The 56,167-nt window shown below is 72.7% G+C and carries 49 protein-coding genes, 2 tRNA genes and 1 riboswitch (1 of these 52 running past the window's edge); of the genes, 18 read left to right on the top strand and 33 right to left on the bottom strand.

The genetic code is table 11. The annotated features are described in order from the left end of the window. From ACFWVV_RS20755 to ACFWVV_RS20765, 3 genes are all read left to right on the top strand, one after another. Positions 1–956 carry the 3' portion of a mechanosensitive ion channel family protein gene (locus ACFWVV_RS20755; protein ID WP_384353343.1) on the top strand. Its footprint begins 148 nt before the window's first position, so the window shows 956 of its 1,104 coding nt (coding positions 149–1,104); the start codon falls outside the window, past its left edge; the stop codon is at positions 954–956. A 163-nt stretch (positions 957–1,119) separates the two neighbouring features. After that, positions 1,120–1,196: transfer RNA gene (locus tag ACFWVV_RS20760), tRNA-Pro, on the top strand. Positions 1,197–1,280: 84 nt separating this feature from the next. Further along, entirely contained in the window at positions 1,281–1,805 is a 525-nt protein-coding gene (locus ACFWVV_RS20765) for a DUF309 domain-containing protein (protein WP_384353340.1), read from the top strand. A gap of 20 nt (positions 1,806–1,825) precedes the next feature. Here the strand turns inward: ACFWVV_RS20765 and ACFWVV_RS20770 are convergent, their stop codons facing one another. The 3 genes from ACFWVV_RS20770 to ACFWVV_RS20780 form a co-directional block, all read right to left on the bottom strand. Further along, positions 1,826–2,497 carry a lactate utilization protein C gene (locus tag ACFWVV_RS20770; RefSeq protein WP_384353427.1) on the bottom strand — a complete coding sequence of 224 codons (672 nt, stop codon included), beginning with the start codon at positions 2,495–2,497 and terminating at the stop codon, positions 1,826–1,828. Between the two features lie 209 nt (positions 2,498–2,706). Next, entirely contained in the window at positions 2,707–4,137 is a 1,431-nt protein-coding gene (locus ACFWVV_RS20775) for a LutB/LldF family L-lactate oxidation iron-sulfur protein (RefSeq protein WP_384353337.1), read from the bottom strand. Continuing rightward, positions 4,134–4,889: a (Fe-S)-binding protein gene (locus ACFWVV_RS20780; protein ID WP_384353334.1), complete on the bottom strand. Its 756-nt coding sequence runs from the start codon at positions 4,887–4,889 to the stop codon at positions 4,134–4,136. Before ACFWVV_RS20780 ends, ACFWVV_RS20775 begins: the two co-directional genes overlap by 4 nt. A 488-nt stretch (positions 4,890–5,377) precedes the next feature. On the opposite strand from ACFWVV_RS20780, the gene ACFWVV_RS20785 reads away from it, so the two are divergent. After that, the gene (locus ACFWVV_RS20785) at positions 5,378–6,925 is read left to right on the top strand and encodes an RNA polymerase sigma factor (protein ID WP_384353331.1); all 1,548 of its coding nucleotides are present in this window, start codon (positions 5,378–5,380) and stop codon (positions 6,923–6,925) included. 16 nt (positions 6,926–6,941) lie between these two features. Here ACFWVV_RS20785 and ACFWVV_RS20790 read toward each other — a convergent pair whose 3' ends face one another. Beyond that, a complete protein-coding gene (locus ACFWVV_RS20790; RefSeq protein WP_384353328.1) occupies positions 6,942–8,234 on the bottom strand; it encodes a cytochrome P450 in 1,293 nt (430 codons plus the stop codon). Between the two features lie 285 nt (positions 8,235–8,519). Then, positions 8,520–9,422, bottom strand: coding sequence for a neocarzinostatin apoprotein domain-containing protein (locus ACFWVV_RS20795; protein ID WP_384353326.1), 903 nt, complete (start codon positions 9,420–9,422; stop codon positions 8,520–8,522). Between the two features lie 303 nt (positions 9,423–9,725). Here ACFWVV_RS20795 and ACFWVV_RS20800 point away from each other — a divergent pair, with 303 nt between their 5' ends. The 7 genes from ACFWVV_RS20800 to ACFWVV_RS20830 all read left to right on the top strand — a co-directional run bounded on the left by ACFWVV_RS20800 (position 9,726) and on the right by ACFWVV_RS20830 (position 17,703). Then, on the top strand, positions 9,726–10,148 hold the full coding sequence (locus ACFWVV_RS20800) for a DUF350 domain-containing protein (protein ID WP_384353324.1): 423 nt from the start codon (positions 9,726–9,728) through the stop codon (positions 10,146–10,148). A 243-nt stretch (positions 10,149–10,391) separates the two neighbouring features. Then, positions 10,392–12,614 carry a trehalase family glycosidase gene (locus tag ACFWVV_RS20805; protein WP_384353321.1) on the top strand — a complete coding sequence of 741 codons (2,223 nt, stop codon included), beginning with the start codon at positions 10,392–10,394 and terminating at the stop codon, positions 12,612–12,614. A gap of 400 nt (positions 12,615–13,014) precedes the next feature. Next, positions 13,015–14,718, top strand: coding sequence for an ATP-binding protein (locus tag ACFWVV_RS20810; RefSeq protein ID WP_384353319.1), 1,704 nt, complete (start codon positions 13,015–13,017; stop codon positions 14,716–14,718). Continuing rightward, positions 14,715–15,125, top strand: coding sequence for a roadblock/LC7 domain-containing protein (locus tag ACFWVV_RS20815; RefSeq protein WP_384353316.1), 411 nt, complete (start codon positions 14,715–14,717; stop codon positions 15,123–15,125). Before ACFWVV_RS20810 ends, ACFWVV_RS20815 begins: the two co-directional genes overlap by 4 nt. Further along, positions 15,122–15,529, top strand: a complete 408-nt coding sequence (locus tag ACFWVV_RS20820; protein WP_384353313.1) for a DUF742 domain-containing protein — start codon at positions 15,122–15,124, stop codon at positions 15,527–15,529. The genes ACFWVV_RS20815 and ACFWVV_RS20820 overlap by 4 nt, the downstream gene beginning before the upstream one ends. Beyond that, entirely contained in the window at positions 15,510–16,124 is a 615-nt protein-coding gene (locus ACFWVV_RS20825) for an ATP/GTP-binding protein (protein ID WP_384353310.1), read from the top strand. The genes ACFWVV_RS20820 and ACFWVV_RS20825 overlap by 20 nt, the downstream gene beginning before the upstream one ends. Before the next feature lie 37 nt (positions 16,125–16,161). Next, the gene (locus ACFWVV_RS20830) at positions 16,162–17,703 is read left to right on the top strand and encodes a cytochrome P450 (RefSeq protein ID WP_384353307.1); all 1,542 of its coding nucleotides are present in this window, start codon (positions 16,162–16,164) and stop codon (positions 17,701–17,703) included. A 79-nt stretch (positions 17,704–17,782) separates the two neighbouring features. Here ACFWVV_RS20830 and ACFWVV_RS20835 read toward each other — a convergent pair whose 3' ends face one another. Next, complete coding sequence (locus tag ACFWVV_RS20835; RefSeq protein WP_384353304.1) at positions 17,783–18,892, bottom strand: hypothetical protein; 1,110 nt, start codon at positions 18,890–18,892, stop codon at positions 17,783–17,785. Positions 18,893–19,497: 605 nt separating this feature from the next. Further along, positions 19,498–20,421, bottom strand: coding sequence for a phosphotransferase family protein (locus ACFWVV_RS20840; RefSeq protein WP_384353301.1), 924 nt, complete (start codon positions 20,419–20,421; stop codon positions 19,498–19,500). 129 nt (positions 20,422–20,550) lie between these two features. On the opposite strand from ACFWVV_RS20840, the gene ACFWVV_RS20845 reads away from it, so the two are divergent. After that, the gene (locus ACFWVV_RS20845; protein ID WP_384353298.1) at positions 20,551–21,867 is read left to right on the top strand and encodes an LCP family protein; all 1,317 of its coding nucleotides are present in this window, start codon (positions 20,551–20,553) and stop codon (positions 21,865–21,867) included. Between the two features lie 171 nt (positions 21,868–22,038). On the opposite strand, the gene ACFWVV_RS20850 is transcribed toward ACFWVV_RS20845, so the two are convergent. From ACFWVV_RS20850 to ACFWVV_RS20885, 8 genes are all read right to left on the bottom strand, one after another. Continuing rightward, the gene (locus ACFWVV_RS20850; RefSeq protein ID WP_384353295.1) at positions 22,039–23,223 is read right to left on the bottom strand and encodes a 4-hydroxybenzoate 3-monooxygenase; all 1,185 of its coding nucleotides are present in this window, start codon (positions 23,221–23,223) and stop codon (positions 22,039–22,041) included. 4 nt (positions 23,224–23,227) lie between these two features. Further along, complete coding sequence (pcaD, locus tag ACFWVV_RS20855) at positions 23,228–24,466, bottom strand: 3-oxoadipate enol-lactonase (protein WP_384353292.1); 1,239 nt, start codon at positions 24,464–24,466, stop codon at positions 23,228–23,230. A gap of 175 nt (positions 24,467–24,641) precedes the next feature. Next, the gene (locus ACFWVV_RS20860) at positions 24,642–26,174 is read right to left on the bottom strand and encodes a lyase family protein (protein ID WP_384353424.1); all 1,533 of its coding nucleotides are present in this window, start codon (positions 26,172–26,174) and stop codon (positions 24,642–24,644) included. A gap of 121 nt (positions 26,175–26,295) precedes the next feature. Continuing rightward, positions 26,296–26,868 carry a protocatechuate 3,4-dioxygenase subunit alpha gene (gene pcaG, locus ACFWVV_RS20865; protein ID WP_384353289.1) on the bottom strand — a complete coding sequence of 191 codons (573 nt, stop codon included), beginning with the start codon at positions 26,866–26,868 and terminating at the stop codon, positions 26,296–26,298. Further along, complete coding sequence (gene pcaH, locus ACFWVV_RS20870) at positions 26,865–27,656, bottom strand: protocatechuate 3,4-dioxygenase subunit beta (protein ID WP_384353286.1); 792 nt, start codon at positions 27,654–27,656, stop codon at positions 26,865–26,867. The genes pcaG and pcaH overlap by 4 nt, the downstream gene beginning before the upstream one ends. Before the next feature lie 10 nt (positions 27,657–27,666). Beyond that, positions 27,667–28,854, bottom strand: a complete 1,188-nt coding sequence (locus ACFWVV_RS20875) for a thiolase family protein (protein ID WP_384353283.1) — start codon at positions 28,852–28,854, stop codon at positions 27,667–27,669. Continuing rightward, complete coding sequence (locus ACFWVV_RS20880) at positions 28,851–29,498, bottom strand: 3-oxoacid CoA-transferase subunit B (RefSeq protein ID WP_384353280.1); 648 nt, start codon at positions 29,496–29,498, stop codon at positions 28,851–28,853. The genes ACFWVV_RS20875 and ACFWVV_RS20880 overlap by 4 nt, the downstream gene beginning before the upstream one ends. Beyond that, positions 29,498–30,280, bottom strand: a complete 783-nt coding sequence (locus ACFWVV_RS20885) for a CoA transferase subunit A (RefSeq protein ID WP_384353277.1) — start codon at positions 30,278–30,280, stop codon at positions 29,498–29,500. The genes ACFWVV_RS20880 and ACFWVV_RS20885 overlap by 1 nt, the downstream gene beginning before the upstream one ends. Before the next feature lie 145 nt (positions 30,281–30,425). Here ACFWVV_RS20885 and ACFWVV_RS20890 point away from each other — a divergent pair, with 145 nt between their 5' ends. Both ACFWVV_RS20890 and ACFWVV_RS20895 read left to right on the top strand, forming a co-directional pair. Next, positions 30,426–32,171, top strand: a complete 1,746-nt coding sequence (locus ACFWVV_RS20890) for an IclR family transcriptional regulator C-terminal domain-containing protein (protein ID WP_384353421.1) — start codon at positions 30,426–30,428, stop codon at positions 32,169–32,171. 142 nt (positions 32,172–32,313) lie between these two features. Continuing rightward, positions 32,314–32,739 (top strand): pyridoxamine 5'-phosphate oxidase family protein, encoded by a 426-nt coding sequence (locus tag ACFWVV_RS20895; protein ID WP_384353274.1) that lies wholly within the window; start codon positions 32,314–32,316, stop codon positions 32,737–32,739. 248 nt (positions 32,740–32,987) lie between these two features. Here the strand turns inward: ACFWVV_RS20895 and ACFWVV_RS20900 are convergent, their stop codons facing one another. Together ACFWVV_RS20900 and ACFWVV_RS20905 are read right to left on the bottom strand one after the other, a co-directional pair. Next, a complete protein-coding gene (locus tag ACFWVV_RS20900; protein WP_384353271.1) occupies positions 32,988–33,632 on the bottom strand; it encodes a LuxR C-terminal-related transcriptional regulator in 645 nt (214 codons plus the stop codon). Beyond that, complete coding sequence (locus ACFWVV_RS20905) at positions 33,623–35,407, bottom strand: sensor histidine kinase (protein WP_384353268.1); 1,785 nt, start codon at positions 35,405–35,407, stop codon at positions 33,623–33,625. Before ACFWVV_RS20905 ends, ACFWVV_RS20900 begins: the two co-directional genes overlap by 10 nt. 352 nt (positions 35,408–35,759) lie before the next feature. On the opposite strand from ACFWVV_RS20905, the gene ACFWVV_RS20910 reads away from it, so the two are divergent. Continuing rightward, a complete protein-coding gene (locus tag ACFWVV_RS20910) occupies positions 35,760–36,806 on the top strand; it encodes an MBL fold metallo-hydrolase (protein WP_384353265.1) in 1,047 nt (348 codons plus the stop codon). A gap of 15 nt (positions 36,807–36,821) precedes the next feature. Here ACFWVV_RS20910 and menC read toward each other — a convergent pair whose 3' ends face one another. The 6 genes from menC to ACFWVV_RS20940 all read right to left on the bottom strand — a co-directional run bounded on the left by menC (position 36,822) and on the right by ACFWVV_RS20940 (position 43,694). Next, the gene (menC, locus tag ACFWVV_RS20915; RefSeq protein WP_384353418.1) at positions 36,822–37,889 is read right to left on the bottom strand and encodes an o-succinylbenzoate synthase; all 1,068 of its coding nucleotides are present in this window, start codon (positions 37,887–37,889) and stop codon (positions 36,822–36,824) included. Positions 37,890–37,930: 41 nt separating this feature from the next. Further along, positions 37,931–38,761, bottom strand: a complete 831-nt coding sequence (locus ACFWVV_RS20920) for a GNAT family N-acetyltransferase (protein WP_384353262.1) — start codon at positions 38,759–38,761, stop codon at positions 37,931–37,933. Further along, entirely contained in the window at positions 38,758–39,840 is a 1,083-nt protein-coding gene (locus tag ACFWVV_RS20925) for a M20/M25/M40 family metallo-hydrolase (protein ID WP_384353415.1), read from the bottom strand. The genes ACFWVV_RS20920 and ACFWVV_RS20925 overlap by 4 nt, the downstream gene beginning before the upstream one ends. Positions 39,841–40,003: 163 nt before the next feature. Next, positions 40,004–41,026 (bottom strand): dipeptidase, encoded by a 1,023-nt coding sequence (locus tag ACFWVV_RS20930; protein ID WP_384353259.1) that lies wholly within the window; start codon positions 41,024–41,026, stop codon positions 40,004–40,006. Positions 41,027–41,620: 594 nt separating this feature from the next. Then, the gene (locus tag ACFWVV_RS20935) at positions 41,621–43,324 is read right to left on the bottom strand and encodes a PucR family transcriptional regulator (protein ID WP_384353256.1); all 1,704 of its coding nucleotides are present in this window, start codon (positions 43,322–43,324) and stop codon (positions 41,621–41,623) included. A gap of 293 nt (positions 43,325–43,617) precedes the next feature. Further along, a tRNA-Pro gene (locus ACFWVV_RS20940) sits at positions 43,618–43,694 on the bottom strand. A 134-nt stretch (positions 43,695–43,828) separates the two neighbouring features. Between ACFWVV_RS20940 and ACFWVV_RS20945 the strand changes: the two genes are divergently transcribed. Together ACFWVV_RS20945 and ACFWVV_RS20950 are read left to right on the top strand one after the other, a co-directional pair. Continuing rightward, entirely contained in the window at positions 43,829–44,560 is a 732-nt protein-coding gene (locus ACFWVV_RS20945; protein WP_384353253.1) for a thiamine pyrophosphate-dependent enzyme, read from the top strand. 33 nt (positions 44,561–44,593) lie between these two features. Then, complete coding sequence (locus ACFWVV_RS20950; protein ID WP_384353250.1) at positions 44,594–45,493, top strand: transketolase family protein; 900 nt, start codon at positions 44,594–44,596, stop codon at positions 45,491–45,493. A gap of 58 nt (positions 45,494–45,551) precedes the next feature. Here ACFWVV_RS20950 and ACFWVV_RS20955 read toward each other — a convergent pair whose 3' ends face one another. The 8 genes from ACFWVV_RS20955 to ACFWVV_RS20990 all read right to left on the bottom strand — a co-directional run bounded on the left by ACFWVV_RS20955 (position 45,552) and on the right by ACFWVV_RS20990 (position 52,669). After that, on the bottom strand, positions 45,552–45,938 hold the full coding sequence (locus ACFWVV_RS20955) for an MmcQ/YjbR family DNA-binding protein (protein WP_384353247.1): 387 nt from the start codon (positions 45,936–45,938) through the stop codon (positions 45,552–45,554). A gap of 80 nt (positions 45,939–46,018) precedes the next feature. Further along, positions 46,019–46,618 carry a GAF domain-containing protein gene (locus tag ACFWVV_RS20960; protein WP_384353244.1) on the bottom strand — a complete coding sequence of 200 codons (600 nt, stop codon included), beginning with the start codon at positions 46,616–46,618 and terminating at the stop codon, positions 46,019–46,021. Between the two features lie 13 nt (positions 46,619–46,631). Further along, positions 46,632–47,282 (bottom strand): ATP/GTP-binding protein, encoded by a 651-nt coding sequence (locus ACFWVV_RS20965; protein ID WP_384353242.1) that lies wholly within the window; start codon positions 47,280–47,282, stop codon positions 46,632–46,634. Further along, a complete protein-coding gene (locus ACFWVV_RS20970) occupies positions 47,260–47,631 on the bottom strand; it encodes a DUF742 domain-containing protein (RefSeq protein ID WP_384353239.1) in 372 nt (123 codons plus the stop codon). The genes ACFWVV_RS20965 and ACFWVV_RS20970 overlap by 23 nt, the downstream gene beginning before the upstream one ends. Before the next feature lie 2 nt (positions 47,632–47,633). Beyond that, positions 47,634–48,071 carry a roadblock/LC7 domain-containing protein gene (locus tag ACFWVV_RS20975; RefSeq protein WP_384353236.1) on the bottom strand — a complete coding sequence of 146 codons (438 nt, stop codon included), beginning with the start codon at positions 48,069–48,071 and terminating at the stop codon, positions 47,634–47,636. Between the two features lie 4 nt (positions 48,072–48,075). Beyond that, a complete protein-coding gene (locus ACFWVV_RS20980) occupies positions 48,076–49,974 on the bottom strand; it encodes an ATP-binding protein (RefSeq protein ID WP_384353233.1) in 1,899 nt (632 codons plus the stop codon). Positions 49,975–50,398: 424 nt separating this feature from the next. Beyond that, complete coding sequence (locus ACFWVV_RS20985; protein ID WP_384353230.1) at positions 50,399–51,604, bottom strand: MBL fold metallo-hydrolase; 1,206 nt, start codon at positions 51,602–51,604, stop codon at positions 50,399–50,401. A gap of 306 nt (positions 51,605–51,910) precedes the next feature. Continuing rightward, positions 51,911–52,669 carry an SIMPL domain-containing protein gene (locus ACFWVV_RS20990; protein ID WP_384353227.1) on the bottom strand — a complete coding sequence of 253 codons (759 nt, stop codon included), beginning with the start codon at positions 52,667–52,669 and terminating at the stop codon, positions 51,911–51,913. 294 nt (positions 52,670–52,963) lie between these two features. Here ACFWVV_RS20990 and ACFWVV_RS20995 point away from each other — a divergent pair, with 294 nt between their 5' ends. Then, positions 52,964–53,833: a carbohydrate kinase family protein gene (locus ACFWVV_RS20995; protein ID WP_384353412.1), complete on the top strand. Its 870-nt coding sequence runs from the start codon at positions 52,964–52,966 to the stop codon at positions 53,831–53,833. Positions 53,834–53,840: 7 nt separating this feature from the next. Here ACFWVV_RS20995 and ACFWVV_RS21000 read toward each other — a convergent pair whose 3' ends face one another. Beyond that, positions 53,841–54,632 carry an SGNH/GDSL hydrolase family protein gene (locus ACFWVV_RS21000; RefSeq protein WP_384353224.1) on the bottom strand — a complete coding sequence of 264 codons (792 nt, stop codon included), beginning with the start codon at positions 54,630–54,632 and terminating at the stop codon, positions 53,841–53,843. Positions 54,633–54,844: 212 nt separating this feature from the next. Further along, positions 54,845–55,879: a peptidoglycan DD-metalloendopeptidase family protein gene (locus ACFWVV_RS21005; protein WP_384353222.1), complete on the bottom strand. Its 1,035-nt coding sequence runs from the start codon at positions 55,877–55,879 to the stop codon at positions 54,845–54,847. A 4-nt stretch (positions 55,880–55,883) separates the two neighbouring features. After that, positions 55,884–56,090: riboswitch (cyclic di-AMP (ydaO/yuaA leader) on the bottom strand. Between the last annotated feature and the right edge of the window lie 77 nt (positions 56,091–56,167).

Raw genomic sequence — 56,167 nt, forward strand, 5'->3', positions numbered from 1 at the left:
TCGACGCCGTACGGACCCTCATCCCCATCGCGGCTGTCTCCGCGGGGCTCGCCGTCGCCGCGGCCGCGCTGCCGCTGACCCCGCGCACCGGGCAGAACGTCACCCGGGCACTGACCGCACTGCTGATCCTCGCCGGCACGGTCACGGCGGCACGGATCGCCACCGGTCTGGTGAAGTCCGTGGCGCAGTCACGCTCGGGGGTGGCCGGGTCGGCGACCATCTTCGCCAACATCACGCGCGTGGTCGTGCTGGCCATGGGCTTCCTGGTCCTGCTCCAGACCCTCGGGGTCTCCATCGCGCCGCTGCTCACCGCGCTCGGCGTGGGCGGCCTGGCGGTGGCGCTGGCCCTGCAGGACACCCTCGCCAATCTCTTCGCAGGCGTCCACATCCTCGCCTCCAAGACGGTGCGCCCCGGTGACTACATCCAGCTCAGCAGCGGCGAGGAGGGTTACGTCGTCGACATCAACTGGCGCAACACCGTCGTGCGGCAGCTGTCCAACAACCTCGTGATCATCCCCAACGTCCAGCTCGCCGGCACGAACATGACCAACTTCAGCCGCCCCGAGCAGGAGCTCCAGATCAATGTGCAGGTCGGGGTGTCGTACGACAGCGACCTCGTGCGGGTCGAGCAGGTGACGACGGAGGTCGTCGAAGAGGTGATGCGGGAGATCACCGGCGCCGTGCCCGAGCACGAGCCGGCCGTCCGCTTCCACACCTTCGGGGACTCCCGGATCGGGTTCACGGTGATTCTGGGGGTCGGCGAGTTCAGCGACCAGTACCGGGTCAAGCACGAGTTCATCAAGCGCCTGCACCAGCGCTATCGGGCGGAGGGCATCCGCGTACCGGCCCCGGCACGGAACGTGACCGTGGTGCAGGGTGAGCGGCCGGGCGGGCACCCGGAGGACATCCTCGCGAAGGTGGTGCCGGGGATCCCGCGCCAGCGCCCGGCTCCCTGAGCACGGGCGGGGCGGCTCCAAGAGCGCCGGCGGGGCAGGCTCCCTCCTGAGGGCGGGGTGGCGGCCCGCCCCCGGCACGGGGCGGGCGGTTCGGAGTCCCCCTCCGGGTGCGGTATTGTTCTCATGCGCGCTCAGCCAGGGGAAACCCCAGGTCAGCGCGCACCGGGACGTGGCGCAGCTTGGTAGCGCACTTGACTGGGGGTCAAGGGGTCGCAGGTTCAAATCCTGTCGTCCCGACCAGCGTTTTCGCAGGTCGGAGGCCGTATCAGAGAAATCTGATACGGCCTTTCCCGCGTTCGGTGCCGGGGCACCACAATGGTGGGCATGGACATGAAACGGGACCGCGATGCCGAAGGACGGGCGCGCAACGCCCGTCCCCGCGACGGGCTCGGACGCCCGCTGCCGTACGGGACTCCCGGGGTGGAACGGCAGCCGGAGGGGGTCGTGCGTTCCCCCGAGGAGACGGTCCGCGAGGCACAGCGGCTGCTGGACGCGGGGATGCCGTTCCACGCGCACGAGGTCTTCGAGGACGCGTGGAAGTCGGGCCCCGAGGAGGAGGCCGCGCTGTGGCGGGCCCTGGCCCAGCTGGCGGTGGGGCTGACCCATGCGGCGCGGGGAAACTCGGCGGGCGGTGCCCGGCTGCTGCTGCGGGGTGCTGCGGGGCTGGCGGCCTACGGGGCCGCGGGGCGGGGAGCGGTGCACGGGCTCGATCTGGACGGGCTGGTCGGCTGGGCGCGGGAGCTGGCGGGGCGGGTCCCCGGGGCGGGGGCGGTGAAGGCCCGGGCCGAGGCGCCGGGGCTGGCCGGGGCAGGGGGGCCGACCGGGGCACCGGGGCCGGCCGGGGGCTGAGGAGCGCCACGGGTACGCCGTCAGTCCGCCGTGAGGAGGACCACCTCCAGGGTGCGGGGGCCGTGTACGCCTTCCACCCGGTCCAGTTCGATGTCGCTGGTCGCCGACGGGCCCGAGATCCACGTGAGGGGGCGGGCCGGGTCCAGCCGCGGCATCGCCTGCGGGAGGGAGGCGACCACCTGGGAGGGTGCCCGGACCACGCAGATGTGGTGGTCGGGGACCAGAGTGATGCGGCGGCGGCCCTGGCCGGGGCCGCCGTCCAGGACGATCGTGCCGGTCTCCGCGATGGCGAGGGCGCAGCCGGTGACGACGCTCCCGATCCGGTCGAGGTCCGCGGGGGTGAGTTCCGCCCGGTCGTCGACGCGGGCGGGGCCGGCCGCGCCGAGCCAGTGCGGGGGAAGTCCCCGCGGTACGAGTACGGAGGCGGAGCCCCGGTCCGCCAGCAGGCGCGCGAGGAGAGCGGCGATGCCGTTCCCGGTGGCGCGGTGGACGCGCGCCCGGTAGTCGGCGAGGTTCTCGTGCAGCAGGTCGAGGACGGCGGCAGGGTCGTCGGGGGTGTGGGCGGTGGCGTACGCACGGATGGGCTCGGGGGCTTCGGGGGCATCGGCGACAGCCGCGCGGATGCGGGCGAGGACGCGCTCACGGCTGGACGCGCCACCGGGACCGGCCGTGTCGCCCCGACGGGTCTCGATGCCGCGGCCGGCCCCGGTGCCGCCGCCAGTCCCGGAGCCGCGGCGGGTCTCGGTGCCGCCGTTGCTCTCGTCGCGACGGGTCTCGATGCCGCGGCCCGTCCCGGTGGCGCGGCCGGTCACCGGGCCGCCGTCGGCCCCGGTGGTACCGCTGGCCCCGGCGGTGCGGCTGCTCCCGTCGCGGCCGGTCTCCGGGTCCCGGCTGGTCGAGTTCATGAGGTGCGGGTCCTTTTCCACCAGTCGCGGAACGGCTCCGCGGGCATGTCGGGGAGGTCTCGGGTGTTGGTCCAGGCGGCGCCGGGAAGGCGCGCCGGGAGCTTCTTCGGGTGGAGCTTGCGGGTGCGCGAGGCAGCCCGTTCCGCGGCGGTCAGGGCCGCGGGATGATTGAGCACCCAGCCTGCCGCCCTGATCGCCGCCTTTTCCAAGCGGTGCCCCTTGCCGCCCTGATCGGCCACCTTCTCCCGGAGGTGAACCAGGACCTCCGGGATGTCGATGGCCACCGGGCACACCTCGTAGCAGGCCCCGCAGAGCGAGGAGGCAAAGGGCAGCGAGGCGTCCAACTCCGACGTCGTACCGCGCAGTTGGGGGGTGAGGATGGCACCGATGGGGCCGGGGTAGACCGAGCCGTACGCGTGACCGCCGGCCCGCTCGTACACCGGGCAGACGTTCAGGCAGGCCGAGCAGCGGATGCAGCGCAGGGTCTGGCGGCCCACCTCGTCGGCGAGGACGTTCGTCCGGCCGTTGTCGAGAAGGACCAGGTGGAAGGACTGCGGTCCGTCGCCTTCGGTGGTGCCCGTCCAGGTGCTGGTGTACGGGTTCATCCGCTCGGCGGTGGAGGAACGCGGGAGGGTCTGGAGGAAGACTTCGAGGTCGCGCCAGGTGGGGACGACCTTCTCGATGCCGACGACGGAGATGAGGGTCTCGGGGAGGGTCAGGCACATGCGGCCGTTGCCCTCGGACTCGACGACCACGAGAGTGCCGGTTTCGGCGACCATGAAGTTGGCGCCGGAGATGCCGACCTTGGCCCGCAGGAACTTCTCGCGCAGGTGCACGCGGGCCGCTTCCGCGAGGTCGGCGGGGCGGTCGGTGAGGCCGTCGGGGGCCGGGCGGCCCCATGCTCCCATCGTGCGGGTGAAGATCTCCCGGATCTCGCCGCGGTTGCGATGGATGGCCGGCACCAGGATGTGCGAGGGACGGTCGTCGCCGAGCTGGACGATGAGCTCGGCGAGGTCGGTCTCGTAGGCGGTGATGCCGGCCGCCGCCAGGGCGTCGTTGAGGCCGATCTCCTGAGTGGCCATGGACTTGACCTTGACGACCTCGCGCTCGCCGGTGGCTTCGACCAGGCCGGTGACGATGCGGTTGGCCTCGTCGGCGTCGGCGGCCCAGTGGACCGTGCCGCCCGCCTCCGTGACCGCTTGCTCCAACTGGATGAGGAGGGAGTCGAGGTGGCGCAGGGTGCGGTCCTTGATTTGCTTGCCCGCTTCGCGCAGTTCGGCCCAATCATCCAGCTCGGCAACCGCTTTGGCTCGTTTGTCGCGAATGGTGTGGGTGGCGTGCCGAAGGTTGGCGCGCAGGGTGCGGTCCCGCACGGCCGATTGGGCCGCCCGGGGGAATGACGGCATGCCGAGGTACGTACCGCTCACAGCAGGGGCTCCTCTTCGGTGCTCGCCAGGATCTCGGCCAGGTGCAGAGCGCGCATCGGTGCCTGCTCGCGGCGGAGCATGCCGCCGAGGTGCATCAGGCAGGAGTTGTCCGCGCCGCACAGGAAGTCGGCGCCGGTGGAGGCGGCATTACGGATCTTGTCCTCGCCCATCGCTGCGGAAACATCGGAGTTCTTCACGGCAAAGGTGCCGCCGAAGCCACAGCACTCCTCCGCCCCCTGGAGCTCTCTGAGCTCCAGCCCCCTGACCGCTTCGAGGAGTCTGCGGGGGCGCTCGCCGAGGCCGAGCGCGCGCAGACCGTGGCAGGACGGGTGATAGGTCACGGCGTGCGGGAAGTACGCGCCCACGTCGGTCACCTTCAGCACGTCGAGAAGGAACTCGGTCAGCTCGTACATCCGCGGGACCAGCGACTCCGCGGCCCGCGTGAGATCGCAGCCCCTGCCCTCCTTGGTCTGGAGCCGCCCGATCCGCGGATAGCTGTCGCGGATCATGGCCGCGCAGGAGCCCGAGGGAGTGACCACCCAGTCGTACCCCTCGAAGGCCGCGGCGGTCCTGCGGACCAGGGGCTCGGCGTCCCGGCGGTAGCCGGTGTTGTACTGCGGCTGCCCGCAGCAGGTCTGGGCCGCGGGGAAGTCGACGGTGACACCGAGCCTCTCCAGGAGCTTCACCACCGCGGTCCCGGTGGCCGGGAAGACGGCGTCATTGACGCAGGTGACGAACAGAGCGACGTGCATAGGTCGGAGGATAGGCGTGCCGGCGCCGTCCGGAAAGGGCCACGATCAAGAGGGAGCGATGCCCGGCGGCCGGCCCCGCGCTCGGCCCAGCGCTCGGCCCCGTATTCGATCCCACGATGGGTACCGCCAGGACGCGGCGATCGGCTGTACGGCCCACCGCACCTCACCTGGGAGGGCGAAATCCGGGCGAACGGGGCGGCCCCCGGGGAGGTATCCCGCCCGGGGGTACCCTTGGGGATTCGACTCGGCCCGTGGGGCGCCCGCACACCGGGTCGTCACGCCACCGCAAGGGCCCTTCGCACGACGGGTTACGACCGGGGCAGGAAGAGTGGCTCAGGTCACTTCGGAAAAGGCGTAACGAAACAGCGCGGGCGCGCGATGAACCGACAGGTGCCGTCGCGCAGCCGGGCTTCCTGTTCCACCAAGAGGCCGGGTTGCGGCCTCGCTCCCGCCATCACACTTGTATTTCTCGCTACGAGAGGCTCTTCGTGTCGCTCAGTCCGTCCCGCCCGTTCCCACAGGAGATCGCCGAATCGCCGTCCTTGGTCTCGCTCATCGAGCGCGGCAGGGACCAGGGCCACATCAATGGCGACGACGTGCGCCATGCCTTTGAAGCGGACAGCATCCCCGTCGACCAGTGGAAGCGGGTCCTGCGCAGCCTCAACCAGGTCCTCGACGAAGAGGGTGTGACGCTGATGGTGACGGCGGCCGCTGCCGCCAAGCCCGCGAAGGCCGCCAAGCGCGCGCCGCGCAAGACCGCCGCCCCGAGCGGCGAGGCCAAGCCCGTCGCGAAGCGCGCCGTCGCGAAGAAGGCCGCTGTCAAGAAGACGACGACCGCCGCCAGGGCCGCCGCCTCCGAGACCGTCACCGCCGCCCCGGACGACGAGCTCGACGAGACGACCGGCACGGACGCCGCGGAGAAGCCCGCACCGAAGAAGCGCGCCACCAAGAAGGCCGCGGTGGCGAAGAAGACCGCCGCGAAGAAGCAGACGGACGAGTGGGCGGGTGACGGCGAGGAGGAAGAGGAGACCCCCAAGCCCGGCACCGCCGGTTACGTCCTGTCCGACGAGGACGAGGACGACGCCCCGCCGCAGCAGGTCGCGGTCGCCGGCGCCACCGCCGACCCGGTCAAGGACTACCTCAAGCTCATCGGCAAGGTGCCGCTCCTCAACGCCGAGCAGGAGGTGGAGCTGGCCAAGCGCATCGAGGCCGGCCTCTTCTCCGAGCACAAGCTGGAGGACGAGGAAGGCGCGGGCGAGGGCGAGCTCACCCCGCAGTTCCGCCGCGAGCTGGAGATCCTGGTCGAGGACGGCCGCCGTGCCAAGAACCACCTGCTGGAGGCCAACCTCCGCCTGGTGGTCTCCCTGGCGAAGCGTTACACCGGCCGCGGCATGCTCTTCCTGGACCTGATCCAGGAGGGCAACGTCGGTCTGATCCGTGCGGTCGAGAAGTTCGACTACACCAAGGGCTTCAAGTTCTCCACGTACGCGACCTGGTGGATCCGGCAGGCGATCACCCGCGCCATGGCCGACCAGGCCCGCACCATCCGCATCCCGGTGCACATGGTCGAGGTCATCAACAAGCTCGCCCGCGTGCAGCGCCAGATGCTCCAGGACCTGGGCCGCGAGCCCACCCCGGAGGAGCTGGCCAAGGAACTCGACATGACGCCCGAGAAGGTCATCGAGGTGCAGAAGTACGGCCGCGAGCCGATCTCCCTGCACACCCCGCTCGGTGAAGAGGGCGACAGCGAGTTCGGTGACCTCATCGAGGACTCGGAAGCCGTGGTTCCGGCCGACGCCGTCAGCTTCACGTTCCTCCAGGAGCAGCTGCACTCGGTCCTGGACACGCTCTCCGAGCGCGAGGCGGGTGTCGTCTCGATGCGCTTCGGCCTGGCCGACGGCCAGCCCAAGACGCTGGACGAGATCGGCAAGGTCTACGGCGTGACGCGTGAGCGCATCCGCCAGATCGAGTCCAAGACGATGTCCAAGCTGCGTCACCCGTCGCGCTCGCAGGTCCTGCGCGACTACCTCGACTAGGAGGGCCTGCCCCGCGTCAGCGGGGTGCGAAGGTCAGGTGCAGTGCCTGGGGCGAGCGGTGGATCAGAGTGGGTCGCATGTCGGCCCGCTGGTCCGCCGCTCGCCCCAGGCGCGTGTCCCCTCGACCAGGGCGCGCGTCCGGTCGCCCCGGGCGCGCGTTCTTCCATGCCAGCGTTGGGAACCTGCGGGTGAAGAGCTCCAGGGTGATCCGGAGTTGGGCGCGGCCGAGCTGGGTCCCCGGACAGCCGTGGGTGCCGTGGCCGAAGCCGACGTGACGGGCCCGTTCCCGGCGGGTGAGGTCGAAGGTGTCGGGGTCGTGGTGCCGTTCCGGGTCGCGGTTGGCCGATCCGTACGCGACGAACAGTGCGCTGCCGGGCGGGAGTTCGGTGCCGGAGAGGGTCACCGTACGGGTGGTGAGGCGCCGGAAGCCCTGGATCGGGGTGTCGTGGCGGACGGCCTCGTCGATCGCCGCGGGGATCCGGTCCGGCTCCGCGCAGAGCAGCCGCCACTGGGCGGGGTCGCTCAGGAGGTGCAGGAACATCGTGCCGATGAGGCCCGTGGTCGTGAGGTGTCCGGCGAGCAGCAGGTTCTGCAGGTGGGAGACCATCTCGCCGCGCTGTTCGCGGGTGAGGTCCCCGGTGCCGGGCACCAGCGCGGCCGTCATGGTGGAGATCAGGTCGTCGCGGGGGTGCGCGCGGCGGTCGCGGACGTAATTGTCCAGCAGGTGCTGGAGGGCCACGACGTCGCGGGCCGCCGCGGCCTGTTCCTCCTCCGGCAGCGGCCGGAACAGCAGCTCCTCGGCGCGCCGGCCGCCGTGCACGGCGGCGCGGGCATCCGCCTCGTCGATGCCCAGCACGCGGCAGATGACGTCGCCCGGCAGCAGCTCGGCGTACTCCGCCATCAGTTCGACCCGCCCGCGCGGCGCGAAGGCGTCGACGAGCTCCTCGGCGCGGGCCGTGGCGTACGGGAGGACGGCGTTGACGCGGGCCGTGGACAGGCCGCTGTTGAGCGGGGCGCGGTAGGCGCGGTGGGTGTCGCCGTCGGAGGTGACGACGGTGCGGTGGCTGCCGAGGCCCTTGGCGAGTTCGGCGAGGGCGGCGGGGCCGGGGACGACGTCGGGGCGCAGGGAGTTCGCCGAGGAGAAGTCCTCCGGGCGGCGGAGGACCTCGCGGACGTCCTCGTCCCGGGAGACGAGCCAGGCGTCCAGCTCCGGGACGAAGGTGAGGCCTTCGGTGGAGCGGGCACGGGCGTAGTGCGGGTAGGGGTCGCGTTGCCAGGCGTCGAGGGCGCGGTGTTCGGCTAAGTCCACGGGATCATCGTGCCTGAGGGGGTGGAGGTTGCGGAAGGCCCTTGAGGGGGAGATCGGGTGGGGGTGCGGGGCGTACGGGGGTGTGGGGCGGGCCGGGGTACAAGGTGCGACTCCAGCGAGGGGCCGCCCCCTTGCCCGCCCTTCCCCACGCTCTCGGCTTCGCTCGAGCAGGGGAGACCCCACACGCCCCCGGGGGCGGCCCCGCCGCCCGAGGGGGCTGGGGGCGGCCGCACAAGGGGGCTGGGAGGGTTGGGGCGGCCCCCGCCGCCCGAGCGGGCGGGGGTGTCAGGGGGTGGGCAGGGGTGGGGACGGGGCGAGGTGGAGGGTGGAGCGGACGCTTTCCGGGCCGCGTACCCGGGAGGCGAACGCCACCAGTTCGCAGGCTCCCCTGGGGCGGCAGTCGATGTCCCGGCCCTCCCGGGTCCGGAATCCGGCCTGGACGGTGACCTCGCGCTGGAGGCGCCCCCTGTCGTCCGTGGCCGGCGGGCGGCTGCCGCCGACGGCGCAGTCGTCGTAGCCGAGAGCGCCCGCGGCGCACTGGACCACCAGGAAGTGGTACTGCGGCTCGTAACCGCGCCCGCGCACGGTGACCTTCTGGCCGTGCAGCAGCTTCCGGTTGGGGGTGATGCGGAAGGTCGGTGCGGCCTCCAGCGGGGCGCCCGGCAGGAACTCCAGGGCGGTCGCGGTGAGCAGGTTGCCGCTGTTGTCGAACATGGCCAGCTCGCACGGTGCTCCGGCGGTACGGCAGTCGACCTTCCCCGACGGGGTCTCCAGCTGGGCGTACAGCTTCTTCGGGGACGGACGGTACGTCCCGTCCGGCAGCACCCGGAACTGCCGCCGGGTGTCGTCGTCGCAGGTGGCCTCCGAGGGCCGGGCGCCGCACATCATCACCCACACGTAACTCTTGGCGGGGCCTCCGGTGATCCGGAACGTGGCGATGTCGCCGTCCCGCAGGCCGGTGGTCCGCCGGACGTTGAGCTGCGGTCCCGCGTCGGGTTCCGCGAGCGGTCCCGCGCCGGGTTCCGCGAGCCGTCCCGTCACAGCCCCCGCGAGAGGTCCCGCACCGGCCGCCTCCACTGCCCCCGCCGGCTGCGTCCCCAGCAGCGACAGCAGCAGTGCACCGGCCGTCAGTCCCGCTCCCGCAGCCGCTCCGCGGGACGCCGTCAGCCACTTCACGCTCATCCGCATGCGTTCCCCCTGTGGTCGCGTCCGCCCCCTCCGGGCGGGGCGGCACCATGGTGACACATCGCAGCGCCGTCAACTCCCTCTGTCACCAACGGGGTTGTGAGGGACGTCGGCGCGATGCCCCGGCCCGTACGCAAGGTGGACGAAAGGACGTACGGGAAGGCCTGCGCGAGGCCCGGGAACGGTCCGGGCACGGTCCGGGAACGGTTCTGCCGGGCCCATCCCGCTCCGGCACACCCGTGCGATACGTTTTGCGTCGCCTTTCCCACGTGCATCTTTCACTCACTCGCGGAGACTGACTTCTCAATGGACGACATCGTCAATGGACTTGGCCGTACCGCCGCCTACGGTGCTCTCGGCGTCGTACTGCTGACCCTGGGCATCTTCCTGGTGGACGCGCTGACTCCGGGCAAGCTCGGCAAGCAGATCTGGCAGGAGCGCAACCGCAACTGTGCGCTGCTGCTCAGCTCGGCGCTGCTCGGCATCGGCGGGATCGTCTTCACGTCGATCTGGACGACGTACAACGACTTCGGCAAGGGTCTGGTGTCGACGGCCGTCTTCGGTGTCGTCGGCCTGGTGATGATGGCGGTGGCGTTCTGGGTGGTCGACGTGATCACGCCCGGGAAGCTCGGCGCCACCCTGGTGGAGGAGGAGCCGCACCCGGCGGTGTGGGTGACGGCCTCCTGCAACATCGCGGTGGCCGCAATCATTTCGGCCTCGATTGCCTGAGCCCTACGGGCAGGGTCCCGGAACCGTCGTCCCGTCCCGTACCTGCCGGGCAGGGCCGGGATCCGTCGTCCGCCTGTCCCCGGAGTCAGGGCGGGCGGACGAGTGGTGGGCGGGCGAGTGGTGGGCGGCGGCGCGGCGGCGCAGGCCGGTGAGCACCTCGGCCGGTGCGCGGTGGCCTGAGCCTTCCGCGTGCGGCGTCCCACTCCCCGGCCCCCGTCCCTGCTCCACCGAAACCAGGTGACCATGCCCGTCCGTCTCGGTATCCGCACCGGCCCCCGCCCCCGGGCCCTCGCTGTGGCCCTCCTCTGCGGCACGCTGCTCACCGGTGTGCTGAGCGCCCCGGCCTCCTCCGCGCCGCCCGCTCGCGCCGGGCGCCCCGACGCGGCGCCCCTCCCGTACACCGATGTGCTCGACCGGCACGGCTCCCCCACCGCCGCCCTGCCGGGCGTCGGCGGCGACAACAACCCGGTGAACGTCTTCGCCGACCGGGGCGCCTGGCACGCCTACGCCCTCCCGAAGGCGGGTGACACCGCGTCGTACGGCGGCTTCACCGGGCCGCTGTACCTCGCGCAGGAGTACCCGTGGTGGCTGAGCGAGGCGTTCAGCCGCATACGGCTCACCGAAGCGGGGCGGCAGCTGGATCTCGCGGCGGGCGGTGCCCCGCGCACCGGCTCCCAGCCGGGGCGGCTTCTCCAGTCGTACGACCTCGGGCGCGGACTGCACCTGACGCTGGAGCTCCGGTTCTCCTCGCAGCGCACCGCGCTCGTGCGGGCCGAGGTCCGCAACGAGGGGCGCGGGAGCCGCACGCTCGGCGTGGGCTGGACGGGCTCGCTGCTGCGGCCCGCCGACGCCCCCATGAGGGACTCGCTGTCACTGAAGGCCACCGGGCGCGGCGTCGTGGTCGGTTTCGCGAAGGTGCGGGAGACCTGGGACTACCTGACCGACGGCACGGAGCGCTTCGAGGTCACCCACCGCGAGCATGTCCGCACCACGGTCGAGGGGGACACCTACCGCACGGACGCCGTCGCGCCCCTCACCCTGCGGCCCGGCGGCACTCACTCCTTCGACTGGACCGAGTCGTACACCTTCAGCGCCGCCGAGCGCGCGCGGGAGGCCCCCGCGATCCGGTCCGCGCTCGCCCGCCCCGACGTCGCGGCCCGCTCCGGGGACGCGCGGTGGCATCGCTATGTCGACTCGGTCACGCGCGGGGTGCCGCAGGAACAGCGCCGTACGGCCGTGAAGGCGCTGGAGACGCTGGTCACCAACTGGCGTGGTGCTGCCGGGCGGATCAGGCACGACGGCATCACGCCTTCGCTGTCGTACAAGTGGTTCGCGGGCGGGGTGTGGTCCTGGGACACCTGGAAGCAGGCGGTCGGCACGGCCCGCTTCGAGCCGGGGCTGGCGCAGGAGCAGATCCGCTCGATGTTCGCCCACCAGATACGCGCCGACTCGGCGTCACGCCCGCAGGACGAGGGGATGATCCCGGACGCGGTCTTTTACAACGACACCCGGCAGGGCGGCGGCAACTGGAACGAGCGCAACTCCAAGCCCCCGCTGGCCGCCTGGTCGGTCTGGGAAGTCTTCACAAAATCGGGTGACACCCGTTTCCTGCGGGAGCTGTATCCGAAGCTGGCCGCGTACCAGGCGTGGTGGTACCGCAACCGGGACCACGACGGCAACGGCCTGGCCGAGTACGGGGCGACGGTCGACCCGCTGAACGCGACGCCGGAGGACCAGCGGCTGGCGGCGGCCTGGGAGAGCGGCATGGACAACGCGCCGCGCTTCGACGAAGCGCTGGGCGCCGCGGTGGTCGCCAACAAGGACGCGCGGGGCCGGGTCGTCGGTTACTCGCTCCGCCAGGAGTCGGTGGACCTCAACGCCCATCTGGCCGCCGACCAAGGGTATCTGGCGAGGATCGCGGCCGCGCTGGGCAGGCCTGCCGATGCCGGGCGGTGGACGGCGAGGTCCCGTGCGACCCATGCCGCCGTACGGGAGTCGATGTACGACGCCTCGTCCGGGTGGTTCTACGACAAGGCTCTCGGCAGCGGGGAGCTGCTGACCGCTCGGGGCCGGGGCATCGAGGGCGCCGTCCCGCTGTGGGCGGGGAGCGCGTCGAAGGAGCAGGCGCGGGCGGTCCGGGCGAAGCTGAACGATCCGGCGGAGTTCGCGACGAAGGTGCCGTTCCCGACGGTGTCCAGGAGCTCGCCGTACTTCGCGCCGACCCGGTACTGGCGCGGTCCGGTCTGGTTCGACCAGGCGTATTTCGCCCTGGGCGGGCTGCGGCGGTACGGGTACGGCAGGGACGCGGACGCCCTGACGGGCAGGCTCCTGGCGCAGGCGGGCGGGCTGTCCGGGAACGGCCCGGTCATGGAGAACTACGACCCGACGACCGGCGCCCCGCTCAACGCCCCCAACTTCAGCTGGTCGGCGGCCCTGCTGCTGCCGATGCTGACCCGGGGCAGGTAACGCGGCCGACGTCAACAGTGCCCGGCCACCGGCCCGTTCGCCCCTTCGGGGCGGGCGGGCCGGCTTTCTTTTTCCCCAGGGCCCGGAAGTCGTCACCGTCCCCAAGCCCTGTATCAAGCCCCACGCGCCACTGTCCTGCACTCCCGGCATATTCCTTCCATCCGGTGACTCGGCGTACACAACCGAGCGCCGAACGTGCAAAGTCGGTGAGTCTATGCCTGGGACGACGATCGGTGCAGGGGGTTGGAGGAACCGGCCGACGCCCGGACTCGGCCGGGCTAAGCTCGCTGCCCAACGAGCCGAGTTGATGTGAATTCATCCAGTTGTTCCCTTTCATGGCACTTGTTCGGAAACATCCTGAAGACCACACCGCCCCCAAAGACACCGCCAGAGGCTCTCCATGGTTCGGGTTGAATCCCCCCCTCGTCAGGCAGCACACCAGGCACGGCAGAACCGTCAGTCGCATCCGGCGCACCAGGCGCGCCAGCAGGAGTCACCCTTCGTGCGGGCCATCGCGCTGGCTGTCGTCCTGACCGTCGCCGCGACGGCGGCCGCCGCCGTCCTCGTCACGGAGCCCGCCCGGATACCCGTCGTCTGGTGCGGCGCGGTGGCATCCGTCGTCGTCGCACTGCTCACCGCCGAAATCGTGCGGCGCGGCCGGGCGTTGCGGCGCGCGCGGGCCGATCACGCACAGCGGCTGGCCGCGCTGGAGCGGCGGCTCGCCGACCACGACGACGAGACCGTGCGGCTCGCCAAGGAGCTGATGCCGGCCGCGATCCGGCGGCTGCGCTCGGGCGAGTCCCCGGCCGAGACGATGCGCGATGTCGTCGACGCCGACGAGCGGTACCGTGATCTGCCGTACGCGCAGCGCGAGTTGCTGCGCAAGGTCCTGGACATCATCGACCTGGAAGAGGCCCGGAGGGAGTCCGCGCAGCGCGCGTTCGTCAACATCGCCCGCCGCGTGCAGGCCATCGTCCACCAGCAGTCCAGCGAGCTGCGGCAGATGGAGGAGGACCACGGGCGCAACCCCGAGGTCTTCGACGACCTGCTGCGGATCGACCACGGCACGGCCCTGATCGGCCGTCTCGCCGACTCCATCTCGGTGCTCGGCGGTGCCCGCCCTAGCCGTCAGTGGCCGCGTGCGGTACCGCTGTTCAGCGTGCTGCGCGGCGCCATGTCGCGGATCCTGGAGTACCGGCGGGTCGATCTGCACTCGATCGCCAAGGTCGCCATCATCGGCACCGCCGTCGAACCGCTCATCCACGCCTGTGCGGAGCTGCTGGACAACGCCACCCGCTACTCGCCGCCACAGACCCGGGTGCACGTCACCGCGGTCGAGGTGCAGACCGGCATCGCCATCGAGATCGAGGACGGCGGCGTCAGCCTCAGCGAGGAGGCCCGCAACCGGGCCGAGAACATGCTCGCGCAGGCCCAGGCCGGCATCGACCTCAACGAGCTCGGCGACACCCCCCGCCTCGGCATGGCCGTCGTCGGCCGGCTGTCCCAGATGTACAACCTCCAGGTGTCGCTGCGGCAGTCCGCGTACGGCGGCGTCCGGGCGGTACTGATCGTGCCGCGCGACATCGTCACCACCGGGCCCGCCCCGGGCATCGCGCACGGCATCGGCGCCTCCGCCGTGCCGCGCGGCGGCAGGAGCGAGGGCATGACGCCCGAGGAGGCCCGCGCCCCGCAGCGCAAGCCCCGGCCGCCGAAGCCCGCCGCGCCCACGCCGGCGCCCGCACCCGCGCCCCGGCCGGTGGCGATGCCGGTGTCGGCCATGGAGGAGGACGTCCCCGTGGTCACCGAATGGACCGAGAACGGGCTGCCGCAGCGCCGCAGCCGGGGCCGCGCCCCGCTCGGTTCCCACAACCTTCCGGCGCAGGAGCGCCAGGCCGCCGCGGAGGCCGCGGCGGCCGCAGGAGCGGCGGCGGCAGCAGCCGGGCAGCCGCGCAAGGAAGAACCCGAGCCGGGCATCTGGCTCGAAGCATTCACCAAGGCGGCCAACGGAGTGCCGCTGGATCCGCCGGCCGCGACGGACGGTCCGCAGGCGCAACCGGCCGGCGGCGATCTGGACAACACATGGGACAAAGGAGATCTGAAGTGATCCAGCAGCGGGCCAACTTGGACTGGATTCTCAAGGACCTGGCCACCGGGGTACCGCAGATCCACCAGATCGTGGTGCTCTCCGCCGACGGCCTGCGGATCGCGCGGCACGGCGGGGACCCCGACGTCGCCGACCGGCTCGCCGCGGCCTGTGCCGGACTGCAGAGCCTTGCCGCCGCGGTCGCCTCGGAGATCCCCGACAGCGACGGCCGGATGCGCATGGTCGTCATCGAGGTCGACGGCGGCTTCTTCTACCTGATGGCGGCGGGGGCCGGGGCCTATCTGGCGGTCCTCGCGGACGAGACGGTGGACGCGGGAATGGTGGGTGCCCGCATGCGGGACCTGGTCGTACGGATCGGAGCCCACCTGACCAGTCCGCCCCGGCACGACGGGCAGCGCACCGTATGAAGCACCCACTCCGCCGAGAACGACGGGCGAAACTGCCCGCCTCCGACGCGCGGTCCCCGGATACCGGGACCGCGAAGGGGGACCCCGAACGGCTGTATGTGATCACTGGTGGCCCGGACGGCAGCGAGCGGGCCTCGCTCGACCTGGTCACCATGGTCGTCGCGTGCTCCACCCCGTCCCCCACGGTCCAGCCCGAGCAGGCCGCGATCCTGCGGCTGTGCCGGGCCCCGCTGTCGGTGGCGGAGATCTCCGCCTACCTGCGGCTTCCGTTCAGCGTGGTCACCTCGCTGCTGACCGACCTCCTCGCCACCGAGCTGGTCGAGTCGCGCGCGCCGATCGTCCGCGCCGTACTCCCCGACCGGTCCCTCCTCGAAGCGGTGATGCATGGACTACAACGGCTCTGACACCCTTGCGGGCCCCCGGTCCGAGGACGTACTGCCCGCCACCGCCACCGCCGCGGTCAAGGTGGTGATCGTCGGAGGCTTCGGTGTCGGCAAGACGACGATGGTCGGCTCGGTCAGCGAGATCCGTCCGCTGACCACCGAAGAGACCATGACCCAGGCCAGCATCGGGGTGGACGACAACTCGCGGATCGAGGGCAAGACCGCCACCACCGTGGCGATGGACTTCGGCCGGATCAGCATCAGCGAGCAGCTGATCCTCTATCTGTTCGGCACCCCGGGCCAGGAGCGCTTCTGGTTCCTGTGGAACGGTCTTTTCGAGGGCGCGCTCGGTGCGGTCGTGCTGGTCGACACCCGTCGGCTGGAGGTCAGCTTCGACGTGATCGGGCGGCTGGAGGAGCGCGGGGTGCCGTTCGTGGTCGCGGTGAACACCTTCCCGGACGCCCCGAACCACCCGATGGAAGCCCTGCGGCACGCGCTCGACCTCCCCGACGAAGTGCCGATGGTGAACTGCGACGCCCGGCTCCGGGCCTCGAGCCGCGATGTGCTGATGACGCTGATGCACTACCTGCACACGCTCGCCGCGCAGCGCGCCTGACGCCCGCTCGTCCCCCCTTCCCTTCCCTGGAGCTGCCTTGACCTCCCCCTTCGACCCGGCCCCCGTCCCGCCGCCCGGCTGCCCGGCCCACACCGACGAGGGCGAGTTCGGCCCCGGCGGGCTGCGCAGGATCTACGGTCCGGCGCACGAGAAGGACCCGATGGGTCTGTACGAGAAGCTGCGCGCCGAACACGGCCCGGTCGCCCCCGTCCTGATCAACGGTGACGTACCCGCCTGGCTGGTCCTCGGGCACAGCGAGAACCTGCACATGACCCGTACGCCGTCCCTGTACTCCAGGGACTCGCGGCGCTGGCGGCTGCTGCAGGACGGTACGGTCGGCATGAACAACCCGCTCGCGCCGATCTTCGCGTACCAGCCGATCTGCGTCTTCGCCGACGGCGCGGAGCACGAGCGCCAGCGCGGCGCGGTCACCGACTCCATCTCCCGGATCGACCACCGTGGCGTGCGCCGCTTCATCAACCGGTTCAGTAACCGGCTGGTCAACGAGTTCTGCGAGGACGGGCGCGCCGATCTGGTGAGCCGGTTCGCCGAGCACCTGCCGATGATGGTGATGTGCCAGATCCTCGGCATGCCGGAGGAGTACGACGAGCGCCTGGTGCAGTCCGCCCGCGACATGATCAAGGGCACCGAGACCGCCATCGCCAGCAACGAGTACGTGATGGCGGCGCTGTACCGGCTGGTTGCCCGCCGCCGCGCGGAGCCCGAGGACGACTTCACCACGTGGATGGTGGAGCACCCGGCGGGGCTGGGGGACGACGAAATCGCCCAGCACCTGCGCCTGGTGCTGATCGCCGCGTACGAGACGACCGCCAACCTGATCGCCAACGTGCTGCGCATGGTGCTCACCGATCCGCGTTTCCGGGCCCAGCTCAGCGGCGGGCACATGACGCTGCCGGAGGCGGTCGAGCAGACGCTGTGGGACGAGCCGCCGTTCACCAACATCCTGGGCCGCTGGGCGGCCGGGGACTCCGAGCTCGGCGGGCAGAAGATCAAGGCGGGTGACGCGCTGATCGTCGGCATCGCCCCGGCCAACGTGGATCCGGTGGTACGCCCCGACCCGTCGGCCTCCATGCAGGGCAACCGGGCCCATCTCGCGTTCAGTGGCGGGCCGCACGAATGCCCCGGGCAGGACATCGGCCGGGCCATCGCCGACACCGGCATCGACGCCCTGCTGATGCGTCTGCCCGACCTTCAGCTCGCGGTCGAGGAAGAGGAGTTGCGCTGGCGCAGCTCGCTGATGGCGCGGCATCTGATCGAGCTGCCGGTGACGTTCGCCCCCCGTCCGCCGCAGGAGGTGGCCGGGCCCACGGCGCCGACGGCGCGCAGTGCGCCGTCCCGGGACTGGGAGGTGGGCTCGGTGTCCCGCAACGGCGCACCGGCATCTCCGGCCCAGCCGATGCCGGTGCAGGCGAGCGCGGCCCCGGCGGCCGGCCGGCCGGGGCCCGTGCCGCAGGCTCCGGACTCCCCGCCGCCGGTCGTCCCCATCCCGGCGCAGCGCCGCGGGTCGGCGCCGGTACGGATGTGGCGGCAGCTGGTGACCTGGTGGCGCGGCTACTGAGCCGGCCGCGGCCCGCGCGGCCACTGGACCGGCGGCTTCCCGCGCGGCGCGCCGGGGCGGTGCGTCACGCGGCGCTGCATCACGCGGCGCGCCGCACCACGCCGAACTCCGGGTCCAGCTGGTCCCACCACCAGGCGATCGACGGCAGCGGCAGGGGTTCGCCGCTGTCGTCGGCGGGCCGGTGCTTCCACCAGCTGATCGGGCGGACCGCGCCATCGCCGGTGGCGGGGACCAGGTAGCGGGGGCAGCGCGATGCCCAGTCCAGGTGTCCGCGTACGAACTGTCCCAAGTCGTGGACGTAACGCCGCACTTCGGCTCCGCCGTCGCACAGCACCTGGGCGCGCAGTCGCAGGAAGAGGGTCATCACGCGGTCGCGCATCTCGACGGCCCGCTCCAGCGCCTGTTGCGTGCTGCAGCCGAGCTCGTTGCGGAGCACGTCGATGAGGTTGAGGTCGTCGTCGGCGCGCAGCAGTTCCTTGTTGCGCGAGTAGAGATCGTTGTCCCAGCTGACCAGGGTCCAGGTGATTTCGGTGAGGGCCCGCACCCGGGGGTCCTCGAGGTCCTCGTCGGGCACCGAGTAGCCGGCGACGATCTCCATCATGGCGGTGGAGGGAGCCATGCCGATGGCGCGCATCCACAGGGTGACGTAGTCGTCGAGCGAGGGAAGTCCGGGGCTGCGCCGGCACTGGGCCTCCCAGACCAGGCCCGAGGTGTAGACCCGCATGGCGTCGACCCAGCGGCGCAGCTGCCGGGGGGTGGCGTACGTCTGAAGTTCCTGGCGCAGTTCGCGCAGCGAGGCGGCGTGCCGCGACTCGCCCGGCACGACCGCGCCCGGCGCTTCCACGGCGCGCATTATTCGGGAGGTTTCCTGGGCCAGGTGCCCCGCGGTCGGCTGCGCCTCGTCGCAGACGCCGTCGTCGAGCGAGAAGAGCACGGCGTGGAACTTCGCCATCAGGGTGAGCGGTGCGAGGCTTCCGTAGGGCATGGTCGACGCGGTGAGACCGCCGAAGTCGCAGAGGGCCAGGCGCCTTCGCTGCTGCGGATCGCTGTCCAGTTGCTGCCGGAGCATCCAGTCGACGGTCAGTTCGTTCAGTACGTGCGCCGCTGGGTGCGCGGCGGCCGGCACCGGACAGTAGAACGGGACGTGGGGCAGTTGCTGAATCAGCCGGTGATCCGAGGCGACGGTCATGGGATTTCCCCCTGGAGTCCAGGTTTCAACGTGCAGTGCGGTGTTCTGTTCTGTGCTGGGGCCTATATGCCCATGTCCGATCGTCAATAACAATGCAACTGGCCACCACTTGGCGCAAGTTGAGCAGCGCTTGTTCACCGTGGCCGGCCGACCGGAATTCACACCGAGAATACGCCGTGGATGATCCTCGGGAGGCGGGCGGGACCACCGGGACGGATCTTTACGTGCCCGCCTCTTGCACATCGAGAGGAAATACCCTCCGGAATACGGCGGAACCGCCCCGTGCTGTGCTGAGGGGCCGAGGTGCGGCCCCGCATAGTGTCCACGCAGGTCAACACCGGTACGATCTGGCGGATTTCACCCTTGCCGGGGCCCTCACGTTCGAAATCTCCCGCCCCTTACCGGACCGTCCGGGCGGATTCCGCGCCGTGTGCACGCCTCATTGCGCGCCGGGGCGCTCTGCGAGGAACTCCGTGCATTCCGAGCGCGTTCGAATTGCCTCCCCCGAGGGCTTCTGCAATTGACCTATGCTCCGTGAATATGCACGGCCCGGGGCATCGGTTCACCCGCCGCGAGTGTCAACAGCCGCACTCCCGAACCGGCTGTCAGACGGCCCCGAACCAGGTTTCCGCGACGGACTCCCAGGTCTGTTCGGAAGGCGCGGGGAGGTCACGGAAGTACCACGTGAAGTTCGAGTAGACGTGCAGCAAGGCGTATGCGAGGAGTTGCCGGGGATCGAAGGTGCGGCCGTATGCCTTCTGGAAGCGGGCCATCAGCCCGGGCTCGCCCCGGGTCAGGAACAGACCGATCGCGACCAGATCGTACGCAGGGTCGCCGATCATGGCGGGTTCGAAGTCGAAGAGCCCGGTGAGCTGCCAGGTCTCCGGGTCCACGACGAGGTGCTGGCGCATCAGCTCGGTGTGCAGCACGGCCTGGCGGGCCGGGACCGGCAGGTCGACGGAGTCGAGGAAGCCGGGGATCCGCGCGGTCCACTCCTCGGGCAGCTTGCGGGACCGCTGCCGCTCCACGGCCACGGCGCGCTGCCGTGCGACGAAGGCGGCCCAGTCGCCGGGGCCCAGGACGTCGGCGAGCGGGGCGGGGTCGAGTGCGTGCAGCGCGGCAAGCGCCTCCCCGGCCTCGGCGACGATGCGTTCCCGGTCGGCGGCGGGGATGCGGGGCCAGGCGACGGAGAGGTCCTCGCCCGGGAGTTGGGACATCAGGACGTACCGCCAGCCGCTCCCGTACGTACCCGAGGCGTGCAGGTCCGGGGTGCGCAGCGGCAGCCGGCCCTGGAGGTGGGCCAGCACGCGGGCCTCGGTGAGGGCGTCCTCGGCGTCGCAGGTGGGGAAGAGCTTGAGGACGTGTTCGGTGCCGACCGCGTAGACGGGCATCGAGCCGCCGGAGTAGCGGGTGAGTGGTGCGCCGGCGAGGTCCAGCCGGGAGAGCAGGTCCGTCACCGCGGGCCGCATGATCGCCTCGTCAGGGACGACGGAGTCCCACTCTTCATCCGTGTTGACCTCGGGGAGCATGGCGCGGAGCCAACCCGATGATCAGCCCGACCGCAAGCGATTTCTTCAAGGGCTGCGCTACGCTGCGGGGCATATTTGGCTCATTTGTCGTGTTTGCGCGTGATCTCGGATCGACTCCCGGAGGTCCCCTTGCCGTCCAGCCGCCGTCGTCTCGCACTCGCCGCGCTCCTGGTGGCCTCGCTCGCCGCCGGCCCCTTTCCGGCGTCCGCGGACGCGCCCGCCCCGTACAGCCTCCGGCACGCCGGCACGCTGTCCTCGGAGGCGATGCGCGCACCGGGAACGAACCTGCTGGTCGTCGGCATCGACCGGCGGCGCGGTATGACCCGGGAGCGCATTCAGCAGCTGCACGTCGGCGGGCAGGAGTGCGACTGCACCGACGTGATGATGGTGGTGCACCTGGCCGAGGACGGTGAGCGGCTGAGCGTGATGTCCCTCCCTCGGGACTCCTATGTGCCCTTCGCGCCGCACGGTCACCCGCAGCACGCGGGGAAGATCAACGCCGCGTTCGCGCACGGCGGTCCCGACCTCGCCGTGCGGACCGTGGAGCAGGTGACGGGGCTGCGGATCGACCACTACCTGGAGACCGGCTTCGACGACTTCACCCAGGCGGTCGATGGGCTCGGGGGCGCACAGGTCTGCACCGACCGGCCGCTGACGGACATCAACTCCGGGCTGCGGCTGACGCCGGGCACCCATGTGCTCGACGGCGTGGGGGCCCTGCGCTACGCACGGGCCCGCAAGGTGTCCCCGCCCGGCGACCTGGGGCGGGTGCGCCGCCAGCAGCGGCTGTTGCTCGGCATGCTGACGCGCGTGTCCGGCACGGACGCCTTCCGCAGTCCGGTACGGCTCGCGGAAGCAACCGGCACCCTGCTCCCGCACCTGCGCACGGACTCCGGCACCGACTTCGCCGCGCTGTTCTCGCTGGGCTGGTCGATGCGCGCACTGCGCCCGGAGCAGATGGAGTTCGCGACTGTGCCGCTGTCGGCGTTCGACCACCGGGTACCGGGGTGGGGCTCGACACTGGTCTGGGACCGGAAGCGGGCGGACCGGATGTTCACCGCCCTGCGCCAGGACCGGGCCGTCGCCGCGGAGGTCACCTTGCAGGCGGTGCCGGTGGAGAAGGCGCCGGGCACGGTGACGGTACGGGTGGACGACCCCGACGTGGCCGAGGCGCTGTCGCGCACCGGTTTCGACGTGACGAAGGAGCAGTCCCCGGCCGCCCGGCCAGAGGGCCCGACGGTGATCACGTACGACCCGCACTGGAGCCGGTACGCCTCGACGCTGGCCGCCGCACTGCCCGGCGCGCAGCTGCGGCCGGTCGCCGGGCACGGCCGCGTCTTCCGGGTGGCGGTGGGCTCCGCGGTCCAGGACGTGACCCAGGTGACGCACGACCGGAGCATGGTGGAGGGGGCACCGATGACCGGGGAGCAGTTGCGCTGCCGGTGAGCGGACCGCACCGGGCGCGAGCACCTGGCCGGCCGGGCGGTACCGACGGCCCCGCCGACGAGCGGGCACCGAGGCTGGGGGTCACCTCGTCCGCCTTGGCGGGGCTGCTGGGCGCGGTGGCGTTCTCGCTGGTGCCGTTGGCCTCGCGGCGCTCCCGCCGTGCTGCCGCGCCTATTCCGTGAGCGGCAGGCCCGTGTAGTTCTCGGCGAGTTCGGCCGCCGCGTGCGGGGAGGAGGCGATCCGCTCCAGCTGGGAGAGCTGGAGCCGGGTGTCGAAAGCGGACTGCCCGGGGTCGGTGTGGAGCATGGTCGTCATGAGGTACGAGAAGTGCTCGGCGCGCCAGACCCGGCGCAGGGCCGCGTCCGAGTAGGCGTCGAGCAGCGCCGGGGACCCGGTGGTGTGCAGCTGGGTGAAGGCCTCCGCCAGCCGGGCCACGTCGGCGACCGCCAGATTGAGCCCCTTCGCCCCGGTCGGCGGGACGATGTGCGCGGCGTCCCCGGCGAGGAACACGCGCCCGTAACGCATGGGTTCGGTGACCCAACTGCGCATCGGCAGCACGGATTTCGCGGTGACAGGACCCCGTTCCAGTTTCTGGCCGGGGTCGGCCGTCGTGGCGAACCGCGCGTCGAGCTCGTCCCAGATCCGGGTGTCGGGCCAGGCGGCGGGGTCGGTGCCGTGGGGCACCTGGAGGTAGAGCCGGCTGACGGTGGGCGAGCGCATGCTGGCGAGGGCGAAGCCGCGGGGGTGGTGGGCGTAGACCAGCTCGTCGTGGACGGGTCGCGCGTCGGCGAGGATGCCCAGCCAGGAGTAGGGGTACGTCCGCGCGTAGGTGGTGCGCACCGTGTCGGGGACGGCTTGTCGCGTCACGCCGTGGAAGCCGTCGCAGCCGACGACGTAGTCGCAGCTGAGGGTCTGCGCGCGGCCTTCGTGGCGAAAGCTGACCGTTGGCCTTCCGGTGTCCGCGCCTGCCACGCCGGTGACCTCCGCCCCGAACAACAGACTCCCTCCGCCGTCGAGTTGCAGGGCTATCAGGTCCCTCACGACCTCGGTCTGGGCGTACACCATGACCCGCCGGCCGCCGGTCAGGGCCGGGAAGTCGAGACGGTGGGCGCGGCCGTCGAAGCGGAGCTCGATGCCGTCGTGGGGCAGGCCCTCGCGGTCCATGCGCTCCCCCGCACCGGCGGCGCGGAGGAGGTCGACGGTGCCCTGTTCGAGGATGCCGGCGCGCTGGCGCTGTTCGACGTAGGCACGCTCCCGGCTCTCCAGGACGACGTGGCCGATGCCCGCGAGGTGCAGGAGGCGGGCCAGCAGGAGTCCGGCGGGACCGCCGCCGACGATGCCAACTGTGGTGTGCATGGGGTCAGTCGTCCGTTTCGTGGGCGGGGGCGTGCGGGTGGTCGGGTGTTCTGTCGGCGGGGACGTGCGGGTGGCCGGGGGCGGGGTCGTTCAGGACGCGGTGGGCGATGCCGAAGGCGGCGTTGGCCGCGGGGACGCCGCAGTAGACGGCGGACTGGAGGAGCACTTCGCCGATCTCCTCGTGGCTGAGTCCGTTGCGGACCGCAGCCCTGAGGTGCAGGGCCAGTTCCTCGTGGTGGCCGCCCGCGACGAGGGCGGTGAGGGTGACGCAGCTGCGGGTGCGGCGGTCGAGGGTGTCCCCGGCCCAGATCTCGCCCCACGCGTAGCGGGTGATGAAGTCCTGGAACCGGGCGGTGAGGGGGGTGGTGCGGGCGACGGCCCGGTCGACGTGGTCGTCACCGAGGACTGCGCGGCGTACGGTCATGCCGCTCGCGTACGGATGTGCCTGCGGGTGCACGTGGCTGCGGGGAGCGCGGCCGGCGGCGGTGAGGTGGTGCTGGAGGGCGGCCAGTACGGGTTCGGGGCGCTCGACGTTCGCGAGGTGGGCGGCGTGCGGGAGCTCGGTGAGGGTGGCGCCGGGGATGCCGTCGGCGAGCAGCCGGGCGTCGGCGGGCGGGGTGGCCCGGTCCTCGCGGCCTGCGAGGACGAGGGTCGGGGCGGTGATCTTCCCGAGGTCCGCGCGCAGGTCGAAGGCAGCGAGGGCGTCGCAGCAGGCGGCGTACGCGGCGGGGTCGGTGGCGCTCTGGTCGGCGCGCAGCCGCTCGACGGCGGGACCGTGGCAGCGCGGGGTGAACCAGCGGGCGGGCGCCGAATCGGCGAGCGGAGCCGTCCCTTCCCGCCGCACCAGTGCGGCACGCTCCGCCCACATCTCGGGGGTGCCGAACCGGGCGGACGTACAGAGGAGGGCCAGCGAGTCGACGCGCCGCGGGTGGTGCGCGGCGAGCCAGCTGCCGACGGCGCCGCCGAGTGAGATGCCCGCGTACGAGAAGCGTTCGATGCCGAGCGAGTCGGCGAGCTCCAGTACGAGGCGGCCGAGGTCGGCGACGGTCGCCCCGGCCCGGAGAAGGGATGCGGTGGAGCCCCCGTGCCCGGGAAGGTCCCAGCGCAGCACCTTGAAATGCTGCGCCAGTGCGTCGATTTGGGGTTCCCACACGGCAAGCGAGGTGCCGAGGGACGGCCCGAGGAGGAGGTTCGGGGCTTCGGGGGGCCCGTCGGTGCGGTGGTGCAGGAGGGGGCGGTTCATCGGGGTCCTGAGGGGCGAGGGGGGCACGGGGCAGAGGCAAGGGCAGGGGCGGGGGCAGGCAGTGGGAGGCGCGGGGCAGGAAGGCCGGGATGGGGGGCTGCTGGGCGGGAGATCACTCGGCACGGGGACGCGACGGGGGGCTACGGTGCGCAGCCACGAGTCCCGGGACCGGACATCACAGGAGCGGACGGGCGGGAGTACGGGTCAGGGCGTGGTCGGTGAGGGCCGGGGCGGCGCCCACGTAGCCCGCGGGGTCCAGGAGGGCGTCGAGCTGCTCGCGGGGCGGCAGCACGGCTGCCTCGGGCTGGTGCCGCAGGGCCTGTGCGAGATCCGTGCCGTGCTCGGCCGCGTCACAGGAGGCCCGGGCGAGCAGGTCCTTGGCGGCGGCGCGGCCCAGCAGCGGAGTGAGAGCGGTCAGCAGGCGCTCGGACGCGATCAGGCCGCCCGTGCGCGCCAGGTTCTCGCGCATGCGGCCGGGCCGCACCACGAGCCCGGCACAGAGCTCCGCCGCGTCACGGGCCGCCCCGCCGGTCAGGCGCAGCGCGTCACGCAGTGGCTGCCACTCGGCGTGCCAGGCGCCGGCGGGGCGTTCGTCCTCGGCTGCCAGGGATCCGTACAGTACGGCGGCCAGTGCCGGGACCTGGCGGGCGGTGGCCGCGATCAGGGTGGCGCGGACCGGGTTGCTCTTGTGCGGCATCGCGGACGATCCGCCGCCCGAGCCCTCCGCGAGTTCGCCGATCTCGGTGCGGGAGAGGACGAGTACGTCGGCGGCGATCTTCCCGAGCGCCCCCGCGGTGAGGGCGAGCGCCCCGGCCAGGTCGGCGACAGGGGTGCGCAGGGTGTGCCAGGGCAACTGAGGCGTGGCAAGGCCGAGTTCCGCGGCAAAGGCCTGGACGAGTCGCAAGGGGTGGTCCGCCGGCAGGACCGGACGGTCCGTCGGCCGCGGGCGGCCGGCCTGCGACGCGTGGCGGGCCCCCGCCGCCGGGTGCGCGGTCTCCGTCGGCGAGGAGTGTCCCGCACCCATCGCGCCCACAGCCCCCGAGCCGGTCTCGCCCGGCGCTGCGGAGCCGTCCGCCCCGCCCTGCTCCCCCGCGGTGGCCGCGAAGGCCGCCAATGTCCCTGCCGCGCCGCCCAGTTGCACCGGCAGGGTCTCCCGTACCGCTGTCAGGCGGTCGTGGGCGTCCAGCAGCAGGGCACGCCAGCCTGCCGCCTTGAGCCCGAAGGTGGTGGGTACCGCGTGCTGGGTGAGTGTGCGGCCGGGCATGGGGGTGGTGCGGTGTGCGGCCGCCAGTGCGGCGAGGGTGGCTGCCGCGCGTTCCAGGTCGGCGGTCAGCAGGTCGAGAGTGCGGGCCGCGAGCAGCATCAGGGCGGTGTCGAGGATGTCCTGGCTGGTGGCCCCGCGGTGCACGAACTCCGCGTCGGACGGATTCAGTTCGGTCACTTCGGCGGTCAGTTCGGTCACTTCGGCGGTCAGTTCGGCGACCAGCGGGACCACCGGGTTCCCGGCCGCCCTGGCTCGCAGCGCGAGGTCGTGGACGTGGTAGCGGGGGCGGGTGGCGTCCGCCGCCGCGGTGACCGTCCGTGCCGCACCGGCTGGGGCTGCGCCGAGACGGGCCTGGGCCCGGGTCAGTGCGGCCTCGGCGTCGAGCATCGCCTGGAGGAAGGCGGTGTCACCGGTGGCCTCCTCGGCGGAGCTGCCCGCCGCCACAGGGGTGAAGAGGCTCGCGGCGTGCCCGGCGCGGGCCGGCGAGAGGTGCCTGAAGGCGTCCGGCGGAAGGTGTCCGGAGGCATCCGATGGAAGGTGTCCGGTGGAGGTCTTCGGGGCGTGCTCAGCGGAAGTCAAGGAACACCGTCTCCCTCTCCCCCTGGAGCCGGATGTCGAAGCGCCGCGTCCCGTCCGCCTCGCGGCGGGCGAGCAGCGTGGCCCGGCGCTCGGCGGGCAGCCCGGCCAGGGGCCCGTCCATGATCCGCGTGACGTCGTCGGCGAAGTAGGCGCGGGTGTACAGGTGGTGCATCAGTCCGCGCGCGAAGACGCAGACCGCGAGGTAGGGGTGCCGGGCCGGTGGGGCGTGCGTACGGATCGCCCAGTGGCCGTCCGCATCGGTCGCCACCCGTCCGAAGCCGGTGAAGTCGACACCGTTGCGGCCGAGGAAGCCGCCGGTCACGGGGTCGCGCCTGAGCGAGCCGGGACGGCCCGCGAGGGAGCCGTCCGGGGCGGCCTGCCAGGTCTCGATCAGCGCGTCGGGCACGGGGACGCCGCGGCCGTCGCTGACGTACCCGTGGACGGTGACCGTCTCCGGGTGTCCGGCGGGGGCGATGTCGCCGCCGCCGGTGAAGGGCAGCGCGTATCCGTAGAACGGGCCGACGGTCTGGGACGGGGTGGGCGGGAGCGCGGTGGTCATCGGTGGCCCTCCTCGGGGTCGGGCAGGGTGGCCGCGGGGCCGTCGAGGGTGATGTCCCAGCGGTAGCCGAGCGAGAACTCGGGGCGGGAGCGCCCGGGGTCATAGATGGCGACGAGGCGGTCCCTGGCGGCCCGGTCGGTGACCGACTGGAGGATCGGGTCGTAGGGCAGGAGCGGGTCGCCGGGGAAGTACATCTGGGTGACCAGGCGCTGGGTGAAGGCGCTGCCGAAGAGGGAGAAGTGGAGGTGGGCGGGCCGCCAGGCGTTCAGATGGTTGCGCCACGGATAGGCACCCGGCTTGACGGTGGTGAAGGCGTAATTGCCCTCCTGGTCCGTCAGGCAGCGTCCGGCACCGGTGAAGTGGGGGTCCAGCGGGGCCAGGTGCTGGTCGCGCTGGTGGGCGTAGCGGCCGGCGGCGTTGGCCTGCCAGAGTTCGACGAGCTGGCCGCGCACCGGGCGTCCGTGGCGGTCCAGGACCCGGCCGCTGACGGTGATCCGCTCGCCGAGCGGGTCGCCCGCGTGCTGCCGGGTGAGGTCGGCGTCGAGTGCGGTGACATCGGTGACGCCGAAGACGGGGCCGTACAGTTCGGCGGCCTCGGGGTCGCTGTCGCCCGTCAGGGCGACCAGCGGCTGCCGGGGGTGGCGCAGGACGCTGCTGCGGTACGGGGTGAAGTCGCGCGGCGGGTGGTGCGGGGCGGGGGCGCCGGCGGCGACGGCCTTGGCTGCGGCGGTGTGCCGCTCGGCCATCTCGTCGCTGATCTGCTGCTGCGTCAGTTCTGGTGCGCGCATGGGGGTTTGGTCACCTTTCCAGGACGAGTGCGAGTCCCTGGCCGACGCCGATGCACAGGGTGGCGAGCGCGGTGCCCGCACCGGTGGCGGCGAGCTGGTGGGCGGCGGCTCCGGCGATGCGGGCCCCGGAGGCACCGAGGGGGTGGCCGACGGCGAGGGCGCCGCCGCGCGGGTTGACCACCGCGGGATCGAGGTCCGGCCACTGGGACAGGCAGGCCAGGGCCTGGGCGGCGAAGGCTTCGTTGAGTTCGACGGCTGTCAGGTCGGGGAGCCGGCGGCCGGCCTTCTTCAGTGCGCGCCGGACGGCCTCGACGGGCCCTGCCCCGAAGTACTGCGGTTCGATGCCGGTGACGGCGCAGGCGCCGATCCGGGCGAGGGGTTCGCGGCCGGTGGCGCGCAGACCGTCCTCGTCGACGAGGAGGAGGGCGGCGGCTCCGTCGTTGAGGGGGGAGGAGTTGCCCGCCGTGACGGTGCCGTTCTCGCGGAAGACGGGCCCCAGTCGGGCCAGGGTTTCGAGGGTGGAGGTTTCCCTGACGCATTCGTCGCGTGCGAGGTCGGCTCCGGCGACGGGCACGACCTCGCCGTCGTACTGCCCCGACTGCCAGGCAGCGGCCGCCTTTTGATGGCTCCTGAGGGCGAACGCGTCCTGTGCCTCGCGGGTGACGCCGTACCGTTCGGCGACCAGTTCCGCGCCCTCGCCGAGGGCGACGGTCCATTCCTCGGGCATCCGCGGGTTGGTCAGCCGCCAGCCGAGGGTGGTGGAGTACATCTGCTGGTGCCCCGCGGGGAAGGCGCGGTCCGGCTTTGGCAGCACCCAGGGGGCACGGCTCATCGACTCGACGCCGCCCGCGACGGCCACCGACGCGTCACCGACGGCGACGGCGCGGGCGGCCTGGATGACGGCCTCCATGCCGGAGCCGCAGAGCCGGTTGACGGTGACGCCGGGCACGGACACCGGGAGTCCGGCGAGCAGCACCGCCATCCGGGCGACGTCGCGGTTCTCCTCCCCCGCACCGTTGGCGTTGCCGAGGAACACGTCGTCGATCCGGGCCGGGTCCAGGTCCGGGGTGCGGGCGAGGAGGGCGCGCAGCACGGTGGCGGCCAGGTCGTCGGGCCGTACGGCGGCCAGAGCGCCGCCGTACTTGCCGACCGGCGTGCGGACGGCGTCGACCACGTACACGTCGCGAAGGCGGTTCATCGTGCCACCACTTTCCCGAGGGCGACCGGCGCCCCCGTCTTCTCGATGAGTTCCGCGGCGCCGACTCCCGGCGCCGTCTCGGCCAGGACGAGCCCGTCGGCGGTCACGTCCAGGACGCCGAGGTCGGTGATGACGCGGTGCACGCACCGTCTGCCGGTGAGCGGCAGGGTGCACTCCGCCACGATCTTCGGGGTGCCGTCCTTGGCGGTGTGGTCGGTGAGGACGATGACCCGGCGGGCCCCGTGCACGAGGTCCATCGCCCCGCCCATGCCCTTGACCGTCTTTCCGGGGACGGCCCAGTTGGCGAGGTCGCCGCGGGCGGAGACCTGCATGGCGCCGAGCACCGCGGTGTCGATGTGGCCGCCGCGGATCATGCCGAAGGAGAGGGCTGAGTCGAAGAAGGAGGCGCCGGGCATGACGGTGACGGTCTCCTTGCCGGCGTTGATGAGGTCGGGGTCGACCTGGTCGTCGGTGGGGTAGGGGCCGACGCCGAGGAGTCCGTTCTCCGAGTGCAGGACGACGTCGGCGTCCGGCGGGAGGAAGCCGGGGATCAGGGTGGGCAGGCCGATGCCGAGGTTGACGTAGCTGCCGGGGTCGAGTTCGGCGGCGGCCCGTGCGGCCATTTCCGCTCGGGTCCAGGCCATCAGGGGGTCACCGTTCCTTCCGCGGCGGGCGCGGAGGTCGTGCGCCGTTCGATCGGCTTGTCCGCGGCCTGCTCCCGGGTGAGCGGGAGGACCCGCTGCACGAACACGCCGGGCAGGTGCACCGCGTCCGGGTCCAGGGCGCCGGGCTCCACCAGTTCCTCCACCTCCGCGATCGTGATCCGTCCCGCCATCGCCGCGAGGGGGTTGAAGTTGCGGGCGGAGCGGTGGAAGACGAGGTTGCCGTGCCGGTCGCCCCTGGCCGCCCGTACGAGGGCGAAGTCGGTGGTGATCCCCCGTTCCAGGACGTACTCGCGGCCGTCGAAGACGCGGGTCTCCTTCGCCGGGGAGGGCACGGCGACGCTGCCGTCGGGCCCGTAGCGCCAGGGCAGGCCGCCGTCGGCCACCTGGGTGCCGACGCCGGCCGGGGTGAAGAAGGCGGGGATTCCCGCGCCGCCGGCGCGCAGCCGCTCGGCGAGGGTGCCCTGCGGGATCAGCTCGACCTCCAGTTCACCGCCCAGGTACCGGCGGGCGAACTCTTTGTTGTCGCCGATGTAGCTGCCGGTGACCCGGCCGATCCGGCCCGCCGCGAGGAGGATGCCGAGTCCGCGGCCGTCGACGCCGCAGTTGTTGGAGACGACGTCCAGGCCGTCCTTGCCGCTGTCGTGGAGCGCCCGTATCAGCACGTCCGGTACCCCGCTGAGGCCGAAGCCGCCGACGGCGAGCGTGGCTCCGCGGGGGATGTCGGCGACCGCCTCGGCGGCGGTGACCCTGACCTTGTCCATGAAGGAATTCCTGACCCCAGGCTGTTCGCCTGATGAACTAGAGTTCACACACGTGATCCGGCATGAGTCTGCTGCGGCCCGACCGGCCTGTCAATGCCCGGTTACGGTGGCCCCTGACGTGCACCACGGAGAGCAGATGGCCGACATGAACCGCACCGCCGCCCGCACCGCCCCGCCCGCCGGAGACCCGCCCACCGGCGTCCCGCCCGCCGGGGATCCGTCCACCCAAGGCCCGCCCGCCGGGGATCCGTCCGCCGAAGGCCTGCCCGCCGAGGCGGTCGGCCCGCTGCTGCGCGGTCTCGACGTGCTGCGCCGGCTCACCGACGCGGGCGGCCGGCTGAGCCTGGGCGATCTCGTACGGTCCACCGGCCTGGCCCGCTCCACCGTCGACCGCGTCACCGGCACCCTGGCCCGGATGGGCCACCTCCGCCTGGAGGGCCGGGACGCGGTGCTCGCTCCGCGCCTGATGGAGCTCGGCAACGCCTACCTGGCCTCGCTCCGTGTCCCGGCCCTGCTCGGTCCGCACGCGGAGCGCCTGGCGGACGCGCTCGACGAGTCGGTGTCGCTGGCGGTACCCGACCGGCACGGCATCCGCTTCGTCCACCAGTCGACGCGCCGCAGGGCGATGTCGCTGAGCTTCCGCATCGGCGACCTGCTGCCCGCCGAACGGACCGCTCCCGGAACCCTGTTCGCCGCCGGCTGGGACGCGGAAGCGTGGCGGCGCTGGCGGGAGCGGTGCGCCACCGACCCGCGGCAGGCGGCCTTCCACGCCGTACCTCCGGACGAGAACCCCCCGGACGAGGCGCACTTCGCCGACCGTGTCCGGGCGGCCGCCGGGCACGGCTGGGCACTGGACGACCAGTTGATCGAGCCCGGTCTGGTGGCGCTGGCGCTCCCGGTCCGGGGCCCGGACGGCAGGACCGTGTGTGCGGCGAGCGTGGTCAGCCACACCAGCAGGCACGGCGCGGCCTCGCTCCGCACGGCGGTGCTGCCCCGGCTGCGCACGGCCGTCGCCGCGATGGAGAGCGAGCTGCGCGAGGCGCCCGACCCCGCGCCGGGTCCCGCTTCCGCGCTGGCGAGCTGGACCACCGCGTCGAAGCAGGAGCTGGGCGCGGGTTTCGTGGAGTCGCTCGCCCGCGGGCTGACCGTGCTGACCGCGTTCGGCGAGGACGCTCCGGCGCTGACCCTGACGGGTGTGGCCGAGGCGTGCGGACTGGCGCGGGCGACCGCGCGCCGGGCGTTGATCACCCTCGCCCACCTGGGGTACGTGGAGTCGGACGGCGGGGTGTTCCGGCCCGCTCCGCCGGTGCTCGGGCTGGGTTTTCCGCCCCTGTCGCGCCGCAGCCTCCCGCAGATCGCCGAGCCGCATCTCGCGGACCTGTCGCGGCGGGTGAACGACTCCGCTTCGCTCTCCGTGCTCACGGGCACGGAGATCCAGTACACGGCGCGGATCGCCACCAGCCGCATCATGAACGTCAACATCACGGTCGGCACCCGGTTCCCCGCGTACGCCACCTCCATGGGCCGGGTCCTGCTGGCCGACCTGCCCGCGCCCGAGCGTGCCGAGCGGCTCGCGCGGTCCGGACCGCGGGCGCTGACCCGGCACACGGTGACCTCGGTGAGCGAGCTCGCCGCGATCCTGGACCGGGTACGGCAGGACGGATTCGCCATGACGGACGGGGAGTTGGAGGAGGGGCTGCGCTCCGTCGCCGTACCGGTGAGGGACCGGACCGGCTCCGCGGTGGCCGCCGTCAACATCGCCATGCACAGCAGCCGCCGCACCGCACGGGAGGTCCGGGCGGAGGTGCTGCCCGCCCTGCTGGCGGCGGTGGCCGCAATCGAGGAGGACCTGGCGGTGGCCGGGCGCTTCACCCGTACGGCGGCGTACTGAGGCGGCGGCGGGAATCGGGGGTAGTCGACCGGGTGTTGGACCGCGTACGGGCGGCGCGGCCCTCGGGGGCGGCGCCCGGACCGCGACAGCGCCCGTGGCACAGCAGCCCTCACCCCTCGCATCCGGAGCAGAAGGAGCAACCGTGGCACTCTCCCGCGACGCACGTGAAGAATTCCTGGCCGAACCGCACATCGGCGCGCTCTCCGTGGACGCCGGACCTGGCCGCGCTCCCCTCACCGTGCCGATCTGGTACCAGTACGCGCCCGGTGGCGACCTGTGGATCCTGACCGGGCCCGACTCCCGCAAGGCGGAGCTGATCCGGGCCGCCGGCCGGTTCACGATCATGGTCGACCGGGTGGAGCCGACCATCCGATACGTGTCGGTGGAGGGCCCCGTCGTGGCGGAGGCGCCGGGCACCCTGGAGCAGCTCACCGAAATGTCCGCCCGCTATCTGCCGGCCGAGAAGGTGCCGGCGTACGTCGACTTCTCGTGGAAGGAACACGGGGCTCCGGCAATCCTCACGATGCGTCCCGAGCGGTGGGTGACCGCGGACCTCGGGTCGGTGTGATCCCGGCAGGACGGAAAGATTCCGGATCTCAGGGCAGGCCCTGATGTCAGGTCCCCGCGGTCTGCCTATGGTGTTCTCACCGGCACCGTTCCGGGGACGACGACGGGGGAAGTACGGGGGAACTCGGGGGAAGCGTCGTCCCGGAACGGTCTGCCGTGCTCCGGCCCACGGACGCGGTCACCGGGTTCGTGGGTGCGGTGCTCGTGCCCGCGGACGCGGTGGCCGCATCCGTGGAACGGAAGCCGCGGTCAGGCCCGTAGATAGGTGAGCACTGCGCGTACTCTGCGGTGGTCGTGCAGGTCGGTCTCCAGCGCCAGTTTGGCGAAGATGTTGCGGACGTGTGTCTCGACCGTCTTCGCGCCGATGACCAGGGTGCCGGCGATCGCGTCATTGCTCCGGCCCTCCGCCATCAGCGCCAGTACCTCGCGTTCGCGGGCGGTGAGTTCGTCGAGCGGGCCGGGGGCGCGCGGGGTGTCGAGCAGCCGGGCCACCACCTCGGGGTCCAGGACGCTCTCGCCCGCCGCGACCCGCTTGAGCGCGCCGGCCAGTTCGTCGATGTCGGCGACCCGTTCCTTGAGCAGATAGCCGAAGCCGCGCGGGTCCTCGGCCAGGGCCCGCACGGTGTCCGTCGTCTCGACGTACTGCGAGAGCAGCAGCACCCCGGTGCCGGGGTGGCCGCGGCGGATCCTGGCGGCCGCGAGCAGGCCCTCGTCGGTGTGGGTGGGCGGCATCCTGATGTCCAGGAGCACGGCGTCGGGGCGGTGTTCGGCGACCAGCGCGGGCAGCCGCTCGGCGTCCCCCAGCGCGGCCGGGACCTCGAATCCCGCGTCGGTGAGCAGTCGTACGACGCCCTGCCTGAGGAGCGCCGAGTCCTCGGCCACTATCACCCGCACGGAAGCTCCGCCCTGATCCTGGTCCCGCCGCCTGCGGGAGAGTCCACGTGCAGTATCCCGTCCACGGCGGCCAGCCGGTCGGCCAGCCCCCGCAGTCCGCTGCCGCGGGCCGTGTCGGCGCCGCCGATGCCGTCGTCGACTGTCTCGACGACGAGCCTGCCCCCGCTGTACCGGGCGGAGACGCTGACCGCCCGGGCCTCGGCGTGCTTGGCCGCGTTGGCGAGGGCTTCGCAGACGGTGAAGTACGCGGTGGACTCCACGACGGGATCGTAGCGCCGGGGTTCGGCGGCGACGACGACGGGCAGGGCGGCCTGCTGGGCGAGCGCGCTGAGCGCGGGGCCGAGTCCTTCGCGGGTGAGGACCGCGGGGTGGATGCCGTGGGCGATGCCGCGCAGCTCTTCGAGCGCCAGTTTCAAGCTCTCCTCGACCTCGGCGACCGAGCGTCGCAGGGACGGGTCGGGGTGGCCTGCCAGGCCCTTGTCGACGCGGCGCAGGGCCATCAGGGCGAAAACGAGACGGGTCTGCGCACCGTCGTGCAGGTCCCGCTCGAGGCGGCCCCGCTCGGCGTCGGCGGCGCGGACGATGCGCGAGGTGACCTCCTTGGCCTGGGTGCGCAGCGACAGGTTCTCCAGGGCCAGGCGCAGCGCCGCTCCGACCGATTCGAGGAGTTCGGGGTCCTCGTCCAGGGCCGGGTCGTGCTGGAGAAGGGCCAGCGGGGTGCCCCGGGAGGAATCCACCCGGGTGCGCCCCTGGCCCTGGCCGCGGACGACGCCGCCCTCCCCGTCGACGTACGCGCCCTTCTCCTCCTGCCACAGGCCCAGGCGCAGCCCGGGGTCGCCGAGCACCCGGCCGAGCACCTCGCGCAGCCGGTCCTGGCCGGGGTCGGTTCCGAGGTCGATGACCAGGTCGCCGACCTCGGCGCGCTGCAGGCGCATCCGCAGCAGACCGGTGAGGAACGCCACCGGTACGGCGACCTGCGCGAGGTCGGAGAGCAGGAAGACGGCCTCCTGGAGGACTCCGGCCGGGGGTGTGGGCAGCAGCAGGAGCAGCAGGTCCCACAGCAGGAACGCGGAGGCGATCGCGATGGCGATCCAGGCCGGCAGCAGGGCCCTGCGGCGGGCCACCGAGGCCTGCTGCCAGCGGCGCAGGATCGCGACGACCAGCACCACGGACAGGACCCAGCCCAGCGAGCGGTAGACGGTGTCCACGGGGGTGAAGAGGCTCGTGAGGGCGGGGACATGCAGCAGGTTGGGGCCGCAGCCGGTGCAGGAGAGGTACGTCGCCTCCACGGCGACGACGGCCGGGTCGTAGGTCATGGCCCGCAGCAGGCCGCCGAGGGCGACCAGTCCGTAGGCGAAGACGGTGAGGCGGCGGGCGAGCGCCGAGCCGAGGCGGCCGTCGGGGAAGGAGAGCACGAGGTGGACGAGGACGGCCATGTTGAGCGCCTCCCACCAGGCACCCACGGCGAACAGGGCGGGCACCCCGGTGCCCTGGAGGTTGCCGAGGAACCAGGTGATGCCCTCGGCTGCCATCAGGGGCCCGGTGCGGTTGGCGGGCCTGTGCCACCAGGCGACGAGGCCGCCGCCCGCGTAGGCGAGGCCGACGGCCAGATCGCGTATCACGTCGGTGGCGGAAGCGCCCGCACGCAGGTACGCCCAGCTGCCCACGGCGGCCACCGCCGCCGCGACGAGGGCGACCGCGGCCATGCGTATCCGCAGGGGGGCTGTGGAGTCGGTGGTGGGGGTGGGAGTGCTCTCCGGGTGCTGCCTGTTCACCGCCCACACGGTAGGCCATCGGTGGACGGGGGCGGCCGGGCGTGCGCCGACCGGTCGCGGAGGACGTCCCGGCGGGGGGCCGGTGGGGTGCCCGGCGGGGGGCCGGTGGGGGGCCCGGCGGGGGGGCCGGCCGGTCGCGGAAAATTTCCCGGCGGGCGGCCCCGCGGGCGTGCCGGGCGGTCGCGGAAGATTTCCCGGCGGGGGGAGCGGCGGTGTACCGATGGTGCGTTCCGTTCGGCGTCCAGCCCTGTGGCGTGTGATCCTCAACGCGCCCCGGAACAGCGCCTCTTCGGCGGCACTTCACTACGCTCACAAGTCCCTGTACAAGCCATGGAAGAACGGGGTGCATGTCGTGGTGAATGTTCTGCCGGCCCTCCCGGCCCAGCCCGACGACTGGACCGAACCCGGCGCCCACCGGGTGAGCGAGGGGGTCTACCGCATCCCGCTCCCGCTCCCCGACGCGGCGCTCACGGCGGTCAACGTCTATCTGATCGAGGACCCGCAGGGGCTGGTCCTGATCGACTCCGGCTGGGCGGGCCCGCGGACGCGCGAGGCGCTCGGGGAAGCGCTGCACTCGCTCGGCCACCGGCTCGCGGACCTCTCCCAGATCCTGGTGACCCACGCCCACTGGGACCACTACACCCAGGCACTCGCCCTGCGGGAATCACTCGGCGCCCGGGTGCGCATCGGGCGCGGCGAGCGGCACTCCATCGAGGGTCTCGACCTGACCCACGGCCCCTTCCCCCGGCAGGTGGAGCAGCTGCGGGCCTGCGGGGCGAAGGAGCTGGCGGACCGGGTCGACGCGCTGCCGGTGACACCGGAGGAACTGGCGATGCCGGTGGGCCCGCCGGACGCCTGGCTGGACGACGGCGAGCAGGTCGCTCTCACCGGCCGTCTGCTGACGACTCTCGCCACACCGGGGCACACCCGGGGCCATGTGGTCTTCGGGGATCCGGCGGCCCGGCTGCTCTTCGCCGGGGACCACGTGCTGCCGCACATCACGCCCTCGATCGGTTTCGAATGCGTACCGGAGAAGTCCCCGCTCCGCTCCTACCTCCAGTCCCTGCGTCTGGTACGGGAGCTGCCGGACGCAACTCTGCTCCCCGCGCACGGTCCGGTGACCGCCACCGTGCACACCCGCGTCGACGAACTCCTCGCCCACCACGAGGAACGGCTCGACGCGGTGGTCCGCGAGGTCCGTGCGGGGGCGGCCACCGCCCTCGAAGTGGCCCGGGCATTGCCCTGGACCCGCCGCGGCCGCAGGCTCGACGAGCTTCCCGACCTGCACCGGATGCTCGCGGTCCTGGAGATCGACGCGCACTTGGAGGTGCTGGCCGGGGCAGGGTTGGTCGACGGGGAGATCGTGGCCGGGGTACGCCGCTTCGCGGTCCGGGCGTAGGGCGCGGTGTTCCGGTCAGAGGGGGATCCACTCGCTGGAGGTGGTCACCTCGTCGAGGAGGTCGGGGAGCGGTGCGACCCCGAGGCCCGGGCCGGTGGGGACGTCCAGGTGGCCGTCCTTGAGGACGAACGGCGGTGTGATGTCCGTGGCGAAGTAGCGGTGCGAGCCGGAGGTGTCGCCGGGCAGGGTGAAGCCGGGCAGGGCGGCGAGCGCGACGTTGGCGGCGCGGCCGATGCCGGTTTCCAGCATGCCGCCGCACCAGACGGGAATGCCGTGGGCGCGGGCCAGGTCGTGGATGCGGCGGGCCTCCAGGTAGCCGCCGACGCGGGCGGGCTTGACGTTGATGACGGAACAGGCGCCGAGCGAGATGGCCGCCGCGGCATGGGCGGCGGACTCGATGGACTCGTCGAGGCAGACCGGGGTGCGCAGCATTTTCGCCAGCTGGGCGTGCTGCACCATGTCGTCGTTGGCGAGCGGCTGCTCGATCAGCAGGAGCCCGAACTGGTCGAGCTTGGCGAGGTGTGCGGAGTCCACCAAGGTGTAGGCGGCGTTGGCGTCGACCTGGAGGAGGAGGTCGTCGCCGAACCGTTCGCGGACCGCGCGGACCGGGGCCAGGTCCCAGCCGGGTTCGATCTTCAGCTTGATGCGGACGTACCCCTCGGCGACGTACCGCTCGACGGCGTCGAGGAGCTCGGGTACGGAGTCCATGATGCCGACGGAGACTCCGCAGGGCACCCGGTCGCGCGCCGCTCCGAGGTAGGAGCCGAACGACTCGCCCCGCGCGCGGAGCTGGGCGTCGAGCACGGCGGTCTCCAGTGCCGCCTTCGCCATGCGGTGTCCGGTGAACGGTTCGAGCACCCGGCCGACCGCGGCCGCGTCGGCCCCTTCCTTGGGCAGGGCGGGCACGAGGAACTTGCGCAGGACGTCCTGCGCCCCGTCGACGTATTCGCTGCAGTAGCGCGGCTCGGACATGGCGGCGCACTCGGCCCAGCCCTCGCCGTCGGCGGTGACGACCCGGACCAGCAGCACGTCGCGGCTGGTCTCGGTGCCGAACGAGGTACGGAACGGTGCGACGAGGGGCATGGCGATCCGGCGCAGTTCGACGCCGGAGATCTTCGGCTTGGTCACGGGTGGCTCCCGGGGTGGGCGGACGTGCGGGGCATGGAAACGGGTGGGGAGGGGGCGGTGGCGTGCCGGACGAGGTAGCCGCGCCTGTCGTACAGGCCGACCACCCGCGCGCCCCGGCCGAGGAGTTCGCCGAGGGTGTGCCGGACGGCGATCCGCCACGCGCGGGCTGCCTGCGGGTCGGTGCGGCGCAGGGCCTCGATGTCGTCGGGCAGTTCGATGAGTACGAACTCCGCGTCGAGCGGGCCGACTTGGGGGCGGCCTTCGACATCGCGGACGCCGTACGCGACGTCGGCGGGCAGGGCCGTGCCGACACCCGGGACGTGGCCCGGGGACGTGGGCGCGGCGAGGTCCCAGACGGCGAGGACCCGGTCGGATTCGTCGCCGCCGTTGATGGAGTCGTCCATGGCGCCGTAGAAGGACGGGAGGTACTGCTCGGGGCGCGCGCCGAGTTTGGTGAGGTTGAAGTGGGCGTTGCGGCGGATGAGCGGGTCGTACGTCCAGGTGATCCGCTTCAGTCCGCGGTCGAGTGCCCACTGCCGCTGGTGGAATTTGAGGGCAACTCCGGTGCCCCTGCCACCGGTGGCGCCCGTGATGTGGGAGTGCAGGGTGGTACCCGCGGGCTCGGCGAAGAAGGCGAGGGAGGCGCCCACCAGGCGGGTGCCCTCGTAGGCTCCGGCCGCGTAGTTCCCGGCGTGCGTGAGGGCCCGCATGATCTCGGCGGGCACGATCGGGCTTGCGGGGTCGGTGCCCCAGATGTCGGCGTAGAGCCGGCACACGTCGTCGAACTCCTCCATGGTGCGGAGTTCGCGGATGTCGGGCCCGTTCATCGCAGGGCTGCCACGAGGTGGGCAAGAAGCCGGGCGCGCTCCGGCATGGTGGTGGTCTCGACGTGTTCGTGGTCGGCGTGGGCCCCGTCCCCGACGGCGCCCAGACCGTCGAGGGTGCGGCAGCCGGTGCCCGCGGTGTAGTTGCCGTCGGACGCCCCGCCGACGGCCGCCTGCCGGAGGGGCGCCATGCCGAGGGGTGCGGCGAGCGAGGCGGCCAGGTCGAACAGCTCGCGGGAGGCCTCGGCCTCCAGCGGAGGGCGGTTGGGGCCGCCGGTGATCTCCAGCCGGGCTCCCGGGAGCCCGGGCTCCAGGGACCGCATGAGGTCGTCGACCGCTTTCTGGGCCGCGCTGCTGGGGACCCGTACGTCCACGCTCAGTTCGGCACGGGCGGGCACGGTGTTGGTCGCGGTGCCCGCCGACAGCAGGGTGGGCGTGACGGTCGTTCCCGGCCCGGTGCGCGCGGTGACGGTGGCGGCGAGGTCTTCGAGGCCGAGGAGCTGGTGGGCGAGTTCCCTGCCCGCGTTGACGCCCTTCTCCGGTTCGAGTCCGGCGTGGGCGGCCCGGCCGTGGACGGTGAGTTCGTAGTGCGAGACGCCCTTGCGGCTGGTCTTGAGGGCACCGCCGGCGGCTGCCGCCTCCAGCACGAGGGCGGCCCCGCACTGGCGGGCGGCGGCTTCGATGAGCGGCCTCGAGGTGTCGGACCCCACCTCCTCGTCGCCGGTGACCAGCACGCATAGGCCGTCGAGGGAGGGCAGGGAGGCCAGCGCGTGGAACATCTGGACCAGCCCCGCCTTCATGTCGAAGACGCCGGGACCCCGGGCGATGCCCTGCCGCACGGACCAGGGGTGCGTCGCGAGGGAACCGGTCGGCCAGACGGTGTCGTGGTGGCCCAGGAGCAGGACGCGCGGAGTGCCGAACGTCCAGCGCAGGTGGGTCACTCCCCCGCTCACCAGGAATTCCGGCCGGGCGCCGAGCAGCCGGTGCCCCTGCCCGGCGACGACCTGGGCGCTGCGTGCCACGGCCGCGTGGTCGGCGGAGAAGGACTCGCAGCACACGAGCTCTTCGAGGTCGGCGAGCATGGCGCCGAGGCCGGGGAGAGCGGGGCCGGGGAGACCTCGGCCGGGGGATGCGAGGCCCTCGGGGGATGCGAGGTCGTGGGGTACGGGGTCGACGGGCATGGTGGGGCCTCCGGGGGGAGAAAGGTGTGGGGGTGCAAGGGCGCGTACGGTCCGGCGCGGGCGCTCATCCCATCTGCGTACTCATGACCCTCCGCAGGTTTCCGCCGAGGATCTGCCGGATGTCCTTCTCCGCCAGGCCCCGGCGCACCAGCGCGTCGGTGACCAGCGGCATGCCCGCCGGGCCCGCCAGCTCGGGGAAATCGAACATCGGGTCCTCGTCGTCGAGGTGCTCGCAGCAGGGCGGGGTGAGGTCGGCCATGATCTCCTGCACGAAGTCCGAGCCGAGGCCGACGTGTTCGGCGCCGGCGACGGAGACGAGGTGCTCGATGTGGTCGACGATCCGCTCGACGCCCACCTTCGCCCGGTCGTCGGTGAGGAAGTCCGGCACGAAGTTCACACAGACGACGCCACCGGTGGCGGCCACCCCGCGGATCTGTTCGTCGGTAAGGTTGCGGTGGTGGTCGCGCAGGGCCCGGGCGTTGGAGTGGGTGGCGAGCAGGGGCTTGGTGGCGATCTCCAGGACGTGGGCGACGCCGGTGGCACTGAGATGGGAGAGGTCGAAGAGGATGCCGAGGCGTTCCATCTCGGCCAGGGCCCGCACCCCCGGGGCGGTGAGCCTGCTGCCGGTCGCGTCCTCGCGGCTGCCGTCGGCGAGCGGAGTGCGCCCCCAGTGCGCGATCGACGCGATGCGTACGCCCAGCCGGAAGAGCGTGGAGAACAGTTCCACGGACGCGTCGACGCCGGGCGCGCTCTCCAGCGCGAGGACGAGGGCGATCCGGTCCTGGGCCAGGGCGGCGTCGATGTCGGCCCCGTCCCGGCACAGGGCGACCCGGTCCGCGTTCTCCTCGGCCAGCACGTGGGCGCACTCGATCATGCGAAGGGTCTGCCGCAGTGCTCCTTCGGGCCGGAACTGGTCGTCGATGAAGACGGGCAGGACCTGGATGCGGATACCGCCCTCGCGCAGCTGCGGCAACCAGCGTTCACGGAAGAAGCTGCCCCAGCGGTGCGGCGGCCGGGCGGCGACGGCCATCAGAAGGTCGTTGTGGGCATCGGCGACGACGGAGTGCCGATGCAGGTCGTATGACACGGAGGATCCCCTCGTACGGGCCGGACGCACTCCGGCGGGCAGGAACACCGGCACGGCTCCCGGCACTTGGCAGTCCGCGGCCACCTCCGCGAGGCGCGTGCCCCCGACCGAAGCCGGTCTGCGCGGAGGCCCCCGGGTGTGGTGAACAGACAGGCAGCGTAGGCAGGGCGAGGGCCGTGCGTGTTGGTTGCCGGGGACGAAAAAGCCGCCTGCGGCTTGGCTCCTGGGACGACTTGAGGTGCCGAGTGGATACGGGGACACCACCACAACGGTCGAGGCGACGGGCCGGTCCGTGGCGGGGTCATCACCACGGCGATCAGGGCGACAGGCCGGTCCGCGACGGGGCCGGCCGGCACCCGGGCCGCCTCCGCGTAGCCCACTCGGCGAGCAAGCTGGAGCTCGCGGGCAAGCGGATCGGGGTCGGGGTCGTGGACGACGCCGCGTACTCGCCGGGTGCCACTCACCATCGCGGGCTGCGGCGGCTCGCCCAGCACCCCCCGCACCGCACAACACCGCACAACACCGCACCGCACCGCACCGCACCGGGACGCTCTCGCCGACGGCGCCCGCACCCGCCTCAGGTCCCCTCCCCCGTCAGCCGTGCGGCCGGGTGTCCCCTGCCACGGTCCGGGGTCCGCCGGCCGGATCGTCGTACCGCCCCATCAGCCGCAGCTGCAGCATGGCCGCGAACCGTGCGGAAGGGTCCCCCAGGTCGAGCCCGCCCACCTCGGACACCCGGCGAATGCGGTACCGGAAGGTGTTGGGGTGGACGAACAGGCTTCTCGACGCGGCGATCACGTCCCCGAAGGCGTCCAGCCAGGCCCGCAGCGTCTCGACCAGGCGGGCGTTGTGCTCGGTGTCGTAGGCCACGAGCCTGGCGAGCGGTCCGGAGAGTTCGTCGCGGTGGGCCGCGGCGAGATCACGCATCTCGATGAGCAGGGCCTCGGTGTACACATCGGCGATCGAGGCGACCTGTCCGCCCGCCCGGCCGCTCGACAGCACCCGCAGGGCACGATCCGCGTTGGCCCGTGCCCTGGCCAGGGCGGCGGGCTCCGGGGCCAGGGAGCCGATCCCTATGACGGCGCCGCCGCGGCCCCCCGTACGCCGCAGGAAGTTCGACGCCACCTGGACCGCCCGCTCCCGCGCGGCCGCAGGGTCGGCGGTCACCGGGAACAGCGCGTACGCCACCTCGCCGAGCAGCGCGACCGCCGCACGCGGCCCGACCGCGCCGAGGTGCACCGCCAGCGCGCTCGCGAGGCGCTGCCGCTCGGCGGCGGCCCCGGCGTGGTCGCCGTCCGCCGCGGCCCTGTCGCCCGGTTCACCGGACCCGGGGCCGAGCCCCATCGCCATGACCAGGAGCGGCTCGTCCGCCAGCCCCAGCCGGCCCAGTGCCCCGGCGGCGCCCGCACCGCCCTCCAGCGCGGTCGCCACCAGGTCCGCCCGCAGCCGGTTCTCCGCGTCGGCGCCCGCACGGAACCGCAGCATGTGGAGCGCGACGAGCTTCGCCGCCTCCTCGAACGCCTGCTCCCGCTCGGGCGTCAGGGGCTCGCGCAGCGCCGCCCACACCGAGCCCAGGATCTCGTCCCCCGCCCGAACCGCGATCGCCACCCGCGCCAGCGCGACCTCGTCGCCGAGGCTCGGCGGCGGAATGTGCACGGGACCCTCGGTGCGGTAGAGCCGGGTGAAGACCCCGTCCTCCTCGTGGATGCGCAGATACCGTTCGGGCACCTGCCTGGCCAGGATGCTGGCCACCCGGGCGGCGTCCGCCTCGTCCTGCCGTCCGGAGAAGGCCAGGATGCGGAAGCGCCGGTCCTCGATCGTGACGGGCGCGTCCAGCAGCGTGGCGATCGCGTTGGCCAGGGCGAAGAGGTCACCGGAAGGCACCCCGCCCAGGGTCTGCTCCCCCGCCCCGCCGACGTCGCCCTCGGCGAGCAGGGTGCGGAGCATCGCGGCGAGCTGGGCCCAGGACGCACCCCGGGTCAGGCCGAGCAGCACCACCCCGGTCTCGGCCACGACAGGCTCCAGGACGCCCCCGTCCGCCACCGGGCCCCGTACGACGAGGGCTGCGGCGCTCCGGCCCCGCAGGTCCCGCAGAAGCCCCGCGATCTGCTCCGTGCCGTGCACGCCGACGCCGAGCACGAGGGCGTTCGGCGGGTGGTGCTGCTCGTCGTGCGGGTCGTGGATGCCGACCCCGCCGAGCTCCCCGACGGCCTCGGGAGCCCCGTACAGCAGATCGAGGAGGGCAGGGCCGAAGTCCTCGAGCACCCGGCTCAGGCTCCTGGCGGGGTGCGTCGACATGTGCCTGATCATCTCCGCAGGTGAGGACCCGGCCGCAGCGGTACGTCCGTGGGTGCGAACGAGAGTACGTGCCGCTTTCCGTCCACCGGTACGCAGTCCGGGTCGCCCGGTGCCCGGTCCGGCCGGGACCGCTGCCACCGGGAGCACCGGCACCGGCCCGCCCTGGCCCCGCGGCCCCGGCGGTCCTTCGAAGGGTGGCGCCCAACACCGGGACATCCGGGCGTCCTTGGGCGGAAAACACGGAAGGCCGCCTTCGCAAGCTTGCGAAAACGACCTCCGACCCGCCCGAAAGCTGGTCGGGACGACAGGATTTGAACCTGCGACCCCTTGACCCCCAGTCAAGTGCGCTACCAAGCTGCGCCACGTCCCGATGCCCGCCTGACCTGGGGTTTTCCCCTGGCTGAGCGCGCTTGAGAACAATACCGCACATCAAGACGTGGTGGCGAACGGCTTTGCCGGGCGCCCCTTGACCTCAAGTGGGGTTGACGTTGCACCGTCGTTCCCATGACGACAACAACGCGACAGACACGCGGTGCCGAAGGCCCGGCGGCGTACGGATACCTTGACCTGCGGCGTCTGATGGGGCTGATGACGGGGGCAGAGAAGCACGGGCCTGCCGCCACCTCGACCCTGGACGTGCTGTGGGTGCTCTACGACCGGGTGCTGCGGGTCACGCCCGCCGGGGCGGAGGATCCCGGGCGGGACCGGTTCCTGCTGTCCAAGGGGCACGGGCCGATGGCGTACTACGCGGTGCTGGCAGCCAAGGGCTTCTTCGGTGAGGAGGTGCTGCCGGGCTTCGGCGCGTACGACTCGCCGCTCGGGCACCACCCGGACCGGGTGCTGGTGCCCGGCGTGGAGATCGGCAGCGGGTCGCTCGGCCACGGGCTGCCGCTGGCGGTGGGCACGGCGCTGGGGCTGCGGGCCCAGGGCCGCCCCGGGCCGGCGGTGTGGGTCCTGGTCGGGGACGCCGAACTGGACGAGGGCAGCAATCACGAGGCGCTCGCCTTCGCGGGGCCCGCCGGACTCGACCGGCTGAACGTGGTGGTGGTCGACAACTCGTCCGCCACGCACGGCTGGCCGGGCGGGATCGCCTCCCGGTTCGAAGCGGCCGGCTGGTCGGCGGAAACGGTGGACGGGCGGAACCACGAGGCACTGTACGCGGCGTTCACCGCACCGCATCCGGGCCGCCCGCGGGCCGTCGTGGCCCGGGTCGAACCGAAGAACCAGTCCCACTGAAGAGCCATCGGACCCGGAAAAGAGGAATGTGTCATGGACACCATGCGTGACCGGTTCATCGCGACCACCGACCGGCTGCTGGACGAGGATCCGAGGGTGGCGCTCGTCCTGGCCGACATCAGCGCGGACGGCTTCGCGCCCGCCCTGCGCAGCCATCCGGAGCGGGTGATCAACGTCGGGATCAGGGAACAGCTGCTGATCGGTGTCGGCGGCGGGCTGGCGCTCACCGGGATGCGGCCGGTGGTGCATACGTTCGCGAGCTTCCTGGTGGAGCGTCCTTTCGAACAGGTGAAGCTGGACTTCGGACATCAGGACGTGGGCGGTGTGCTGGTCAGCGCGGGCGCCAGTTACGACTGGCCGGCGGGCGGCTTCACCCACATGGCGCCGGGGGACGTCGCTCTCCTGGACACTCTGGACGGCTGGACGGTCCACGTGCCGGGCCATCCCGACGAGGCGGAGACTCTGCTGCGGCACGCCGTGGCCGCCGCGGACGACCGGGTGTACGTACGGCTGTCGTTGCAGAGCAACGCACGGCCGGTGCCGGTACGGGGCGAGGGGGGATTCGCCACCGTACGGCAGGGCCGGGACGGGACCGTCGTCGCGGTCGGACCGATGCTCGACCAGGTCCTCGCGGCGGTGGAAGGGCTCGATGTGACGGTGCTCTACGCGGCGACCGTGCGGCCCTTCGACGGGGCGGCGCTGCGGGCCGCCGGGCATCCGGACGTGGTGCTCGTCGAGCCGTACCTCGCGGGCACGTCGACCGCCGAGGCCAACGACGCGCTCGCCGACCTGCCGCACCGGGTCCTCGGGCTGGGCGTGGCACGGCGCGAGTTGCGGCGCTACGGCGCCATGGAGGAGCACCTGACCGCGCACGGCCTCGACCCGGCTTCGCTGCGGGAACGGATTGCCTCGTTCCTGAACACCCGGACGTAGAGAACGTACCGGGCGGGCCGGACCCCCCGGCCATCCGGGACGCCCTGGGGCACGCGGGTCAGGTCCCGCCGTCCGCCCCTCCCCGCTCCGCCGGCGGAGCGGCCAGTTCCGGGTGGGCGGCGAGCAGCCGGCGCGGGGCGGCCTGCCGCCAGGAGTCGAGGAGGATGGCGCGGAGTTCCTCCTCGTCCTCCACGGCGGCCAGGTGGGCGCGCAGCCAGTCGTAGTGGTCGTCGTGGCCCTCGCGGACGAAGAACTTCTCCGGTTCCGCCGCGATCAGCCCGGGCCGCTCCTCCCTCGGGCACTTGAAGGCCATCGAGGTGTCGTCGTCGCCCAGCGCGGCGAAGATCTTCCCGGCGACCCGGAAGGTCGGCTCGCCCCACGCGAGCTTCTCCGTCGCGTCGGGCAGGGCGAGCGCCACCGTGCGTACGTCCTCGGCAGTGGTCATGCGAAAACCGTACGGGCCGGCACCGACAACCGCGTCGGACCTGGCCGTCCAGTGCGGCGGTCAGGTCCGCATGGACCGGGTCACGGCCGGTCCCGTTGCGGATCGCCGCCCCGGGTGCCGCCCTCCTCCCGCCGCGCGATCTCGGTCATCAGTTCGGCGGCCATCGCCTTGATGGTCTCCAGGCCCTGCCGCCCCCACTGCCGGGGCGTGGTGTCCACGACGCAGATCGCGCCGAGTGCGATGCCGGAGCCGTCGATGAGCGGGGCGCCGAGGTAGGAGCGGATACCGATCTCGTCGACGACCGGGTTGCCCGCGAAGCGCGGGTAGTCGCAGACGTCCTCCAGGACGAGGGCCTTGCGGCGGGCGACGACGTGCGGGCAGAAGCCGTGGTCCCTGGCCATCGCCCTGCCGATGCGCCCGGCGGCGGCCGCGGCCCCCAGGTCGCTGCCGGAGTGGGTGCCCGAGGGGGTGTGCAGTCCGGCGAAGAACTGCCGGTTCTCGTCGATGAAGTTGACCATGGAGTACGGGGCGCCGACCGCCTCCGCGAGCCGGACGGCGAACGCGTCGAGCATCGGGTCCGGCTGCCCGCCGACCCCGAGCTGCCGCAGCCTGCGCGCCCGTTCGGGCCCTTCCCGGTCGGCTGGGGTGAGCAGCAGGTGGCCGATCCTGTCGTACGTCATCGGGGAGCTCCCGTCATGGGTGGGCCGCGGGGACGGCGGGCGCGTTGCTGAGGAGGTGCTTGACGAGGGTGACCAGGGTGGCGATGCCGGAGCTGGCGAGCCGGGCGTCGCAGATCACCACCGGGATCCGGGGGCTGAGGTCGAGCGCCCCGCGCACCTCTTCGGGTTCGTACCGGAAGGAGCCGTCGAACTCGTTGACGGCGACCACGAATCCGATGCCGCGCTGTTCGAAGAAGTCCACGGCGGCGAAGCAGTCCTCCAGCCGGCGGGTGTCGGCGAGGACGACGGCGCCGAGTGCCCCCTTGGAGAGTTCGTCCCACATGAACCAGAAGCGTTCCTGGCCCGGGGTGCCGAAGAGGTACAGCACATGATGGTCGTCCAGGGTCATCCGGCCGAAGTCCATGGCGACGGTGGTCATGGACTTGTTCTCGATGCCCTCCAGGCTGTCGGTGTCGGCGCCCGCCTGGGTGAGCAGTTCCTCCGTACTGAGGGGGTCGATCTCGCTGACCGCGCCGACGAAGGTCGTCTTGCCGACGCCGAAGCCGCCCGCGACGAGGATCTTGAGTGCGGTGGGGAAGACCTCGGGGCCCGGCAGGTCCCCGCCGCCGCTGTGCCCGGATGCGGGGCCGTAGTCGCCGTAGTCAGAGTTGTCGTCGTAGACCATCGAGCACTGCCTCCAGCAAGTCGCGGTCGGTCGGGGTGTGGGGGAGGACAGGTGCGTGGGTGACGGCCGCGCCGCAGTCCACCAGGTCGGAGAGCACGACCTTGGTGACGACCGCGGGAAGCTTCAGATGCCCCGCGATCTCGGCCACCGACAGCGGGCTGTCGCACAGGCCGAGCGCGGTGACGTGCTCGGGTCCCAGGTGCACGGGAAGGGTGGTGCCGGTGGCCATCACCAGGGTCAGCAGGTCGAGTTCGGCGGTCGGTCGGGTGCGGCCGTCGCTCACGGTGTACGGGCGGATCAGCCGGCCGGCCGCGTCGTCGAGCCAGGGCCCGTCCTGCGGGGCCGCCACGGTCACTGCCCCGGGGCGTGCGGCGCACTGCCCGCCCGTTGCCGTGCGGGCGTCGCCAGATACGGCCGGACGCTCTTGACCAGCATCGCCATCTCGTAGCCGAGCACGGCGGCGTCGGCCTCGCGGCCCGCGAGCACGGCCAGGAAGGTGCCGGAGCCCGCCGTCGAGACGAACAGCAGCGTCGAGTCCAGCTCGACCACCACCTGCCTGACCTCGCCGCCGTCACCGAACCGCATGCCGGCGCTGCGGCCCAGTGAATACAGGCCGGAGGCGAGGGCGGCCATGTGGTCGGCACTGTCGGTGTCCAGACCGTGCACGGACTTGACCAGCCCGTCGGAGGAGAGCAGGACGGCACTGCGGGTGTACGGCACCCGTTGGACGAGGCCGCTCAGCAGCCAGTCGAGGTCGGCCGCCTGGCCGGTCGGCGCATCGCTCACCATGGGACTACTCCTTGGGGGTGGGGAAGTTCGTGTCGTCGGGGCGGGCGGCGGCGGTGTGCTCCGCGGGTGTTCCCGGCCCGCCGTGGCCGTCCCGCCGGGCCGGGCCGGGACGGTGCTGCGGGCCGCCGGTTCCCGGCGCGGACTCCTCGGTCCGTACGTCCGCCGCTTCGGCGAGGCCGATGCCGCGCTGGAAGGCGGCCATCAGCCCGGGGTCGTGCAGGGCGGGCTGTTCGTCGTCCTTGCGCGGGGCGGGGACGTCCTTCAGCTGGGGTACGAGGTTTTCCTGGCTGCGCCGCTTGGGGAGGCGGGGCTTGCTGACCCGCCCGCGTACGGAACCCTCCACGGCGGGCCGTGCGGCGCTGTGCACGGGTTCGGCGGGAACCACGCGCTGCGGGGGCGTGGTGGGCCCGTGGGTGACGCCGGGGACGGCGGCGGCCGGGGTGGGGCGGGCGGCGTGTGCGCCGCGGACCGGGAGCGGGGTGGTGCCGGTCGCCGGAGGCGCGGTCCGCGGCCGGTCCTGGCCGGGGTGCGCGGCCGGCTCCGCGGGGGGCGTGTGTGCCGGCGCGTCGGGCCGGCGCGGGCCGGGTGCGGCCGCGGATATCGGTGGCGGGCCGCCCTGCTGCTGTGCGGGCACTCCCCCGTGCACCGCGCCGCCCGTCCGGCGCGGCACGGCGGCGCCCGCGGTGTCGTGGTCGTCGCCCAGCAGGCCCTCGGGGAGGACGAGAACGGCCTGGACGCCGCCGTAGATGTTGTTCTGGAGGCGGACCGCGATGCCGTGTCTGCGGGCCAGGGCCGACACCACGAAGAGTCCGATCCGGCCGTCCTGCAGCAGGTGCTGGACGTTCACCTGGTCGGGGTCCGCGAGCAGTGCGTTCATCTTGTTCTGCTCGGTGACAGGCATGCCCAGGCCCCGGTCCTCGACCTCGATGGCCAGGCCCGCGGTGACGAACTGGGCGCGCAGCAGCACCGTGGTGTGCGGGGCGCTGAAGACCGTCGCGTTCTCGACGAGTTCGGCGAGCAGGTGGATGATGTCGGCGACCGCGTGGCCGCGCAGCGTGCCGTCGATCGGTGGCACGAGTTTGACCCGGGAGTACTGCTCGACCTCGGCGATCGAGGAGCGCATGACCTCGCTCATGGAGACCGGATTGCTCCACTGCCGCCGGGAGATCGCGCCGCCGAGCACGGCGAGGTTCTCGGCGTGCCGGCGGATGCGGGTGGCGAGGTGGTCGACCTGGAAGAGGCCCTTGAGCAGGTCGGGGTCCTCGACCTCGTTCTCGAGCTCGTCGAGCAGCTGGATCTCGCGGTGCACCAGCGACTGGAGACGTCTGGCCAGGTTGACGAACACTTCGACCTTCTGGTCCGTGCCCGCGCTGCTGGAGAACTGGGAGGCCTGCACGACGGCGGTCACGGCCGCGTCGTGAGCCCGACCCAACTCCTGTTCCAGAAGGTCGAATTCGTCACCCTCACGGGTGAGCCCGGAGGGTGCGGTGCGCCGTATCTCGGGGCTGTCGCCGCGACGCAGCCGGTCCACGACGGCCCGCAGCTCGTCCTGGCTGCGCGCGCTGGAGCGGCGCAGTTCGTTGCACCGTACGAACACGGTTCTGGCGGTGCGGTGGGCGGCGAGCGCCGCGGTGCCGACCGCTAGCGCGGCGAGTACGGCGGCCACGGCGAGCCCCGCCCACAGGCCCTGGGTGGGCCGCAGGCCGGCCGAACGCATGGTGTGGAGCACCGCTCCGGCCCCGCTCAGGGCGACCACCACCGCGGGAAGCACGGCTGCGCGGAGCATCTGCGGACGTACGTGCGCCTCGGGAGCGGGCAGCACCGGGGGGCGCGCCCCCGGCCGGCCGTGCCGCCCGCCTTCGCGGCGGTCTGCTCGCGCGGAGGGTGCGCGAAGTTGAGACATCAGCGTCCTCGGTACGTGGGGCCCCAGGGATTCGGCGGGGCTGAGCCCTGTGGTCGAAGGACCCTGTTCCGCACCGTTTCCGGCCCGGATCAGGGCTGGGCTCAACTCGGGTGATGCGGGCCCCCGTTGATCACCGGGCACTCACAGTAGTCGGCAACATTCCATGAGTGAGGAGCAGTTGCCAAAGTTCCCCGTGCGGGGTCCCGCTCTGGTATGAGGCGTCGTACGGGGGTACGAAAACCGGCCGCCCCCGGGAGACCGGGAACGACCGAAACTGATGGAACTCTTTCACTTGCCGGGGCCCCGCCCGGAAACAGCAGCGTCCGCCACACATGAGTGCGAAGGGCTCATGTCGGGAGTTCGTCCGGTGCGCGGTCCCGGGCACGGCCGCGGGGCCGTGCCCGGGACCGCGGCCCGGGGCCGCTCAGTGCTCCCGCGCGAGGTCGAGCCGGACCTGGGCCCCGTGCAGTACGTCCGCCGGCGTCGTGGCCCCGCGCCAGTAACGTTTCACCGGCGCCGACACGCTGCGCCACCAGGGCCTCAGGGGCAGCTTCCCGGAGGGCTCGAAGGGCTGGCCCGGGCAGGGGAACGCCACTTCCTGCCCCGCGTCCCGCGCCGCGTCCCGCGTCCACTCGGCGGGCTCCGCCCACGGGTGCGGGGCGAGGTTGAAGGTGCCCCAGTGGATGGGGAGCAGGACGCCGTGCGGGCTGCCGCCCTGGAGGTCGAGGTGGGCGCGCAGGCCTTCCTCGGGCGTCATGTGGATGTCGGGCCAGTGCGGGCTGTACGCGCCGATCTGGATCATCGTGGCGTCGAACGGGCCGTGTGCGGCGCCGATGTCCCGGAACCCTTCGAAGTAGCCCGTGTCGCCGCTGTGGTAGATGCGGTGCTCGGGCCCCGCGACGGCCCAGGAGGCCCAGAGGGTGTGCTGCTGGTTGCGCAGGCCGCGCCCGCAGAAGTGCCGGGCGGGGGTCGCGGTGAGGGTGAGCCCGGCGACCTCGGTCGACTCGTTCCAGTCGAGCTCGCGGATGCGGTCCAGCGGGACGCCCCAGTGCTCCAGGTGCGCGCCGACGCCCAGGGGCACGGCGAAGAGCGTGCCCGTCCGGGCCAGGGCCTTGATGGTGGGCAGGTCGAGGTGGTCGTAGTGGTCGTGCGAGATGACGACGACGTCCACCTCGCCGAGCGAGGCGAGCGGCACGGGCACCGGGTGCAGGCGCTTGGGTCCTGCGAAGTCGAACGGGGAGCAGCGCTCGCCCCAGACCGGGTCGAAGAGCACCCGGCTGCCGTCGATCTCGGCGAGCACCGAGGAATGGCCCATCCAGGTGATGCGGAGGCCCGAGGCGGGTGGCCTCGCGGTGTCGGCGAGCGTGGTGGCATGCACCGGGACGGTGCCGGCGGGGGCGCGCAGGACGCGCTCCTCCTTGCGGAAGTACGTCGCCAGGAGTTCGCGGGTAGAACTGGAGCTGGGCCTGCTCCGGGTGCCCTCGGGGTTCTGGAAGACGCCGTCGGCGAAGTTCGGTGAGCGGCGGATGCGCTCCATCCGCTCACCCGCGGGGTCGGCTCCGAACGCGGCGGTCCGAAGCTCGCGCAGTCTTGTCCGCAACGGCTTCAGCGGGGAATCCGCACTGGTCACGGCACCTCCATGGGGTTCGGCTTCATTCCATTATGTGCACCCTGTGCTACGCCGCGGACACGGGCCCATGACCGGCAGCAGCACAGCTGCCGTCGTCGCGGGGACGGACGGCAGGGAGCCCCGGCCGTCCGCGGCGCATCGGGGTGACGCACCACGACAACGCGCCGGGGCCCTTGCGTATGCCCGTACGCGCACTTTCACGTGCGTCTGGGCGGCGCATTTCCGTCCTGCCCACCTGTCCGTCCAGGCCGTGCCGCCCGGTCGGTCCGGTCCGGTCCGTGCCGTGCCGTGCCGTGCCGGTGCCGGTCAGTCCAGTTCGTAGACCGCGGTCAGCGTGATCTCCTCCCTGACCTCTCCGGGAGCGACAGGCAGGGGCTTGTCTGCTGCCGCCCCGGGAGGCATCGGCAAGGGGCTGGGGCGCCCGCTGTCCGCTTCGGTGACCGAGACGAGCCGGCCCAGCGTGCGGCCACTGAGGGCGGCGTGCTGTTCGGCCTTGGCGCGGGCGTCGAGGTGGGCCGCCCTGCGGGCCTCGGCGCGCAGCGGGGTGGGGTCGGCCACGTCGAAGGCGATGGAGTGGATGCGCCCGGCGTCGCCGGCCGCGTCCGTGGCCGCCTGGACGACGGCCCCGGTGCGGTCCAGGTCGCGCACCTTGACCGAGAAGTTCTGCGCGGCCTGGTAGCCGACCAGCTTGGTGACGTTGTCCCGGTACTCGTGGACGGGGCTGAGCGAGAGGCTTTCGGTCCGGATGTCGCGGTCTGCGACGCCCTGCGCGCGGACGGCGTCGAGCATCGCCCCGGCCGCCTTCGTCTGTGCGGCGAGCGCGGCCTTCGTGGTGGGGGCGGTGGCCTCGGCTCCCATGCCGACGACCGCCAGGTCCGGTGCGGCGGAGGCCGCGCCGGTACCGGTGACGGTGATGGTGGAGGGGACCGGCCGGGCGGCCTGAACGACGGCGCCGGGTGCCACGCCGGGCAGCGCGGAGGCCGGAGGGGCCGCCGTCACCAGCAGACCACCGGCGAGGGCGGCCGCGGCGAGCGCCCGGGAGAGTACGGGCGGAGGTACGGACACGGGGGGTCCTTTCGAAGACCGGAGGCCCGAGGGGGGCGGCCGGGCGGGCTGTGGGCGGAGCGGGAACATCCCAGCAGTGCCCGCAGGCCGGCGGGCCGCGCCACTCCCGTCACCGGGCGGAATTCACCTGCCGGTATTCAGTTCGCGGACCAACCCCCGAGGGGCGGACCGGGCGCCCGCCCGGCACGCATACTGGGGCCCGTCGGGGGCCGGGGCACGGGAAAGGGGAGCACGGTGGCACAGCAGGGGCGGACCGGGGAGAACGGGCAGCGGGACGGCGGCGGTTACGACGTCCTGGTGGTGGGCGGCAGCGGGGTGGACACGGTGGTGCGGGTCGACGCGCTGCCGGTGCCGCTCGCGGACTCCGTCGGGGTGGCACCCGTCCGCGAGTGGCCGGGCCACACGGGCGGCAACGTGGCGCTGGGCTGCCGGGCGCTGGGGCTGGACGTGAAGTTCCTGGACGTCATCGGTGACGACTGGACCGGTGGCCAGGTACGGGAGCGGATGGCCAAGGGCGATGTCGACTTCGAGGCCCTGGTGTCGGCGGCGGGCACCCGGCGGGCCGTCAACCTGGTGGATCCGGCGGGCCGCCGGATGTCGTTCTACGACGCCCGTGACCCCGGGGACCTGCGGATGCCGCGCGACTTCTTCCTGCCGCACCTGCGCCGTGCCCGGCACGCCCATGTGTCGATCATGGGCTTCGCCCGGCATCTGCTGGACGACTTCGTGGAGTCCGGCGTTCCGTTCTCCACGGACCTGCACGACTGGGACGGCGTCGCCGAGCACCACCGGGCGTTCGCGCTCCGGGCCGACCTGGTGTTCCTGAGCGCGGCGGGCGCCGGGACCCGGATCGGCGAGGTGATGCGGGAGATTCTGCGCGAGGGCAGGGCCGGGGCCGTGGTGGCGACGGCGGGGGCGGGCGGCTCGTATCTGCTGACCCCTGACACGGGCAGCACGCCGCGCCATGTCCCGGCGACGGTCCCGCCCGCCCCGGTGGTGGACTCCAACGGTGCGGGCGACGCCTATGTCTCCGGCTTCCTGTACGGGCGGCTCGCCGGCCGGAGTCTGGAGGAGTGTGCCGCGCTCGGCGCGCGGGCCGGGGCCTACGCCTGCACCGTCGACGGGAACACGTCCCTCATCGGCGCCGCGGAGCTGTCCGGCTGACGGTTCCTCAGAGAGGCAGCAGGTCGGGCCGCTTGGCCGCCACGTGGTCGCCCGAGCTCTCGCCGCGCAGCCGCCTGCCGATCCACGGCACGAGGTGTTCGCGTGCCCACTGGATGTTGTCGCGGCGCGCCTCCAGGGTGCCGCGCGGGGGCAGCAGCGGCCAGGGCTCGTCCGGGTCGGCGGGGATCTCCAGGCCGAGGACCTGGGCGGCCCGCAGGGCGACCCGGGTGTGGCCCTCGGGCGAGAGGTGAAGCCGGTCGCCGTCCCAGGCGCGCCGGTCCTGCACGGACCTGAGCGACCACAGGTCCAGGACGGGGCAGTCGTACCTGTCGGCGATGGCCCGCACGTGCGCCGAGTAGGTGGCGACCTTGCCGCGCAGATGGCGCAGCACCGGGACGCCCCGGGTGTCGAAGCCGGTGGTCACCATGACCGTGCCGACGGCGGAGGTCAGGTCGGCGACGGCCCTCTCGAACCGCTCGGCCACGTCGTCGGGGTCGCTGCCAGGACGGATGATGTCGTTGCCGCCCGCACAGAAGCTGACCAGGTCGGGGGCGAGCTGCCGGGCCCTGGGGACCTGGTCGGCGACGATCTGGTCGAGAAGTTTGCCCCGTACGGCGAGATTTGCGTACCGGAAGGTGTGCTCGGGTACCCGGTCGTCCAGGAGGACGGCCAGTCGGTCGGCCCAGCCGAGGTACGCGCCGTCGGGCCCGGGGTCGCCGACCCCTTCGGTGAAGCTGTCCCCGATCGCCGCGTACGACCCGATGGTGCCTGCGCTGAATGAAATCGAATCGTCTGCCACGTCGACACATCCTCCACTTCCGCAAGTGACCTACGCCACCGTAGGGAGGGGGTGACGGAGGGTGAGATATGCCACCGGTCAAGATTCGTCCAAGCCCGGAATACGGGGGCGGGCTGCGGACGCGGCCCGCCCCCGTACCGGTGCCGGTACGGGGGCGGGCGGAAGAAGCGTGGCGCGGGCCCGTCCTCAGGCCGGGCGGGCCTCTGTCCGCGTCAGATCGAGACGCCGTTCCGTCGCAGGTAGTTCAGCGGGTCGACGTCCGAGCCGTAGCCGGGGCCGGTGCGGATCTCGAAGTGCAGGTGCGGCCCTGTGGAGTTTCCGGTGGATCCGGAGTAGCCGATCTGCTGGCCGCCGGAGACGCTCTGGCCGGAGCGGACGTTCAGGGCGGAGAGGTGGGCGTACTGCGAGTAGTGGCCGTCGTTGTGCCGGATGACGACCTCGTTTCCGTACGAACCGGACCAGCCGGCGGAGACGACGGTGCCCGGACCGACGGCCTTGACCGACGTGCCCGAGGAGGCGCGGAAGTCGACGCCGGTGTGGTAGCCGCTGGACCAGCTGCCACCGGAGGCGCGGTAGGGGGTGGAGACGCCGGAGGGCACGGGGGCGGTGAAGCCGGAGCTGGAGCCGGAGCTCGCCGACTGCGCGCGGGACTCGCTGCGCCGCTCGGTGCGCTGCTCGCGCTTCTCCGTACGCTGCTCGCGCTTCTCGGCCCGCTTTTCCGTGCGGACCTCGGTGCGCTCGGCCTTGCGCTCGGAGGCCTTGCGCTCGGCGGGTGCGGCCTGGGGCTTCGCGGCAGGGGCCGCCTTGGCGCCGGAGGCCTTGGCGCCTATGGAGAGCTTCATGCCGGGGTGGATGAGCGAGGGGTCGCCGCCGACGACCGACCGGTTGTCCTCGTAGAGCTTCTGCCAGCCGCCGCGGACCTGCTCGGCGGCGGCGATCTTCGACAGGTGGTCGCCCGAGACCACGGAGTACGTACGGGTGGCCGCGCGGGCGGTGTCCGTCGTGGGGGCCGCGGCGCGCTCGGCGGTCCGCTGCTGGGGAAGCTGGATCTTCGGGGCCTGCTGGGCCTCCGACGGGCCCGCGTGACCCGGTGCGACGGCCGGGGCCGAGGCGGGCTGCGCGGCCTGCGCCCCGGTGGCGCCGATCAGCGGCAGGGCCAGTGCGGCACCACCCGTACCGGCGGCGACGAAACCGCGGGTGAGCGTGGAACTGGACTTCGGGCGGCGGTGCTTACCCTTTGCAGGCATGACGATTTCCTCTCCGGCGCCTGCGAGGTGAGCTGTCGGGTTCGGGCTGGAGATGCCCGGTCGCGCTCTGTCGAGCGCGGCTTCACCCCTAGCCGTACCGGTCGACTCGCGTCTTCCGGTGCCGGCGTACTACCTGGGTCCCCCGCTCCTGCCACACGAAGAAATATGGGTGCGGATTCCGGGAGGTGGCAGGATTCGGCGGTCCACCCGGATTGACGGTGACCGTAAGCGAGTGCGGTCCGCCGGAACAAGCCGTTCCCTTCTTCTCCTTGCCGTGCGCACCTCTTC

Source organism: Streptomyces sp. NPDC058663, assembly GCF_042716745.1.
In the GTDB taxonomy this organism is placed as follows: domain Bacteria; phylum Actinomycetota; class Actinomycetes; order Streptomycetales; family Streptomycetaceae; genus Streptomyces.

Excerpts from the sequence above, each read along its gene's own strand:
- ACFWVV_RS20765 (WP_384353340.1), top strand. The coding sequence starts at position 1,281 with ATGGACATGAAACGGGACCGCGATGCCGAAGGACGGGCGCGCAACGCC.
- ACFWVV_RS20780 (WP_384353334.1), bottom strand. The coding sequence starts at position 4,889 with ATGCACGTCGCTCTGTTCGTCACCTGCGTCAATGACGCCGTCTTCCCG.
- ACFWVV_RS20795 (WP_384353326.1), bottom strand. The coding sequence starts at position 9,422 with ATGCGGATGAGCGTGAAGTGGCTGACGGCGTCCCGCGGAGCGGCTGCG.
- ACFWVV_RS20800 (WP_384353324.1), top strand. The coding sequence starts at position 9,726 with ATGGACGACATCGTCAATGGACTTGGCCGTACCGCCGCCTACGGTGCT.
- ACFWVV_RS20805 (WP_384353321.1), top strand. The coding sequence starts at position 10,392 with ATGCCCGTCCGTCTCGGTATCCGCACCGGCCCCCGCCCCCGGGCCCTC.
- ACFWVV_RS20810 (WP_384353319.1), top strand. The coding sequence starts at position 13,015 with ATGGTTCGGGTTGAATCCCCCCCTCGTCAGGCAGCACACCAGGCACGG.
- ACFWVV_RS20820 (WP_384353313.1), top strand. The coding sequence starts at position 15,122 with ATGAAGCACCCACTCCGCCGAGAACGACGGGCGAAACTGCCCGCCTCC.
- ACFWVV_RS20825 (WP_384353310.1), top strand. The coding sequence starts at position 15,510 with ATGGACTACAACGGCTCTGACACCCTTGCGGGCCCCCGGTCCGAGGAC.
- ACFWVV_RS20835 (WP_384353304.1), bottom strand. The coding sequence starts at position 18,892 with ATGACCGTCGCCTCGGATCACCGGCTGATTCAGCAACTGCCCCACGTC.
- ACFWVV_RS20840 (WP_384353301.1), bottom strand. The coding sequence starts at position 20,421 with ATGCTCCCCGAGGTCAACACGGATGAAGAGTGGGACTCCGTCGTCCCT.
- ACFWVV_RS20850 (WP_384353295.1), bottom strand. The coding sequence starts at position 23,223 with ATGCACACCACAGTTGGCATCGTCGGCGGCGGTCCCGCCGGACTCCTG.
- pcaD (WP_384353292.1), bottom strand. The coding sequence starts at position 24,466 with ATGAACCGCCCCCTCCTGCACCACCGCACCGACGGGCCCCCCGAAGCC.
- pcaG (WP_384353289.1), bottom strand. The coding sequence starts at position 26,868 with ATGACCACCGCGCTCCCGCCCACCCCGTCCCAGACCGTCGGCCCGTTC.
- pcaH (WP_384353286.1), bottom strand. The coding sequence starts at position 27,656 with ATGCGCGCACCAGAACTGACGCAGCAGCAGATCAGCGACGAGATGGCC.
- ACFWVV_RS20875 (WP_384353283.1), bottom strand. The coding sequence starts at position 28,854 with ATGAACCGCCTTCGCGACGTGTACGTGGTCGACGCCGTCCGCACGCCG.
- ACFWVV_RS20880 (WP_384353280.1), bottom strand. The coding sequence starts at position 29,498 with ATGGCCTGGACCCGAGCGGAAATGGCCGCACGGGCCGCCGCCGAACTC.
- ACFWVV_RS20885 (WP_384353277.1), bottom strand. The coding sequence starts at position 30,280 with ATGGACAAGGTCAGGGTCACCGCCGCCGAGGCGGTCGCCGACATCCCC.
- ACFWVV_RS20890 (WP_384353421.1), top strand. The coding sequence starts at position 30,426 with ATGAACCGCACCGCCGCCCGCACCGCCCCGCCCGCCGGAGACCCGCCC.
- menC (WP_384353418.1), bottom strand. The coding sequence starts at position 37,889 with ATGCCCCTCGTCGCACCGTTCCGTACCTCGTTCGGCACCGAGACCAGC.
- ACFWVV_RS20920 (WP_384353262.1), bottom strand. The coding sequence starts at position 38,761 with ATGAACGGGCCCGACATCCGCGAACTCCGCACCATGGAGGAGTTCGAC.
- ACFWVV_RS20925 (WP_384353415.1), bottom strand. The coding sequence starts at position 39,840 with ATGCTCGCCGACCTCGAAGAGCTCGTGTGCTGCGAGTCCTTCTCCGCC.
- ACFWVV_RS20935 (WP_384353256.1), bottom strand. The coding sequence starts at position 43,324 with ATGTCGACGCACCCCGCCAGGAGCCTGAGCCGGGTGCTCGAGGACTTC.
- ACFWVV_RS20945 (WP_384353253.1), top strand. The coding sequence starts at position 43,829 with ATGACGACAACAACGCGACAGACACGCGGTGCCGAAGGCCCGGCGGCG.
- ACFWVV_RS20950 (WP_384353250.1), top strand. The coding sequence starts at position 44,594 with ATGGACACCATGCGTGACCGGTTCATCGCGACCACCGACCGGCTGCTG.
- ACFWVV_RS20955 (WP_384353247.1), bottom strand. The coding sequence starts at position 45,938 with ATGACCACTGCCGAGGACGTACGCACGGTGGCGCTCGCCCTGCCCGAC.
- ACFWVV_RS20960 (WP_384353244.1), bottom strand. The coding sequence starts at position 46,618 with ATGACGTACGACAGGATCGGCCACCTGCTGCTCACCCCAGCCGACCGG.
- ACFWVV_RS20965 (WP_384353242.1), bottom strand. The coding sequence starts at position 47,282 with ATGGTCTACGACGACAACTCTGACTACGGCGACTACGGCCCCGCATCC.
- ACFWVV_RS20975 (WP_384353236.1), bottom strand. The coding sequence starts at position 48,071 with ATGGTGAGCGATGCGCCGACCGGCCAGGCGGCCGACCTCGACTGGCTG.
- ACFWVV_RS20980 (WP_384353233.1), bottom strand. The coding sequence starts at position 49,974 with ATGTCTCAACTTCGCGCACCCTCCGCGCGAGCAGACCGCCGCGAAGGC.
- ACFWVV_RS21005 (WP_384353222.1), bottom strand. The coding sequence starts at position 55,879 with ATGCCTGCAAAGGGTAAGCACCGCCGCCCGAAGTCCAGTTCCACGCTC.